General features: G+C 45.3%; 42 protein-coding genes and 1 pseudogene (1 of these 43 running past the window's edge). 32 read left to right on the forward strand and 11 right to left on the reverse strand.

Annotated features, from left to right (window positions below; translation table 11 throughout):
• Positions 1 to 485: 485 nt before the first annotated feature.
• On the forward strand, positions 486 to 2693 hold the full coding sequence (locus FFM77_RS06100; protein WP_137634878.1) for a hypothetical protein: 2208 nt from the start codon (positions 486 to 488) through the stop codon (positions 2691 to 2693).
• 356 nt (positions 2694 to 3049) lie between these two features.
• Here the strand turns inward: FFM77_RS06100 and FFM77_RS14155 are convergent.
• A pseudogene (locus FFM77_RS14155) lies at positions 3050 to 4186 on the reverse strand (IS1380 family transposase).
• Between the two features lie 655 nt (positions 4187 to 4841).
• On the opposite strand from FFM77_RS14155, the gene FFM77_RS06120 reads away from it, so the two are divergent.
• The 5 genes from FFM77_RS06120 (at position 4842) to FFM77_RS06140 (ending at position 10199) form a co-directional block, all read left to right on the forward strand.
• The gene (locus FFM77_RS06120; RefSeq protein WP_137634881.1) at positions 4842 to 6119 is read left to right on the forward strand and encodes a Firmicu-CTERM sorting domain-containing protein; all 1278 of its coding nucleotides are present in this window, start codon (positions 4842 to 4844) and stop codon (positions 6117 to 6119) included.
• Positions 6120 to 6225: 106 nt separating this feature from the next.
• The gene (gene xrtG / locus FFM77_RS06125) at positions 6226 to 6825 is read left to right on the forward strand and encodes an exosortase family protein XrtG (RefSeq protein WP_137634882.1); all 600 of its coding nucleotides are present in this window, start codon (positions 6226 to 6228) and stop codon (positions 6823 to 6825) included.
• Positions 6825 to 8180, forward strand: a complete 1356-nt coding sequence (locus FFM77_RS06130; RefSeq protein ID WP_137634921.1) for a TIGR03111 family XrtG-associated glycosyltransferase — start codon at positions 6825 to 6827, stop codon at positions 8178 to 8180. Before xrtG ends, FFM77_RS06130 begins: the two co-directional genes overlap by 1 nt.
• Positions 8181 to 8182: 2 nt before the next feature.
• Complete coding sequence (locus FFM77_RS06135) at positions 8183 to 8611, forward strand: 6-carboxytetrahydropterin synthase (protein WP_137634883.1); 429 nt, start codon at positions 8183 to 8185, stop codon at positions 8609 to 8611.
• Complete coding sequence (locus tag FFM77_RS06140; protein ID WP_137634884.1) at positions 8604 to 10199, forward strand: TIGR03766 family XrtG-associated glycosyltransferase; 1596 nt, start codon at positions 8604 to 8606, stop codon at positions 10197 to 10199. Before FFM77_RS06135 ends, FFM77_RS06140 begins: the two co-directional genes overlap by 8 nt.
• Positions 10200 to 10495: 296 nt before the next feature.
• Here FFM77_RS06140 and FFM77_RS06145 read toward each other — a convergent pair whose 3' ends face one another.
• Positions 10496 to 11497 (reverse strand): FAD:protein FMN transferase, encoded by a 1002-nt coding sequence (locus FFM77_RS06145; protein WP_137634885.1) that lies wholly within the window; start codon positions 11495 to 11497, stop codon positions 10496 to 10498.
• Between the two features lie 296 nt (positions 11498 to 11793).
• On the reverse strand, positions 11794 to 12204 hold the full coding sequence (locus FFM77_RS06150) for a peptide deformylase (RefSeq protein ID WP_137634886.1): 411 nt from the start codon (positions 12202 to 12204) through the stop codon (positions 11794 to 11796).
• A 207-nt stretch (positions 12205 to 12411) separates the two neighbouring features.
• Here FFM77_RS06150 and FFM77_RS06155 point away from each other — a divergent pair, with 207 nt between their 5' ends.
• The 3 genes from FFM77_RS06155 to FFM77_RS06165 all read left to right on the forward strand — a co-directional run bounded on the left by FFM77_RS06155 (position 12412) and on the right by FFM77_RS06165 (position 18141).
• Positions 12412 to 15252, forward strand: coding sequence for a MucBP domain-containing protein (locus FFM77_RS06155; RefSeq protein WP_137634887.1), 2841 nt, complete (start codon positions 12412 to 12414; stop codon positions 15250 to 15252).
• A 60-nt stretch (positions 15253 to 15312) separates the two neighbouring features.
• On the forward strand, positions 15313 to 16461 hold the full coding sequence (locus FFM77_RS06160) for an ArgE/DapE family deacylase (RefSeq protein WP_137634888.1): 1149 nt from the start codon (positions 15313 to 15315) through the stop codon (positions 16459 to 16461).
• A gap of 282 nt (positions 16462 to 16743) precedes the next feature.
• On the forward strand, positions 16744 to 18141 hold the full coding sequence (locus FFM77_RS06165; RefSeq protein ID WP_137634889.1) for an aspartate ammonia-lyase: 1398 nt from the start codon (positions 16744 to 16746) through the stop codon (positions 18139 to 18141).
• 727 nt (positions 18142 to 18868) lie between these two features.
• On the opposite strand, the gene FFM77_RS06170 is transcribed toward FFM77_RS06165, so the two are convergent.
• Entirely contained in the window at positions 18869 to 19375 is a 507-nt protein-coding gene (locus FFM77_RS06170) for a hypothetical protein (RefSeq protein WP_137634890.1), read from the reverse strand.
• Between the two features lie 566 nt (positions 19376 to 19941).
• Here FFM77_RS06170 and nrdD point away from each other — a divergent pair.
• Together nrdD and nrdG are read left to right on the forward strand one after the other, a co-directional pair.
• Positions 19942 to 22164, forward strand: a complete 2223-nt coding sequence (gene nrdD / locus FFM77_RS06175; protein ID WP_137634891.1) for an anaerobic ribonucleoside-triphosphate reductase — start codon at positions 19942 to 19944, stop codon at positions 22162 to 22164.
• Complete coding sequence (nrdG, locus tag FFM77_RS06180) at positions 22130 to 22678, forward strand: anaerobic ribonucleoside-triphosphate reductase activating protein (RefSeq protein ID WP_379892468.1); 549 nt, start codon at positions 22130 to 22132, stop codon at positions 22676 to 22678. Before nrdD ends, nrdG begins: the two co-directional genes overlap by 35 nt.
• On the opposite strand, the gene FFM77_RS06185 is transcribed toward nrdG, so the two are convergent.
• A complete protein-coding gene (locus FFM77_RS06185) occupies positions 22667 to 22921 on the reverse strand; it encodes a hypothetical protein (protein ID WP_137634893.1) in 255 nt (84 codons plus the stop codon). The two genes, nrdG and FFM77_RS06185, sit on opposite strands and share 12 nt — an antisense overlap.
• A gap of 923 nt (positions 22922 to 23844) precedes the next feature.
• On the opposite strand from FFM77_RS06185, the gene FFM77_RS06190 reads away from it, so the two are divergent.
• Both FFM77_RS06190 and FFM77_RS06195 read left to right on the forward strand, forming a co-directional pair.
• On the forward strand, positions 23845 to 24537 hold the full coding sequence (locus FFM77_RS06190; protein WP_137634894.1) for an EAL domain-containing protein: 693 nt from the start codon (positions 23845 to 23847) through the stop codon (positions 24535 to 24537).
• Between the two features lie 15 nt (positions 24538 to 24552).
• Complete coding sequence (locus tag FFM77_RS06195) at positions 24553 to 25683, forward strand: GGDEF domain-containing protein (RefSeq protein ID WP_137634895.1); 1131 nt, start codon at positions 24553 to 24555, stop codon at positions 25681 to 25683.
• Between the two features lie 59 nt (positions 25684 to 25742).
• Here the strand turns inward: FFM77_RS06195 and FFM77_RS06200 are convergent, their stop codons facing one another.
• A complete protein-coding gene (locus FFM77_RS06200; RefSeq protein WP_137634896.1) occupies positions 25743 to 26174 on the reverse strand; it encodes a universal stress protein in 432 nt (143 codons plus the stop codon).
• Positions 26171 to 27754 carry an Nramp family divalent metal transporter gene (locus FFM77_RS06205; protein WP_137634897.1) on the reverse strand — a complete coding sequence of 528 codons (1584 nt, stop codon included), beginning with the start codon at positions 27752 to 27754 and terminating at the stop codon, positions 26171 to 26173. Before FFM77_RS06205 ends, FFM77_RS06200 begins: the two co-directional genes overlap by 4 nt.
• 894 nt (positions 27755 to 28648) lie before the next feature.
• Here FFM77_RS06205 and FFM77_RS06210 point away from each other — a divergent pair.
• From FFM77_RS06210 to FFM77_RS06260, 11 genes are all read left to right on the forward strand, one after another.
• Complete coding sequence (locus tag FFM77_RS06210) at positions 28649 to 30589, forward strand: PTS sugar transporter subunit IIABC (protein WP_137634898.1); 1941 nt, start codon at positions 28649 to 28651, stop codon at positions 30587 to 30589.
• Positions 30590 to 30662: 73 nt separating this feature from the next.
• A complete protein-coding gene (locus tag FFM77_RS06215) occupies positions 30663 to 30902 on the forward strand; it encodes a cytochrome b5 domain-containing protein (protein WP_137634899.1) in 240 nt (79 codons plus the stop codon).
• A 526-nt stretch (positions 30903 to 31428) separates the two neighbouring features.
• Positions 31429 to 31932, forward strand: a complete 504-nt coding sequence (locus tag FFM77_RS06220) for a DUF2798 domain-containing protein (protein WP_137634900.1) — start codon at positions 31429 to 31431, stop codon at positions 31930 to 31932.
• 320 nt (positions 31933 to 32252) lie between these two features.
• Entirely contained in the window at positions 32253 to 33356 is a 1104-nt protein-coding gene (locus FFM77_RS06225) for an ABC transporter ATP-binding protein (RefSeq protein WP_137634901.1), read from the forward strand.
• 11 nt (positions 33357 to 33367) lie between these two features.
• Positions 33368 to 34249, forward strand: a complete 882-nt coding sequence (locus FFM77_RS06230) for an ROK family protein (protein ID WP_137634902.1) — start codon at positions 33368 to 33370, stop codon at positions 34247 to 34249.
• 512 nt (positions 34250 to 34761) lie between these two features.
• Entirely contained in the window at positions 34762 to 35769 is a 1008-nt protein-coding gene (locus tag FFM77_RS06235; RefSeq protein ID WP_223876792.1) for an ABC transporter permease, read from the forward strand.
• Between the two features lie 11 nt (positions 35770 to 35780).
• The gene (locus FFM77_RS06240; protein ID WP_137634903.1) at positions 35781 to 36701 is read left to right on the forward strand and encodes a carbohydrate ABC transporter permease; all 921 of its coding nucleotides are present in this window, start codon (positions 35781 to 35783) and stop codon (positions 36699 to 36701) included.
• A gap of 155 nt (positions 36702 to 36856) precedes the next feature.
• Positions 36857 to 38329, forward strand: coding sequence for an ABC transporter substrate-binding protein (locus FFM77_RS06245; RefSeq protein ID WP_137634904.1), 1473 nt, complete (start codon positions 36857 to 36859; stop codon positions 38327 to 38329).
• A 157-nt stretch (positions 38330 to 38486) separates the two neighbouring features.
• On the forward strand, positions 38487 to 39092 hold the full coding sequence (locus FFM77_RS06250; RefSeq protein WP_137634905.1) for a DUF624 domain-containing protein: 606 nt from the start codon (positions 38487 to 38489) through the stop codon (positions 39090 to 39092).
• Between the two features lie 18 nt (positions 39093 to 39110).
• Positions 39111 to 40859: a sensor histidine kinase gene (locus FFM77_RS06255; RefSeq protein ID WP_137634906.1), complete on the forward strand. Its 1749-nt coding sequence runs from the start codon at positions 39111 to 39113 to the stop codon at positions 40857 to 40859.
• Positions 40834 to 42306, forward strand: a complete 1473-nt coding sequence (locus FFM77_RS06260; RefSeq protein WP_137634907.1) for a response regulator transcription factor — start codon at positions 40834 to 40836, stop codon at positions 42304 to 42306. Before FFM77_RS06255 ends, FFM77_RS06260 begins: the two co-directional genes overlap by 26 nt.
• Positions 42307 to 42955: 649 nt before the next feature.
• On the opposite strand, the gene FFM77_RS06265 is transcribed toward FFM77_RS06260, so the two are convergent.
• Together FFM77_RS06265 and FFM77_RS06270 are read right to left on the reverse strand one after the other, a co-directional pair.
• Positions 42956 to 45094, reverse strand: a complete 2139-nt coding sequence (locus tag FFM77_RS06265; RefSeq protein ID WP_137634908.1) for a GH92 family glycosyl hydrolase — start codon at positions 45092 to 45094, stop codon at positions 42956 to 42958.
• A 3-nt stretch (positions 45095 to 45097) separates the two neighbouring features.
• Positions 45098 to 46159: a GntR family transcriptional regulator gene (locus tag FFM77_RS06270; RefSeq protein ID WP_137634909.1), complete on the reverse strand. Its 1062-nt coding sequence runs from the start codon at positions 46157 to 46159 to the stop codon at positions 45098 to 45100.
• 147 nt (positions 46160 to 46306) lie between these two features.
• Between FFM77_RS06270 and FFM77_RS06275 the strand changes: the two genes are divergently transcribed.
• The 5 genes from FFM77_RS06275 to FFM77_RS06295 all read left to right on the forward strand — a co-directional run bounded on the left by FFM77_RS06275 (position 46307) and on the right by FFM77_RS06295 (position 53268).
• Positions 46307 to 47596, forward strand: a complete 1290-nt coding sequence (locus tag FFM77_RS06275) for a glycoside hydrolase family 125 protein (RefSeq protein WP_137634910.1) — start codon at positions 46307 to 46309, stop codon at positions 47594 to 47596.
• Between the two features lie 8 nt (positions 47597 to 47604).
• A complete protein-coding gene (locus FFM77_RS06280) occupies positions 47605 to 50307 on the forward strand; it encodes an alpha-mannosidase (protein ID WP_137634911.1) in 2703 nt (900 codons plus the stop codon).
• A gap of 10 nt (positions 50308 to 50317) precedes the next feature.
• Complete coding sequence (locus FFM77_RS06285) at positions 50318 to 51199, forward strand: ROK family protein (protein WP_137634912.1); 882 nt, start codon at positions 50318 to 50320, stop codon at positions 51197 to 51199.
• 315 nt (positions 51200 to 51514) lie between these two features.
• Positions 51515 to 52906 (forward strand): glycoside hydrolase family 1 protein, encoded by a 1392-nt coding sequence (locus FFM77_RS06290; RefSeq protein WP_137634913.1) that lies wholly within the window; start codon positions 51515 to 51517, stop codon positions 52904 to 52906.
• 11 nt (positions 52907 to 52917) lie between these two features.
• Positions 52918 to 53268, forward strand: coding sequence for a DUF2200 domain-containing protein (locus FFM77_RS06295; RefSeq protein ID WP_137634914.1), 351 nt, complete (start codon positions 52918 to 52920; stop codon positions 53266 to 53268).
• A 56-nt stretch (positions 53269 to 53324) separates the two neighbouring features.
• Here the strand turns inward: FFM77_RS06295 and FFM77_RS06300 are convergent, their stop codons facing one another.
• On the reverse strand, positions 53325 to 54008 hold the full coding sequence (locus tag FFM77_RS06300; RefSeq protein WP_137634915.1) for a fructose-6-phosphate aldolase: 684 nt from the start codon (positions 54006 to 54008) through the stop codon (positions 53325 to 53327).
• A 155-nt stretch (positions 54009 to 54163) separates the two neighbouring features.
• Positions 54164 to 55114 carry a sugar-binding transcriptional regulator gene (locus FFM77_RS06305; protein WP_137634916.1) on the reverse strand — a complete coding sequence of 317 codons (951 nt, stop codon included), beginning with the start codon at positions 55112 to 55114 and terminating at the stop codon, positions 54164 to 54166.
• 597 nt (positions 55115 to 55711) lie between these two features.
• Between FFM77_RS06305 and FFM77_RS06310 the strand changes: the two genes are divergently transcribed.
• The 3 genes from FFM77_RS06310 to FFM77_RS06320 all read left to right on the forward strand — a co-directional run.
• A complete protein-coding gene (locus FFM77_RS06310; protein ID WP_137634917.1) occupies positions 55712 to 56191 on the forward strand; it encodes a PTS sugar transporter subunit IIA in 480 nt (159 codons plus the stop codon).
• Positions 56192 to 56636: 445 nt separating this feature from the next.
• The gene (locus FFM77_RS06315; protein WP_137634918.1) at positions 56637 to 56930 is read left to right on the forward strand and encodes a cupin domain-containing protein; all 294 of its coding nucleotides are present in this window, start codon (positions 56637 to 56639) and stop codon (positions 56928 to 56930) included.
• Positions 56931 to 57235: 305 nt separating this feature from the next.
• Positions 57236 to 57671: the 5' end (the start) of a collagen-binding domain-containing protein gene (locus FFM77_RS06320; RefSeq protein WP_137634919.1), read on the forward strand. The gene runs 1904 nt beyond the window's last position; only the first 436 of its 2340 coding nucleotides appear in the window; it begins with the start codon at positions 57236 to 57238; its stop codon lies off the right edge, out of view.

Below are 57671 nucleotides of genomic sequence, written 5' to 3' on the forward strand. Positions count from 1 at the left end.
CTACCACTATAAAGTAATAGAGGCATAGGAGCACCCCGTCGGGTAACTTCTATGCCTCTAAGCTTAGTATTTTTGTTATGGCTCAATCTGTAGCCACTCGTGCTAGTGAATCTGCAAGTGCGACATCAACTAGGACGTTTAGTTAAAGCGCCAATGGAGTCATGTCTATTAGCTGCAAAAGTTAAGGGAAGGTGAATGATGTTATGGGCCTAAGTCGTGACCGTGGCGTAGGCCATGTGGTGCTTGCTGAGTTGATTCAGGATTGAGCGGGGAAGCCTGAGAATTAAAAGCGCGTTTTAGGTGTGGCTTATTTGTGAGTTGCCATACTCTTTGTTTAAAGGTTGATAGTTGTAAGTAAAACGTCTAGTTGAAGTGATGTATCGAAGGGGTGTGGGAGTGAGTAAAATAAAAATGTTAATGCATGTATAAATTACGTGACATACAATTAAAATATTAATAAAATATATTGAAGGTGGGGACGGAACATGTTGGATTTAATTGTTGTTGTTGGGCTTGGTGTTGCAATATATTACGCTTGGAAATATTTTAAAGCATATAAAGTATATATTATTGGTGCAATCATTATTTTTGGTGTTTATAAGTTAATTGGTATTAAGGGAATGTTGATTGCAGGTGTACTCTGGTTTATCTATGCTATGTATAGTAGTCATCAATATACTCAGAAGTTCCGACGTTGGTCTAAACAAATGTCGGCGACTCATAACTATACATCCATGATTGTACGGACGAATCTTGAGATTATGGCGCAATCTTTCCGACTTTCTCAGGAGGAACTTCCATACGGCCGTGCAACTGGTTTCTTACAAAGTTTTAAGGACGATGCCTTAACTAAAGCTGATGTCGATTTTTATGGTTATTCACCGGTTCGCAGTAAGATTTCTAATGAATTTTTGGAATATGGGTCATTACTTTCAACATATGGCATATTACATAAAAATCAGATTAAGCAAGGGACCAAAGAAAATGATTATCGAACGGAATTTATTAAGTTGCCATTTAAGGGACTTTGGGGTGTTAGCTATGATACTGAAGGACAAACATTTACGTTTGCTTATCCCGATGAAACTAAAGAAGTTATTTTAAATATTAGTGATCCAGAGAAGTTAGTTCGAGCATTAACAAATTTAATCTCGCTAGGCTACACGAATGATCTGTATACTGGGTGGGTTGAAAAGCAAAGTAATGATGAAATACAGCAAAATATGGTTATGACTCAGAATGCTACGGTAGGTCAAGTTACGCGTGATGAAAATCAGAAAGTTTTACCAAGTGAAAGTAATCCTAATTCAGTAGGTCCTCAATTAAGCCAAACAGAAGTTGAAAATGAATTAGATGAACGGTTCGATGATCAGAAAAAGAAGACGGACATAGATAAAACTCAAAGAGCTGGTGTATTGGGTGGTACGGCTGTCAATGTCGGTGCACATGTTAAAGATATACAACTAAATCAAATGGTTTCAGGTACAAAAGGACACGGAGTTGCTGCAGAGTATGCAAATAATCTGAATGATAAAATAAAAAATCCTTTAAAAAGAGTCCGGCAACTTGGGCAAAATAATGCTAAAAATGGCCCAGATAGAATGGTTGGGGCACAAAATATTCAGACTAAATACTATCAAAGTGCTAGTGGTTCGGTGAATGCTGGTTTTGGTTCAAATGGTATGTATAAATATGTAAATGCTAATGGAAGTCCCATGCAATTAGAAGTTCCTAAGGATCAATATGCAGAAGCTCTGACCAAGATGAAGCGAAAGATTGCTGATGGAAAGGTTAGTGGTATTTCTGATCCAGAACAGGCTAAAAATATTATTCGTAGAGGGAGCGTCAGCTATAAAGATAGTTTGGCAATTGCCAAAGGAGGAAATGTAAAGTCGATTTACGCTGATTTACGCGATGGTGCGGTTCAAAGTCTAGCTGCTGGCGGGGTCTCTTTCGTAATAATTTTTGCGCAGGCTAAATGGTCGGGAAAGGATACTAGTGAAGCTGCAAAATTAGCTGGAGCTGCGGGATTGAAGACGGTTGCAATGGGAGCCGTTGTTTCTGCGGGATCACAACAATTTGCGAAGATTGCGACTAGAAGATTAGCAGAAGATGCTGGAAAGAAAGTAGCTGCTGAACAATTAGCATCTCGAGCTAGTTTTGCTATTTCGTTAGCAATCACTTTAGGCCCAGGAGCTTTTGATGCATTAAGTGGTCGGATTTCTTTAAAACAGTTCACAAAAGATGCGTTAGTTGCTGGGGGTGGTGTTGCCGGTGGTGCTGCTGCGGGTGCTGCAATGGGTTCGGTTGTTCCTGGTGTTGGAAACTTAGTTGGTGCTGTAGTGGGTGGTGCTGTTGCTTCAATTGCAGCTAAGAAAGCATTGGATCACTTTATGGAAGATGATGCAATAGAGATGTTTGCAGAATTAAAAGAGGAATTTATGGATACAGCATTTGCGACATCAATCAATGGGGCTGAATTTGATAAATTGCAAGCAACAATTTTTGATGAAAAAGTGGGTTCTAAACTAAAAGATATGTTTGCATCTGATAATCCACGTCATTATGCTCGAGACACTATTGTGGGTGATACATTAAGTTCGATTATTGGTGAGCGCCCAGTTGTTAATAATGATGAAATTTTAGAAGCGTATGAGACTGCTCAAAATGAATTTACGGTGGCAAGTGTCTAAATTTATGAATTGAGATTTAATTGGTGCAATACCTATCCCAATCTATTCACGAAGCTCAAAAACAGGCAAAAAAACAATCACGGTCAAATTCCATCCACAATTAGAATTTGATTGTGATTTTTGATTTACAACCAGTATATTTGAATGTTGTTTGACTGTTTGAAACGCTGTGTTGCCTAAATTGACCTCTTGGTTGAACAGATTTTGAAAAAAAGATGAGACTATCGATGTTGTATTCGATGTAGGATTTGCCAGAATAGTCGATCAAAAATATTCGCACTACTCAGTTGAATCCACGTTTGACGCGCGTGTGATACAATCCTAGCCGGAAATATGCAATAGGTTGAATCGTAAAGTCATGACGCTATTGTGGTCTCAGTTGGTGGTAATGCTGCTGATTTCATGGCTTGAATAAGATTATAGGCAACACCGCTAATCAACATATGAAAAGTATTGATTAGATAACTATGACTATCGGTTTTATCCAAGAAAAAGCCATCTATGTAATTTTCGACAGCACCGTGTTGATGATATGTGTCAAACAAGCTACTGACGGTGGGTTCAACTAAGTTGGTAACTAGGAATTCATATTCCTTAAAAAGCAATTCATCTACCGATTTAGTTGCCTTCAACACGACTCGATAGGTTCGTGTTCAAGTATCTGGCCGATAATCTAGCTCATAATATTGCGTCTCTATTCCTAGAATCCCATATAGAATGTTTTTCTCAGCCAATTGTTGAAGGCGATGATTAGACTTTAGTTTGACGATAAAGTTGACTTGTTGTTCATCACAAAACGTATAGACCTCGGGAGTGGCAAAGCCACTATCGCCACGGATTAAGATATCTGGATCACAACTATACTCGTGGTAATGAACTAGCAGTGGTTCTAAAAATTTACGGACACCATGTGAAGTATATTGATTACCAGGACGCTGCTTCACATTTATCAAAACACCACTAACCGCGTCAAAAGCCAAAAGCGGGTGATAACCTTCCGTTTGATAATGGGCATTATAGGCGACATTTTCTTGTTTGCCGAATGTATCAGCGTGGGTTGAATCAACGTCAATGATGAGTTCCTGTTGATTACGGCCTAATAAGTTGAGGTCACCAAGTCGACGAATAACAGCTTCGAATTCTTAAATATTTGTTTTGGTTAAACGTACGAAAAAGCGTGAAATGGTAGGTTGCGATACTGCTTTACTTTGATCCAGTAATAGTTGATAAAGGTGGTCATCCTGTAGTCGGTTAGCGGCGGTATCGTGTTTATAGCTTGCAATGATCTGAAAAATAAGTTGTGTGAAAATTTTGGCTGAAGCGTGTTGTGGCGATCGACGACGGTCTTTGATATGCAATGGCTGTTGAATGATGCTGTCAAAATCAATCTGGTTCATAAATTCTTTAATGAGTACTAATCCAGCATCACCCGTGAGATTACCACCGTTATTAGTAATTTTAAGACCAGTGTTGTTAAAAAGTTGTTTTTTTATGTAAAGTTGTCATTGGAAACTCCTCTTTTTATCGTTGGTTGTGGTGACTTCACGATACCATAGTGGAGTTTCTTTTTGCGCCCTATAGGTGCAAACAAAAATCAACCAAGGGCCTTATCGTCTAACGACTCAAAGGTACTTGGTTGATTTTCGTGAATATATTGGGGTTAAGTAGATTTGAATTGTTTGTAAATTAGGCCAGTGCTTTTGAGTTGCTAAACGATAAAGTCATTGGGCTACTTTTATGAATAAAAAACTTAGTTCAATTTATGGAATTAATTCGATATAGACTAAAAATGCCCAGTAAGATAAATGTAAGTTTAAACCATCAAATGGGGTTAATTGAAAATTTATGTTGAATTGATTAGCTGCTTGTTGCTTAAAATAGTTAAACGCAAAAAGTAATAATAAGATTGTTTAAGATCCCTGATAAAATAATGTATTCCTAATGAAACATTATCTAAATCAATGATATTCAACCCTCAAAACATATGGTTAATCCACGCATTTACAAGTCAATTGTTACCTTGTTTAATCATTTTAGTCGTGGCATAGTATAACCATAATATAATTTATTCGTTAAAAATGGCGTTATAATGAAGTCAAATGAGGTTTGATATTTAGAAAGTTTCTTGATTTTGGAGGGGAAGCTAGCATGATGAGATTACGAAAAATAATGTTCCTGGGTGCCGTTGTCTTGGGCTTAACTGGTCTAGGTACTATAAATGGGTCAACCACGGCTACAGCTGCGTCGTCTAACGCGAATAGTACCAGTACGGCAATTACGATTGATGGCCAGTTTTCAGATTGGTCGGGTGCCAAGTTAACGGAAGGCTATAACGGTTATACAGCTTTGATGGATAATGGTCGTTATGTGGCGACCTATGTCAAGATGAAGAATGGCAATATTCCGATGACTGGTGACTATAACTTTGAGATTGATGGCAAAACTTACTATGTTTGGCTAAGCGATACGGCGGTTGAGTCTGGCAAGACGAAGGCGATTACGGTCAAAGCTGGTAAATATAATGAAGGCGATCAATATGGTGAAGTCGGTACTGGCTATGTGGCTAATGATGGTAAGCATAACTATGCGGAATTCACCATCAATCTGAAGGTACTCGGTCTTAACGGCACCACAGTTGGTAGTGACGTTTCGATGAAGAACCCGAATATCGGGAATGATGCCGCCACGACTAAAGTCACCTCAATGGGTAACAAGCATGGTCATGGTAGTAATACTAGTAGTGCGGCCAGTAGCAGTTCATCCAGTAGTGCCACTAGTTCTAGTAAAGCAGCTGGCGTGGTGAGTGACAAGGCTGATTCTAGTTCAAAAGCCAGCACGACCAAAGATCCCAATGCGAATAATACAAATGATAATTTAAACATTGTGATTGACGGGAAGTTTAATGACTGGAAGAACGTTACCTTAACAGAAGGCTATAACGGTTATACGGCGATGGTCAGTGATGGTGATTATGTCTACGTTTACGTCAAGATGAAGTATGGTCAGGTCCCAGGTTATGGGGATTACAACTTCGATATCGGTGGTAAGAAGCTTTATGTTTGGTCAGATAACATTCCAAGTAGTCAAAGCGATGGCGATGTCAAAGCCGTTTCATTTACCGGTGGTGACTATAACGAAGGTCATCAATACGGCACCGTTGGGACTGGTTATGTGGCCCAAGATGGCAGTCATAGTATTGCTGAATTTAAAGTTAACTTAGGCAAGCTCAAAGTATCCTCAATGACCGGGCAGACGATTACGATGTATAACCCGAATATCGGGGACAAAAAAGTGACCGTAGCCGGTGGGTCAACTGGCCCATGGTTGATTTCAGGGGTTGGCGTTGTGATTGTCGGTTTTGGTTACTGGCGTCTACGTAAGAAGGGCCTCTTAAAACGGCAGTCTGATCATATTAGCGGAAAATAATGGGCAACTCAGCCGGATTGTTAGTTAAGTAACGATAGTGGCAACTTAATCTAACTAGTACCAAGCAAGCATAGTGGTTAATTGAATTTAAATAGGACGGATGTTCATGGACGTAAATATCCTATTGGGAACGGTTGGGTGGCTCTATGCCCTCTCGGTTCTCAAACGAGCTCGGCTATCAGCGTTCACCTTTATTGTGGGCAGTGCAGGACTCTTCTTCATTTTAAGTGCGTTGAGCCGCCCTTATTGGGTTTGGTTTTTTACCCATGCGGTCATTCATGGTGTGGCATTATTTAGTGACATTACGAATTGGAGTACGATTATGTTTAAAACGGGATTGGTGTACATTACAAATGGGGCCAATCCCGTTATTATGTCAATTGATTATGAATGCTCAGGGATTATTGAAACTTGTGCGTTTGTGGCGTTAGTCTCGTTTTTTCCAACGTATGAACGTAAGGAAAAAGTCTTCTACGCGCTCTTTGGCTTAATCTATATTTATGCGATTAATGTGTTACGTCTCTGTATTGTGGTCGTGATTGTCCACTTTGGTGGCGGTCAGACGTTCTTTTTGGCGCATTCGGTCATTGGCCGCCTCGTGTTTTATGTGCTGATTATTGCGCTCTATTACAATGTCTTTACTTATTCTCAATTGGCGCGAGGCATTTATCGCGAGTTTGTTGACTGGAGGCATGAGAAACTGTGATGTACTGGCTTAATTTAGCCCTGACCAGAATGGGCTTTTGGATTACATGGGCTTTAATTCCGATTGTGGTTGAAATTATCCCAGCCATCATTTCGACGATTAAGTTGATGCGGCTCCATCTCCATCAACCGAAATTAACGCCGCCTGGTAAATGGCCGTGGGTGTCGATCATTGTGCCGGTTTATAATTCGGAAGATACCTTGTTTGCGTGTATTGAATCGATCAATAACCAAACGTATCCCAAAGATGCGATGCAAATTATCTTGGCGAATAACCAAAGTACTGATGATAGTTTTGGGGCGTATGCGCGTGCCCAAAACACGTTTCCGGAGTTGATCTTACGCTACGTTAATACCGATAAGGGTAAAGCTAAAGCTCTTAATACAGCGATCTATGAAAGTATTGGCACCTATGTAATCAATATTGATAGTGATGGGGTACTCGAGCCACATGCGGTCGAAAATATGGTCTTACGGTTTGAAAATGACCTTGATATTGCGGCCATGACTGGGGCAATTTTGCCCAAGCGGGAACTGGTTAGTGGGATTAAAGGCTGGTGGCACCGGATTCTGGCTAAAAATGAATATTATGAATATGCCCAAGCCTTTCTCTCAGGACGGACGATGGAATCGTTTCGTGACCAGTTGTTTACGATGTCCGGGGCATTTTCCGCGTTTCGGCGGGAAGTCTTAATGGACACGTTCTTGTATGATATTGATACGATTGGCGAGGATACGGATATGACGTTTCAGATTCGGACGCGTCTGGGGAAGAAAGTCATGATCTGTGCCGATGCCATCTTTTATGTGGAGCCCATCTCGGGTTTTTCGGAACTCTATACCCAACGGCAGCGTTGGCAGCGTGGTGAACTGGAAGTTACAGCTAATTATATGGCGCAAACGGCGAATCTAAAGGGATTCTTTAAGAACTTCTTAGTACGACGGATGATGATTGATCATACGTTTACATTTCCGCGGATGATTTGGACGTTTGCGAGTATCGTGTTGATTGCCTTTGGGTATTCGTCGGTGATCCTATTACTATCGTATTTGTTAATTTATGTTTTATATGTTTTTGTGGCGGTAATCAATTTTATCAGTGTCGGCATTTTATTGCGACAGTATCCGGATGAACAGCACTTTTACTTGAAGCTTTGGTGGGTGACGTTGACCTTACCCACTTATATGTTTATGTGTTCATGGATTCGGTTGGTTGGGATTATCAACGCGATGACGACTCAAGCCTCGTGGAAAATGCGGGGGTTATCCGAAGAACTGCATCGGATTACAGCCGTGGTGCAGGATGATATTAATACGGTGAAGGAACAGCGACGTCAAGATAGGAAAGGAAAATGAGCATGCAAAAACAACGATCATATAAGATTAAATCATATGTTAATGCTAGTCACGCGATTCGATGGGAGTCGGGGACTGGGAAGAAGCATAACCATACTTGGGAGATTGTGTGTGAATTGCATGTGTTCGAAGGAATGGTTTCTTTCTTTGATATTGGCAAATCCTTAAATAAAGCAATTGGGGCACTGTCTGGTCAGTATTTAAATGATCTGCCAGAATTTAAAACAGTTAACCCCACTGTCGAAAACGTGACGGAATATCTTTTTGATCAGATTGACGGCATCTTACGACAAAATAACGCGGTGTTATTGCGGATTGAAGTCAGTGATTCGCCAACACGGTCATTTTGTATCGACGTCACTGAACGGAAATTTCCAACGGCGGCGGAAGCCCACGTTAAACCGGCGGCACAGGACTCTGAAGATGCGTAGCTTTTATAATTTCAGTCAAACAATCATTAACTTCTTTTGGCGGGTACTCTTTTTTCTGATGTTCTTTTTTGCGTTGACGTCACCCAATATTATCCTGGGTGATAACCCCACTTTTGGAACGAGTACGACGATGTTGACGACGAGTCTGGTGATCGGCATCGTGGCCGTGGCCGTGATGAATTATGCCTATCCGTGGTTTCGGACGTGGCTGGTCAAAGTCTTTGTGACCCATCAATTAGCAACTGGGAGTTTGTTGTTGCTGATTGTCATGATTGGCCAAGTGATTTTTGTGACTTATGTGCACCCAGTGAGTGGGTTTGATGCTGGGATGCTGCATTATGCAGCCACGAGTGCCAAGCACGTGCAAGAAGTTGGGGTCACGTCGTATTACAGCTTAAATCAAAATAACATGCCGATTATGCTGTTCATGCACTGGTTGTCGCAACTTACCGGGCAGACGTCATGGCAGTTTTTTGATTATGTCACGTTGTTTTTCGTGGACTTATCCGCTTTCTTTAACTTGCTAAGTGTCTTTGTGGCCCAACCCTTGGCCCTGGGCACGGCGTTGTATATCCATGCTGGCTGGTTGGCAGTGTTTCCAAGCATTATTATGCCGTATACCGATGCGTGGGGCTTACCGTTAGTGTCATTTTTTATTCTCTGTTACTTGATTATGCGGCAAACAACTTGGCCAATCTTATTGCGGGCGACGGCGGCACTGGGGTTTGGCATCAGTGTGACCTTGACGTACTTTATGAAGCCGTCGTCCATTATTCCGGTGATTGCGATCGTGATGATGGAAATCTTAAGCGTCTTTCGGCATCCAGAAGGCGTAACGAAGCGGGCATTAGTGATTGTGTTCGCACTTTTAATGTTGATTGTGGATGGCGCTGGGGTGACGTATAAAGTCACGAATGATAAGATTCAAAATCAAACGTATATTAAGTTGGATAAGTCGCGTTCGATCCCAGCCATTCATTTTATGGCGATGGGCGTTTATGGTGAAGGCGGCTATAGTGATAAGCAAGCGATTCAAATGGCCGTCCTACCCACGAAAAAACAGAAGACCGACTATTCGATCAAGAAGTTAAAACGTCGCTTAAAGCAGTTAGGAGCGGGCGGCTATCTGATGTTCTTAATCAAAAAGCAGCGGAATAATACGGCGGATGGCACGTTTGGTTGGTTAAAGGAAGGGCACTTCTTCCGTGAAAATCAGAAGCCCAGCAATCAAGGCCTCAGTAATAAATTAAAAAACTTTATCTACTTATATGGTCGCCATATCGCCGACTTTCGGTTTGCGGCCCAGTTATGGTGGATTGTCTTACTGGGGATTATCGCGCTTGGTTTCGGCCCCCAACGACTGGTGATTCAAATTTTACGGTTATCAATGGTCGGTGGGTTTATGTTCTTGTTGCTATTTGAAGGTGGCCGGAGTCGGTATCTGATTCAGTATCTGCCATGTCTATTGTTATTAGCAACGTTCTCGTTTGAACGCGTGATAATTAATGTCGGCCGCTTATTTGGCTGGTATGAGGAACGTGTTGATGAGGCTGCAGCCGCGGATAAGCAACATGAGTCGGCGTCTTAGGCTGGTTACTAGTTGGCCGTCTTCGTTGACCAACACAACAGTTAGCTGAACTAAATCTTGGTAATAATAATCAAAATAATTAGCGCAGGGCGGACTGGATGATGCTCAGTGGTGAAATTTCACTTGGCCGATGATTTTCCGGCCTAGTGAAAGCCCGGCTTGCGAGCCCGCTTTTTGGCTCGCAAACGCGGCCACCACGTTCCAGCATCAATCCAGGCCAACCGGAGCGGAAAAATGATACTAACTAAAAATCCGTTGATTTCTAAAATTTAGAAGTCAACGGATTTTTAGTGGGGTTAGATGATTTCGAAGTCTGGATCTAACAGCGTGACATTTGCTCGATCTAAGCCGACAAGCTGAATCTTTTTTTCTTTGGTGACGAAGATGGCACCATATAAGTCATCACGGTCAACGCCCCAGTTGACTTCTGGTTGGCCGGCGAAGAATAGCCGGGTGGTTTCGATTTCACCATCAATAGATTGTTTGGATAAAATCGTCACGCTTAATAAGTCATTTTGCCGCGGGTAGCCGGTTTTGGAATCTAAGATATGGTGGTAAGATTTACCATTGATATCCAAGTGGCGTTCATAGATACCACTAGTTACAGCGGAACACGGTCCAATCTTGACGCTGGCGATCGCATTGCCACGTGGTGATAACGGATTTTGAATGCCGACGCGCCATTGTTGATCATCATGGAGTGGGGAATCACCGACCATCAATAAGTTACCACCTAAGTTAATCATACCGGCCCGTTGTCCAAAGGCTTCCCAGTAATCTTGAATCCGATCAGCGATGTAGCCCTTCGCGATGCCACCTAAGTCCAGTTCCATGCCGGGATGTTGCAGGTAGACACTGAATTGTTGGTCATCTAAGTCAACGTTGAATGGGTCAACCAGCTTTAAACGGGCATCAATCTCAGCTTGGGTAGGAACTTGCGCATCGTCAAAGCCGATGCGCCAAAGTTTCACTAAGGGGCCGATTAACGCATTGAAGCCAAAATGCTGCTGGCTCAGCAGAATCGCTTGCTTCACTAGCGAGTAGGTCGCGGCTGAAACTTGCACCGGATACCGGCCAGCAGCGTGATTAATCGCCATGACTTCGGACTGGCTGCGGTTAACAGTCAACCGATCTTCGTATTGATCGATTAAGTGCGTCGCTTGCGTCAAATAGTCGCCAGTATCACTACCGAAAAGCGTTAAATCAATATCAGTTCCTAAACCATAATGAGCAATGTGCCGGCGTTGTTGTGCCAGTTGTGGGATTGCGGGTTGGTCGTGGTCATCTAAAGTTGTCATGTTATCAAGTCCTATCTCTATTGTGCCGTGCTTAGCAGTAAATGAATGATGCTTGGTGCTAGCTTAAATTGTCGTCTGCCGGTTGAATTGTTGGGTTAGATGATAATTATCAGGTAATTAACGGCGGGCGGTCCAGAATTGGCTCAGTGGTGTCGTTTATCTTAGTCGGTGATTTTCCGACTTAGATAAAGCCCGGCTTTCGAGACCGCACTGTGGCTCGGAAACGTGGCCACCACGTTCCAGCCGATTCTGGACCAACCAGAGTGACAATTTAATCCAACTTCAAGCAGAATGACTTAAATCAAAATACCGTGGCAGTGGTCGATTTCGTGTTGAATAATTTGAGCAGTAAAGTCAGTAAATGTCTGTTGCTGAGTCTTGAATTGACGGTCTTGAAACGTGACCGTGATCTTTTGGTAGCGCGTCGTTGGCCGTTCACCTGGTAATGACAGGCAGCCTTCATTAGTTTGATAAGGGCTGCTTTTTTTGATGATTTTAGGGTTGAACATGGCCATGGCGAATGGCCCCATTTGGACCACGATAATGGCTTTATTGCGGCCAATCATATTGGCGCCCATACCGACACAACTATCAGCGTTAGCTTTGAGGGTGTCTAGTAAGTCAGTGGCAATGTCAGCGTCGGCTGTAGTGGCAGCGACGGCTGGTTGACTCAGCGCAGCGGGATCATGAACGACAGATCTAATCATTAATTTGGCCTCGTTTAATTGGAATTTAAGTCTATTATAGCGGTGATGGAACTGGGACTGCAAGTGGACTAGTTGGGAATAATCGTTAGTATAAGCAAATATATTTTATTTTTAGGCGTGTGTCTTTACTATGACCGGCAAATAAACCATGATAGACTTCAATTGATAGGTTCAGACAGATAATCGATTTAATTAAAGGAGTAAATTATGAGTAAGAAAACGCACCATAATCGGCAATTGATGCGTATGTATAAGCCGGGTAAATTGTTGATGATGGTACTATTGTTTCTGACTAGTTGGGGATTAATGACGGTTAAAGCACAAGCACAGCCGACTTTGGAGAGTCGATTAGCGCAACCAACATTGTCAGCTAAGGCGCCAACGACCGCTGATGCGGCGGCAATCAAACAACTCTATACAGAGCTGATGACGCGTTTAAAAACCAATCGTCATTTGAAACCACTTAAATTGAAACCACAAAAGACTCCACAAGTACGGACGGCCTTTGCTGGGTTGGAATTTATGGTCACGGAGGTTCAAAAGAATGGCATTATCTATCCACATAACTTTTATTGGCCGCAATATACGTGGTTGCCATTGAACCAAGCGATTGACCATGATTTTTGGGAGTCGATAAGTATTAATGATGAACCATTATTCGACGAAGAACTAGTCGATCATTTTGCAACCTATTTACAAGATGTCGATCTAGTTAAGACCACTTATGGGAACAAAACATACGGGGAGTTCATTTATCAATCTTATTTGGATAATGTTTCTGATCCAGATGATCTTGATCCAGATGTCATTGCTACGGGCATACCGACGAGTTCTGGATTTCAAGCTTGGATATTGGGCCGTTTTGCACGCTTAGAATTAGGCCAGACAACGGCGGCAGATATTCAAGCAGAATATGCGGCAAAGTATCGTGAGTATGTGGTGATATTAGACGAGTTTGTTAATATGATCTCTGGCGAATCAGGAACGTTATCCCAATTTGACACAATGATCAGTATTTTGGATTCAGATATTGCCCATGATTACTTTATCAAACCAATGTTAGATAATGCGTATGCCATCATTGGTGCTGATTATCCGCTAACTGAACTGGCCACATTGGACCCTGAAGCAACAATTGCGATTAACACAACGCAATACCACGCACCAGCTTTGGATCGGATGATAACGCAACATCAAGGACAAACTTGGCTGACGTTGGCGGCATTTAATCTGGTCCAGACCTATATTATGGATAATCCGGCTGACATTGCGGCCCCAGTCACGGTTAGTTATGAGGATCAAGCTGGCCAGTCAATTGCCGATAGTCGAACGATTACTGGTAATTTGGATGATGCTTATGATACCACGACCGATGACTACCAATTGGCAATCGCTGGGTATACCTTAGATAAAACGAAGTTACCAGTTAATGCGAAAGGTACGTTGACGGCCGATCAACAGACCGTGACGTATGTTTATACTAAAGACGTTGTCGCGGCCAAGCCGGTGACGGTCCATTATCAAGATGAGACCGGCACGGCACTGGCTGAACCAGACGTGCTGACTGGAAATGTAGGCGATCCGTATGCGACGACGGCTAAGTCATTTAAAGGCTATACGTTAGCGAACGTGACCGGACCCGTGAGCGGAACGTTAAGTGAGACGGCTCAAACCGTCGTCTATACGTACGCCAAAGATCCGATTGCCGGTGCGCCGGTAACGGTACGCCATCAGGATGAAGCGGGTCAAAAGCTGGCCGCCGACGAAACCTTAAAAGGAAATATTGGCGATCAACTGCAAACGAAGGCGCAATCTATTGATGGTTATGTCTTCAAGTCCGTTGACGGTGAGCCAATTGTGACCATCACAGACCAGCCACAAACGGTGATTTATACCTATACGCCAATCGCGGTGGCGACCGGTTCAGTTACAATTAATTATCTGGATGCTGATGGTCAGGCGATTGCCCCAGCAACCACCTTAACGGGGGCAGTCGGTGATTCCTTTGAATCGGCACCGTTAACGATTACGGGTTATACGCTGAAGCCAGATACGACCACGATTAGCGGCAGGTATACGCAGGCGGTGCAACAGTTTAGTTACCACTACACCAAAACAACGGCACCGGTAACAGATGGCGCCGTGTTGGTGCGGTATGTTGATCAGGACAATCATCAGCTGGCAGACGCGACAACGTTAACAGGTAGGCTTGGTGAAGCGTTCACGACAACGGCGAAGACGATCCCTAATTATGAGTTGGTCAAGACGGAAGGGCCAATTAAAGGCACCTATACCGAAACGTTACAAACGGTGACCTATCGTTACAAACCAGTGACGGCCCCGGTTACAACTGGGCAAGTTAACGTTCATTATGTGGATACAGGTGGTAACACGATTGCAGAGTCAGCGACGTTGACTGGTAACGTAGGCACAACTTATCAAACGACCTTAAAGGAAATTGCTGGCTACACGTATCAAAAAGTGACCGGCGCGCCGAGTGGCCAATATACGAGTGCAACGCAGACGGTGACTTACGTTTATACCAAATCAATGGTTGCTGTTGACCAAGGAAAAGTGACGGTGAATTACACCGACTTAAATGGGAAACCATTACAAGCTGTTACCATACTGGCTGGTGAGGTCGGAACGGCCTATACGACCACGGCGGCTAAAATCACCGGCTATACCTTCCATGATGTGGTAGGGACGGCCGAAGGAACCTTTACCACTACCGCTCAAACCGTGACTTATCGGTATCAGGCGGTGAAAACGACGGCGCCAATTGATCCTGATGACGGCGGTAGTAGTGATTCAGACGGTGATACGATCAATCCAGGACCGTCAACTAAGCCTACGACGAGTACTGGTACTGTGGCTACAAGTACCACACCGATGAAATCGACTGCCACACAAATTCTAAAGGTCCCTGCCAGCAGTGGCCGCTTACCAAAATCTAATGAACAGCGGTCTAGTTGGCTGACTGTGATTGGCCTTGGTTTATTGGCTGGAATCGGTCTTGTGGTCTGGCGGATGCGGCGTCACTCGTAGTCCATTTTCTCCCAGTTCAACGGTTAGTTGGGTTAAACTGAAAAGATAGGAGGGATTTTAATGGCAGTATTTAGTGATCAAGAAAAAATTAAAATTTTAGCAGATTTAATAAAAATCAAATCGGTCAACGATGATGAAACCGAAGTGGCTCAGTATTTGCAACGGTTGTTTGCGGATCATGGGATTCAAGCGACGTTGATGCCGCTGAGCGCCACACGGAGTAATCTAGTGGCTGAAGTCGGGACAACCGGCCCAGTTCTGGGAATTTCCGGGCATATGGATGTCGTGACCCCCGGGGATGTGGCTAAGTGGGATAGTGATCCATTCACACTGACAGCACGTGACGGTAAACTTTATGGCCGGGGCGCGACAGATATGAAGTCCGGTCTGGCTGCGATGGTGATTGCGATGATTGAAATCCAAGCCGCGGGAACGTTGACAACTGGCCGTATTCGCTTGATGGCGACGGTAGCCGAAGAAGTTGGCGAAACTGGTTCGCAGGAATTCTATCAACAAGGCACGATGGACGATGTGGATGCCTTATTAATCGGGGAACCCTCTGGCTATAATATCGCTTATGCGCACAAGGGGTCCGTTGATATTCGGATTACGTCACAAGGGCAAGCCGCGCACAGCTCGATGCCTGAACAAGGTTATAATGCCCTGGATCCGCTGATTGAAGTCCTATATCAGGCTAAACATGCCTTTCAGGATAGTGATCGGCATAGTGACTTGTTGGGCAAGCTTGGCTTTAATAACACCATTGTGCAAGGTGGTAATCAAGTCAACTCAATCCCCGCGCAGGCCGAGACGGAGATTAATATTCGAACGATTCCAGAATTTGATAATGCCACGGCGATTGCCTTGTTACAAACCTTGGTTGATCAGCAAAACGCGCAGGGCGCTCAACTTGAGATGACTGTCTTTATGTCGCAATCGCCAGTTGAATCACCCAAGGACTCGCCATTAAGTGACTTGGCGGCTAAGCTCGGTGAACCCTATGCTGGGGCACCGATTCCTAAGGTCGCCATTCCAGCGGTGACCGATGCCTCGAACTTATTGAAGGGCAAAGACCATGATTTTCCATTTATTATGTTTGGTCCTGGTAATATGACACCACATCAAGTCAACGAAAATGTTGATCGGCAGATGTATTTGGACTTTATTAAGCTCTACGAACAACTCTTTGTCAGTTATTTGACTGTCTAAGACTTGTCAGCATAAAATAATTGAACGGTTACTAACGATGGGCTTAACTAAATCGTTAGTAACCGTTTTTTAATAGATTGGTCTAAGTTAACTCATTATCTTTTTACAAGTGAATCTTAAGCTTGAGTACCTTTCAACCAACTAAAATGTGGTTTTAACTGGCAAATACTAATGATTCTTCGGAAACTAGTGAGAATGCTTGTGATTTACAGAAAATGGTCTAAACTTTAGTCGTTCATGTAAGAAGTTCTAACATGAAACTAAAAATAAGAAGGTATTGGCATGCGGATTGAAGAGGATTGTATTGGCAAATTACCAATTGATGAGCAGGCATTATACGGCATTCATACGGTGCGGGCGGTCCGCAATTTCCCGATTAGTCACGAACCGCTAGATCCACTGATTATTCAAAGCTTGATCCAGATTAAAAAGGCGGCGGCCGAGACGAACTACGCCGCTGGAACGCTGACAGCAGCTAAGCAACAAGCGATTGTTGCGGCTTGCAATCAGCTGTTGATCGGTCGACATGCGGATAGCTTTATTGTGCCAGCCATTCAAGGTGGCGCCGGGACGTCAGCGAATATGAATGTCAATGAAGTGGTAGCTAATTTGGCGCACCGCTTGAATCCGGCGGTCACGCTACAACCCAATGATGATGTGAACCAATCGCAATCAACAAACGATACATTCCCAACAGCTGGCAAGATGGCCTTGTTACAACAATTACCCGGGTTATTAGGCGCAGTTGGTCAACTGGTACAGACGTTACTTGTTCAAGCCAAGACGTATCAAGATGCTATTAAAGTGGGGCGGACACAATTACAAGATGCGGTTCCAACCACTTATGGCCGTACCTTCCAGGCTTATTATCATTTGTTCAAACGTGATTTAGCCCGACTACAAACGGCGGGCAATCATTTAAACACCGTCAACCTAGGTGGCACCGCCATCGGGACCGGGGTCAACGCGACGCGCTATTATCAGCAACATATTTTAACTAATTTAAACCGCAATACTAAGTTAACCCTGCAGGCGGCCCCAGATCTGATCGATGCGACGCAAAACTGTGATTTGTTCGTGGAATTTTCGGGTGCAATGAAGACCCTGGCCGTTAACTTATCGAAATTCAGCAATGATTTACGGCTGTTATCCAGTGGTCCGCAAGCTGGCTTAGCCGAATTGAACTTACCAGCCAAGCAAGCCGGCTCATCAATTATGCCCGGCAAGGTCAATCCGGTCATTCCTGAAGTGGTCAACCAAGTCTGCTTTGAAGTAATCGGCAATGATGTAACGGTTACGATGGCGGCGGAAGCGGGGCAGCTTGAATTAAATGCGTTTGAACCGATTATGTTACGGGATTTATTGGCTAATGAACGTTATTTACAGCAAGCCATGCACACGTTGGTGAAGAACTGCTTACGTGATTTGACGGTTAACACGGCGGCCTGCGCAACGGCCGTTGAACAATCCGCAATCACCGCAACCGTATTGACACCTTACTTAGGGTATATGGCCACGATGAAGCTCATCAAACGGGCCGTTGCCCAGCATCAGTCGGTTAAGAAAATCTTGCTGCAAGAACAATTGTTACCGGCAACGCTAGTGGAAACCCTCTTTTCACCAGCCAACTTAACGCAACCACGGGCAACCAAAACAGCCTTGATTCAAAACCAGGCGTAATTAATCTATTTGTCAGATTGTGCTTAGTTTGTCACTCCGGTTGGTCTGGATTGATGCTGGAACGTGGTGGCCACGTTTGTGAGCCATAAAGCGGTCTCACAAGCCGGGCTTTCACTAAATTGAGAAAATCACTCGATTAAGTGAAACGACACCACTGAGCATCATCCAGCCCGTCCTTCGTTAAATAGTGGATCGATTATTGAGTTGGTTATATCAAAATCATTTTGCCAGTCAGCTACGTGGTTAAGACTATAACTAGTGGCAGTTCCAGTAACTTGCGGCTAGGTTAGCTGGCTAAGAGTAAATAGGCAGTCATATTTGGTACTAGTTGGACTTTAAAATACTGGAACGTCATAGGCCATTTTGAAGCCAAGATGGGCTTCAAAATGGCCTTAGCCTTAAAGTCCAAGTAAGCCTACTCGCAGTTAGGCCCAACGAAACGGCTGAGCATTTTAGCATCCAAACTCTCGGCTAAATAGCTGAACTTAAAATAATCAATCGTTACCTTTTTAATTTATATTATTTAACGACGGGCGGCTCAGAATTGGCTCAGTGGTGTCGTTTATCTTAGTCGTGGTTTTCGACTTAGATAAAGCCCGGCTTGTGAGACCGAACTTTGGCTCACAAACGTGGCCACCACGTTCCAGCCGATTCTGGGCCAACCAGAGTGGAAATCTAAGCATACAAAAAGCAGCTTATCCAATTCGGATAGCTGCTTTTTGTATGCTCAATAAGCTGGTTTTAAAGGGGTCGGTGTTGCCAAAGTAGATGCCTTCAGCGCCACTTTAGCACTAGTTGGGATCATCCCATGTTGGGGATTCCAGCCAGTGTCCTTCATTAATTTAATCGTGGTTTTGCCATGCTTCAGCGTCATGGTCGTCGCGTTACTTAACGTTAATTGGGCGGTCCCCAACTGCCCTTGGGATAATGTGGCCTGGTCATTGTCACTTAATTTTAATTTGAACTGACCATGGATGGTTTGGTGATCCGTTTGAAACAGTGCCATGGTTTGTTGCTTATTCAAATAGAGGGCGACCTCTTTTGAATGGTTGACCCAACGACCTAGGTAATCGCTTGTCTGAACTTTGTTGACCGCCGTGACGCTTGGTGCGGCTGATTGGACGCTTTTAACGGATTGCTCCGGTTTAAAAGCGCCTTTAGCGACTGACTGGCAGCCGGCTAACCCCAACACTAACAGCAGCGTGACTGCCAGTGTTCCCCGTAATTTTTTCATAGATAATCTCCTCCGAAGTCTTAGCCCCGCTGACTAACACTCACTCAATGCACATTCTCTCTCGCCTTATTATAGAGGAACCAACTTGGAAGCGAAACTATTCTGGCTGACTTTATCAGGAAAATTAGACTTTTTTAAACGTTGGGGTCGGTGCTGGTCATTCAGTGAACGAGTAATTGTCCATCAATTTAATCACACTAGAATTGACCGCTTTATAGTCAATTTTGTGCCATTAATTATGACTGGCGTAGTCCGGATAAAAGTCGGGTTATACCTTGATATAACAACAATTATGGCAGTCATCAAATGGGTTAATTAATTATTCCAAATATATCATTTCGGTAATATAAAACAAAATTTAAAAGTATTTTTTTGTCGTATTTAAGCTTGATAGGGCGCGGGTCTGGTGCGAATTTATGTTCGCAAATCGAGTCAACCTAGATAGGCAATTACAACAAAATGAGCTACTATATATAGTATTGAAACCGACAAAAGCCACCATTGATTGTGGCACTATATCATTTGACGATCGGGGAAAACGAACGATTTTGAAAAGTGGGGATAGCATGATAACGACAAAAACAACCGATGAACTAGACCAATTGCGGGCTTTACCGGTCATTAAACGTGATGGAACCCAGACCAAATTTCATCCATATAAACTAGATTTTGTGTTACAGCAATTAATTGAGGATGCCGGTCAGCGCCAAGCGGTTCGCCAAGCGATTGTGGCCCATTATCAGACAGCTACCACGATTGAAACGCGCGAGTTACGGCCAGCCTTGATGCATATTTTTGATCAGCTTGGGTTGCCATTGGCGGCTAAAGCCTATCAAGATTACTTTGTGGCGGAACAACATCGTTTTTCTTCAGCGACTAATGTCCGTGAACGGATTGAAAAGTTATTCAATCGAGATGCCAGTGTGGTTCACGAAAATGCCAACAAAGATAGTAACGTTTTTAATACCCAACGTGATCTCGAGGCTGGCGCGGCCAGTCGGGCTTTGGGACTAAAAATGTTGCCAGATTTAGTGGCAAAAGCCCATTTACGTGGTGATATTCATTGGCATGACTTGGACTATTCACCAGTGACGCCAGAAACGAACTGTTGCCTGATTGATTTTGACGGCATGTTTAAGCATGGTTATAAGATTGGAAATGCCGAAGTGGCCTCACCGCGTTCGATTCAAACAGCGACGGCGCAAATGGCGCAAATTATTGCTAACGTGGCGTCTTTACAATATGGGGGCTGCTCAGCGAACCGGGTTGACCAGTTATTAGCGCCATATGCGGCCATTAATTATCAAAAGCATCTAGCTGATGCTGAAAAATGGGTTGCTGCGGATAAACGTGACGACTACGCGAAGAGTAAGACGAAAAAAGATATTTATGATGCCATGCAAGCTTTGGAATATGAAATCAATACCTTGTATTCATCACAAGGTCAGACGCCGTTTACGACGGTTAACTTTGGTTTAGGCACGAGCTGGATTGAACGTGAAATTCAAAAGTCCATTTTGCAGATCCGAATTAAAGGACTCGGTAAAGAACACCGGACGGCCATTTTCCCTAAGTTAATCTTTACAATGAAGCGCGGCTTGAACTTGGCGCCAACTGATCCAAACTATGATATTAAAGAACTCGCGATTACGTGTTCGACCAAGCGGATGTACCCCGATCTTTTAATGTACGATAAAATCAAGGAATTAACCGGGAGCTTCAAAACACCCATGGGTTGTCGTTCCTTCCTACAAGGTTGGCGCGATGAAAATGGTGTTGAAGTTAACTCTGGTCGGATGAACCTCGGCGTGGTCACGGTCAATTTACCCCGGATCGCGTTATCTGCACATGGTGATCCGAAGTTGTTCTGGGAAATTTTTGAAGAACGGATGACGCTTTGCCATCAAGCTTTGGCTTACCGGATCGAACGGACCAAGGAAGCTAAACCCGAAAATGCCCCGTTACTGTATATGTATGGTGCTTTTGGCAAGCGGCTCAAAGCGGGCGATTCTGTTGATGAATTGTTCAAGAACCAGCGGGCCACGATTTCATTAGGCTATATTGGTATTTATGAAGTCTGCACCACGTTCTTTGGTCCTAATTGGGAACATAATGACCAAGCACGCGCTTTTGCGGAAAAGGTGGTTAAAGCGTTACGGGATAAATGTGCCGACTGGGCAGCCGAAAGTGGCTATCATTACAGTCTTTATTCCACCCCAGCCGAATCGTTGACAGATACCTTCTGTCGTGATGATATCGAAAAGTTCGGTCGAATTCCAGATGTGACGGATAAGGAATATTACACAAATAGCTTCCATTATGATGTGCGTAAGCATCCGTCACCATTTGAAAAGCTGTCCTTAGAAGAAGTCTTTCCAAAGTATGCTTCAGGTGGCTTTATTCACTATTGCGAATATCCTAATTTACGTCAAAATCCCAAGGCCTTAGAAGCAGTCTGGGATTGGGCGTATGATCATGTGGGTTATTTAGGCACGAACACGTCGATCGATCAATGCTTCAAGTGTGGGTTCAAGGGTGAATTTACAGCTACGGCCCGCGGGTTCGTGTGTCCACAATGTGGCAATCACGACCCGAAATATTGTGATGTTGTCAAGCGGACTTGCGGTTATCTTGGCAATCCGCAACAACGGCCAATGGTGCACGGACGCCACATTGAAATCGCGTCCCGTGCCAAAAATATGTCTCCGGAGATGATTAAGCATGCCGCGCGCTACGAAAGGTCCAAACAATCCGATGCCGAAAGAATGGCTGGCGGAGAACCTAAGTGAACAATATGTCGCTGATTATAAGGCGTTCAACTTTGTCGATGGTGAAGGGGTGCGTTGTAGTCTCTATCTAAGCGGCTGCCCGTTTCATTGTCCAGGTTGTTACAATGTAGCAGCACAAAATTTCCATTATGGGCAACCCTATACGCAGGAATTGGAAGATCAGATTATCGCTGATTTGAGTCAAGATTATGTTCAAGGTCTAACGTTATTGGGCGGCGAACCATTCCTGAATACGCAAGTCGGGATTCGAATCTGTGAACGGGTTCGACAAGAATTCGGCCATACTAAGGACATCTGGTCTTGGTCAGGCTATACTTGGGACGAGTTACAACAAGATTCCGATGATAAGTTGAAGATGTTGTCACTGATTGATATTCTAGTTGATGGGCGGTTCTTGCAGGACAAGATGGACTTAACTTTGCAATTCCGCGGTAGTTCGAACCAACGGATTATTGATGTGCCTAAGTCATTGGCTAGCGGGAATGTTGTCATTTGGGATAAGTTAAAGAAATAATTGGTTAGTGAGAATAAATTTGTCACTCTGGTTGGGCCAGAATCGGCTGGAACGTGGCGGCTGCGTTTGCGAGCCAAAAAGCGGTCTCGCAAGCCGGGCTTTGACTAAGCCGAGAAGCACACTCGACTTAGTCAAACGACACCACTGAGCCAATTCTGGCCCGCCCGGCGTTAGATAATCATTAAAATAAGCAAACAGCATTGCTGCAGGAATTTTTTCCTGAAGGCAATGCTGTTTTTGCAAAGAATGCAGTGTCCTACCGACTGGATTAGGGATGATTGTAATTATGTTCAAACGCTTGGTGCTAGTTGGTTTAAATTATCACTCTGGTTGAGCCATAATCGGCTGGAACGTGGTGGCCGCATTTGAAAGCCAAATGCGGTCCTCCACAAGCCGGGGTTATCTAAGTCGGAAAATCACCGACCAAGATAAACGATATCACTGAGCCAATTCTGGTCCACCCGTCGTTAATTAACGGGAATTAATGACTATTTATTGTCAATCACAAATTTAGCTGAGAGGTTGGTTCCTAAAATGCTCAGCCTTGTCGTTGACCTTAGTGCGAGTGGTCTGCTCAGACTTAGGCCAAGGTCAGTTTTGAAGACCGTTCTTGAGGCTTCAAAATGACCCATGGCGTTCCAGCGTTTTAGGAACCAACCGGCAGGCGGCAATTTCAACTAGCACCAAGCGTAAGCACGATTTTAATCGTTGACGGAGACGGTCACACTCAGAACACCATTTCGCGATGATTGGTGCGTTCAATGTGATGGCAGTGAGATTGTCTAGCAGTCGAAAGAAGTGACGCTAAAGCAATCAATATCACCAACCAACAGCTAGAGTGACTAGGACTAATGTTACGTCGGATCAGTTAAAGTCGTGTTTTTTCCAATTAAGCTGTTTTTTGACTGATGATTTTTGGCTATGAATCGCTGTGTGTAGCGATTCATAGCCAAAAATTAGGGTTATAATACTAAGGTCAGCTTGCAACGGTCAGCCGGTTAAAGCGAAAACTCTGAATGTAACTAACAGTTAGGTTGCAAACAAATTAATCGTATTTTAATAAAAAAACGGGATAAACAGTCGAATTTTTTTATATTAAAGTCTATACTTAAACTGTGTCAATCCACTTTGACACGAGGAAGATATGAAATGAGGTTTTGTATAAGATGTATCGCTTTTTTGTTCAGCCACAAGTTGATCAACGTCAACAATCAGTATTTGGCTACGAACTTTTATTACGTAAAGAGCAGCATGGTCACTGGGCAGTTCCGGCAAAGTTTACGGAATTGTCGCTCGACAAACAAGTGCATTTATTAGAGGAGTTAGCGGGTCAATTGGCGACCAAAGCGACTAACCAGGTCTTGGCATTAAATCTGAATCGCGAACAAGCAGAAGATGAGTTAATGCTAGGAACCATCATTTACTTGAAGAAACGGCTCAATCCGGCAGCGTTGACGATTGAATTGACTGAAAGTGCGACTTTAACAGAGATTCAAAAGTATAGTATGCTTTTTCATCAATATGGCATTCAGTTGAGTATTGATGATGTTGGGACGGGTTCGAATACATTTGACAATATTAAAGATGCCTTGCCGTTTGTCGATCAGATTAAGTTCGCTATGCAAAATTTGCGGATGAGCGGAAAAGCAGATCAAATTCCGACGGCGTTAGCTTTTTGGAATACCATTGCGCATGATTATCATCTTGATTTGATTCTAGAAGGGGTCGAAGATGAGCATGATCAACAGATGGCGCAACAGTTAGGTATTGAATTGCATCAAGGTTATTATTATGGCAAACCGCAACTGGCCGTAAAGCCAGTGGCAACTGAGGTGCAACCAACAAGCAACGAACGTTAATAAGGAAGGTTAACTATGACATGGTCTTACTGGCGGGTACCGCCGTTTATCACCAGTATCTTCTTTATTCTAGGAGTGCTGACGTTATATTGGGTTCTTTTTAATTGGATAACTTCGTGGGTCCATGCCCGACACATTAACATCGATGACGATGTAATCAATTCTTGGCATGGGGTCATCTACATGCTGGTGTTTATTTTCAGCATGCAGACTTCGGTCGTGGGGCAGTCCAATTCTTGGGAATTTATGAACTTTCAAATTATCGCGATGATATTCTGTGCGTACTTTTTGAATATTCATGTGCCGTACTACTACTTCTTCCCAATCGTCTTAGTCTACATGGTGTTTAACCAATCGATTGGGTACTGGCAGTCATGGGCACATGCAATCACGTTAATTACCTTTTTCTGGGTCTTAAATTTGATTCGGATTCGTTTTCAAAATCACAAGCGCGCACCGTTGATTTATATGTCGGTCAGCGTCCCATTTGGGGGCTTATTGTGGGTTTGGATGAAGTTTAAATTCAACTTTTCTTGGTCAACTTTTGGTCAAGAATGGCTGTACTTGATTATTTTTGAAATGTTACTATACGTTTACGTCACGATGTTGACACGTGATAGTGAGTTCAAGTTGCGGTTGGCACAATTTGCCAGCCACGATGCGTTAACGCAAACGGAGAACTTCGCTGCCTATACGGGTGAAATCAAGTTCTTGTTTGATGATAGTGTCAAAAACAATTTGAAATTGTCGATGATGATGTTTGATATCGATCATTTCAAACATGTTAACGACACTTATGGCCATCTGGCGGGTGACCGGGTCTTGCAACACGTTGCTGATGTGGTGCAGACTGTGATTGATGCTAATGATACCAAGGTCAAGCTTTATCGGACCGGTGGTGAAGAATTTAACGTGTTGTTCCCAGGCTATGATTTAGAGTCAACGCAAACGATTGTCCGTCAGATTTTCGTGGCGTTGAATCATTTGGATGTGAATTTCGGGGATCAACAAATTCCAATCTCAATTTCCGTTGGGGTGTCCACTTTGGCAGCAGATGATGCGTCGCCAACTGATTTCTATAATCGGGTCGATCATAATTTGTACCATTCAAAGCGGAATGGACGGATGCAGATTACCGTTGAATAACGTTAAAAGTAAAGGATTGAAGCCAAAGATGACTTCAATCCTTTTTAGTTTGCAATGAGTTAACGAATGACTAAGACTGAGATTGGCGCGTACTTGGCCATGTAGGCGGCTTGACTGCCGAAATGCTTAGTGATGCCGTGCTTGGCGAGTGAGCCAATGATCAAGATATCTGGTTGAACGTCTGGAATGACAGTTTTGACAATGGTCTCACCAGGTTCACCAGTGGCAATCATGATTTGAACGTCGGTGACCCCGGCAGCTTGGGCTTGATGTTGGTAAGTCTTCAAGTGCTGAATCAGGGCGTCGCGTTCACCGTGAACATAGTCTTTGTTCAAGGCCTGGTAGACATTCATTTGATCATCTTCTAAGACGGAAACAATCACGAGTTCGGCCGTATCCTTTTTAGCTTGTTGGACAGCATATTGAAAGGCGAGCAGGGCGTCGGGTGAGTCATCGACCCCGACTAAGATTCGTTGATATTTTGTACTCATGCAGTTTCACCTGCCTTAGCAGCTAGCTTGGCAGCGTAACGTTGATTACCACGATAGAGTTCGATGGTGGTCCACGTTAGTAACGCTAAGATAGCGATGATTAAGCTGATGGCAATGCCGTTAGCTAGATCGGTCTGACCGGCAGTTGGGTTATCGCCAAAGAAGCCGACAACTTGGGCAGGCAAGCCGATTAAGTTCAGAACAGTCAAGCCAACGACCGATAACCAGCCGAGTCCTTTAATAATCCAACTGTTCTTAAATCGATTGCCCATTTCAGCGGCACTATCAGTCATCATAAGTAACGGTAACATTGAGAATGGCAAGGCAAAGGCGAGAAAGACTTGCGAATTATTCATCAGGTCGTTCAATGCTTCGTGTTCCGCAATCGCACTCTTACCACTGGTTAGCATGACGCAAATCAGTACGGGAATCACGGATAACAGCCGAGTGACGAGGCGCCGTAACCACAGCGGCATCCGCATGTGGACGAAGCCTTCCATGATGACTTGACCGGTCAGTGTCCCAGTAATCGTTGAGTTTTGACCAGAAGCGAGTAGGGCAATGGCGAAAAGGGCGGATAGGACGCCGGATTTGGCCACGCCAATCAGTAAGCCGTTACTCAGCGTTGAGGTATTGGATAAGGCATTGTAAAGGCCGAAGAATGAAGGGTCTTTAACGGCCCCAGTCTTGAAGACCGCCACACCCATAATGAGCAGTAAGGCATTGACGAAGAAGGCCGCAGTCAGTTGAATATTGGAATCCAAGCTAGCAAACTTCACGGTGCGGGCGACATCGTCTTCATCGTGATGATTGATTTTACGGGTCTGCGAAATCGCCGAATGTAAATACAGATTATGTGGCATGACGGTGGCGCCAATAATCCCTAATGAACCGCTTAATGGTGTCATCCCAGCGACGGTTTTCGAACTGGAAATCGTGGCGGTAGTTGGGATTAAGCCAGCGAAGACCTGGCCCCAATTTGGCCCAGATAAGGCGACTTGGTAGACGAAGACGAAGAGAATGACCATGATTAAGCAGACCACGATGGCTTCAATCTTGCGGAAACCAATTTTGGTTAATAATAACAAAATCAAAACATCAAAGACGGTAATGAAGACGGCAATGATTAAAGGAATCCCAAAGAGTAAATATAACGCAATGGCCGCGCCAATCACTTCGGCAATGTCAGTGGCCATAATGGCAAATTCCGTTAAAATCCATAAAACAATGCCGAGCTGTTTGCTGGTCCGAGCGCGAATCGCTTGGGCCAAATCCATCTGACTCACGATGCCAAGTTTGGCCGCCATGTATTGTAGCAACATCGCAATCAAACTTGAGATCAAGATGACAGACATTAACATGTATTGAAAATTTTGCCCGCCAGTAATTGACGTGGACCAATTTCCGGGATCCATATACCCGACGGCGACTAGTGCACCAGGCCCCGAATAAGCGAATAATGTTTTCCAGAAGCCGATGTTTTTGGGCACTTCGATCTTACCATTGATTTCCTCCAGTGAGGGACCGTTCGCATATTCGATCAGTTTATGTGGCCGGTTGGAACTAGTTAGTTTCTTCAAGGTAAACCCACCTTTCTTATTTCTGAATCGGCTTCATTGTACTCGGGTTTAAAATTGAAACCGTCAAAAACCAGTGATTTAACGGTGAGTTGCCGTTAAAAATGTGTAGTTGGGGTAAAGGGCGTTAACTTACTATTAGTTGTTGGGGGTGGTTGCCACTCTGGTTGGTCCAGAATTGGCTGGAACGTGGTGGCCACGTTTATGAGCCGAAGGGCGGTCTCATAAATCGGGCTTTCACTAGAACGGGAAAAGCACCCGTCCAAGTGAAACGACACCACTGAGCATCATCCAGCCCGCCCGCGCTAAATTGGTGATTCTTTTTTAGTTTGCATTAATCATCGATGGATTAATTGATTTAAGATAGCCTGTCCAATGGTAAGAGCCAGGTAGATGAATTTTAATTTTACAAAGTAATCGGCGTTAGCTAGTAGGGATGAAGCCATGTTTGGCTGTTGTCCTGGGTAGCTTGGTTAATATTAGGTTGAGCGTAAAAAATATCATTATGTTAGTTAACGCCGGGCGGGCCGAAATTGGCTCAGTGGTGTCGTTGATCTTAGTCGATGGGGTGTTCATCGGCTTAGATCAAGCCCGGCTTGTGAGACCGATTTTTGGCTCACAAACGCGGCCACCACGTTCCAGTCGATTTCGGACCAACCAGAGTGACAAGTTTAATCAATCGTCAACAGTAGTTAACAGGCTTTGTATGTATATTGTGTTAACAAACTAAGGCAAATAAGTGTAAATATTCACAAATCAGTTTAGTAAGGTGCCCTTGACGGTAAAAATATGGTAAAGTCATCCTAGAAAGTTTACTATCAAGCTAACTAATGAGTCAGAGCGTTAATTTGCGAAATTTGCGAACGAACCAGTGTCAAGCTATAAGGAGTGGGCAGCATGTCAGTAACAACGAGTACAATTATTCCAGTCGTCGCCCCCGTTACCGGCCAAATGATTAATTTGGCAACGGTTTCGGACTCAGTCTTTTCACGGGGATTGTTAGGGGCTGGCTGTGGCTTTATTCCACAGACGGATCAGATTGTGGCGCCCGTTGCTGGTGAAGTGACCATGATTGCCAAAACCAAGCATGCCCTGGGGTTTAAGACGAAAAATGGACTGGAATTTTTATTGCATCTCGGGTTGGATACTGTTGAATTAGCGGGGACGCCATTTCGGTTGACCGTCAAAGTGGGTGATTACGTGACAGCTGGTCAGTTGATTGCCCAGATGGACGTGGCGGCGGTGGCCGCCGCTGGTAAAAAAACGACGGTTTTACTAACGATTACCAATGCTGCTGAACGGGTGCATGCCTTACTATTAGCTGCCAGTAATCAGGTTCATCCAGCTGGGACGGTAATTGCTGGGATTACGCTGAATATGGCGGCTAATCATGAGGTTGGAACAATCGGACCGCCAGCACCGTCGACCGCGACATTGGCCAACGCCATTATTCAAGCGGTAGGTGGTCCTAGTAATATTGTCAACGTCATTCATTGTATGACGCGATTGCGATTTTATTTAAAGGATGCTAGCTTAGCGAATGATGTGGCAGTTGCGCGACTCGATGGTGTGTTAGAAGTTGCGCGAGCGAGTGGTCAATATCAGGTGGTCATTGGATCAACAGTGGCTGAGGTGTATGCGGCGATGTTGCCGCAACTTGGGGTGTCGGCAGATGACAAGGCTGTCGACAGTTCCGACTTACCGCCGACTCGAACTTTCTTCGGCAAAGTTCGGCGCCGGTTAAGTCAATTTATTGGTGTGATGACGGCGGCAATGTTTCCCATTATTAGTCTCTTGGCGGGGGCCGGGTTACTAAAAGGGGTACTGGCAGCGATTGTCGGGTTTAAACTATTGGCGCCGAGCAGTGGCACTTATTTGGTCTTGAATGCCGTTAGCGATGCGGTATTCTACTTTTTACCAGTCATGTTAGGCTTTACAGCGGCCAAACGGTTAGGGTCGAATCCGGTCACGTTAGCGGTGGTTGGGGCGGTGCTTACTTATCCAGCTTTAGTTACCGCCGCTCAAAAGGCAAGTACCGCGCATATCAGTTTCATGGGGTTGCCGTTGACGCTAATGAATTATACGGCGGCGGTTTTTCCAATGATTGTGGCGGCTTGGTTAGGCAAGTATGTTGAGCGTGGCCTCAAACGGGGATTACCCGCGTATTTACAAGGGGTCTTACTGCCGATTTTAGAAGTGATTTTTTTGAGTGGCGTGATCTTGATTGGAATTGGGCCACTGACGACTTATCTTAGCCAGGGCTTGGCTAACGGTATCGTGGCATTGTATCGGTTAAGCCCCGCGGTTTCAGGACTTATTATCGGTGGTGTCTATCAGGTCTTAGTGATCTTTGGGTTACACTGGGGCTTGGTGCCTGTCGTGATCAATGATTTAGCGACGAATGGGCATAGCTATTTGAATGCGATTATCTCCTTAACGATGGTGGCGCAAGGTGGGGCCGCTTTGGCGGTCGGCTTGCGGGCCAAACAGTCGCGCGTCCGACATTTATCAGTTGCCGCCGCGGTGGCCGCTTTTTGTGGTATTACTGAACCGGCATTGTACGGGTTTAATCTGAAGTATAAACGGTTATTTGTGGCAGCAAGTTTGGCGAGTGCCATCGGTGGGCTAGTCGCTGGCATTTTGCGAGTTAATAACTATGCCTTATCTGGGTCATTGATTGGTTTTCCAGCGTTTATTACACCCGGTGTGGGAATTGGACCGAACTTTTATGGGTACCTAATCTCACACTATGGGACATTAGTCGTGGCTTTAGGGTTGGCATTGGTCTTGAGTTTCGGTCAACATTTTCAAGCTAAATCAGCATTACCGGCTGCTTAATTGAAAGCGGATTACTTGCTTTTATTTGGTAGGTCAGTTTACTATTAAGCTAAACTGATAAGGAGTGATTCGAATGAGTGAAGCAACTTTTAATCAAGCAGAATTAGCAAAATATAACGGTCAGGATGGTCAACCGGCTTACGTTGCGGTCGATGGTGTTGTCTACGATGTCACTGGTGTCGCGGCGTGGGCCGGCGGCAAGCATCATGGTAACCTGGCTGGTCAAGAATTAACTAAAGTGATCGATGAAGACTCACCGCATGGTCGGCGAGTCCTTGAAAAGCTGACAGTAGTTGGTAAGTACGTGGTATAAAAATATTTTTTGAGCCTGAAGCTTAATTCAGGCTCTTTTTTTATGTGATGTTAGTTGGATTAAATTGCCACTCTGGTTGGGCCAGAATCGGCTGGAACGTGGTGGCCACGTTTTCGAGCCATAGTGCGGTCTCGAAAGCCGGGCTTTATCTAAGTCGGAAAATCACCGACCAAGATAAACGACACCACTGAGCCAATCCTGGCCCGCCCGACGTTAATTAACGATTGATTACTTTTAGTTCAGTCGGTTAGCTGAGCCGTTGGTTTCTAAAATACTTAGCCGTGTCGTTGGTCTTAGTGTGAGTGTTTAGACCAAGGCCAGTTTTAAAAATCGCCCTTTGGCTACCAAATGGCCCATCGCGTTCTAGTATTTTAGAAGCTAGTCGACAGACGGCGATGTTAAGGTCAACCTTTTTTAAACCGAAAATGTAACCGTTCCATAATTTGTAATCAAATTGTTACTTATGAAGCCCCACAATGGCATGCTATAGTAATCACTCGTAACTAAGGAATAGGAGTGTGCATATATGCCACGTAATTGGAAAGAAGAAGTTGTGTTTACGGCGATTATGGCGGGGTTAATGGTGTTTGTGATGACGGCGTATAACGTCACGATGGCCCAGGGATTCAGCAACGGCTTAGTTCTGGCAATCTTGAGCGGGTATCCGCTGGGGTTGTTAGTGGCAATTATCTTAGACATGTTGGTCGTTGGACCAATTGCCAAAGGCTTGGCTTTCAAATATATCATTAATGATTACATGCGGAAAAAGACGGTTTTAATTGGAATAACGATCTCAGTTTTAATGGTCCTTGGCATGGTAACTTGCATGTCCCTGTTTGGGATTGCGGTGGAAGGCGAATTAAGTGGCGCCCATGTATTGGCAACGTATGGCCATACTTGGCTCTTTAATTTAATTGTCGCATTACCCTTACAACTGATCATTGTCGGGCCAATCGCCCGGGCTGTCTTAGGAAAGATGCAGGTCGCAACCGCTAAACGTGAAGCTGACGCGGTGACCGAAAAAGATTAGGTTAACGAAAAGGTGTTGGAAAAATTCCAGCGCCTTTTTTGTTGCGCTAAAGAAGCGTTTTAACCCAATTTGGATCCCAAAAAGGCACAAATTAAAGCAAATAACTAAAGGTGCCGATTATTAAGCGGCTTGATTAAACGATTCGAAAGTGGTGTCCAACCCTGGTAAATCAGGATTGAACGCCACCTTTTTGCTTAAGAATCGCGCCGTGACGAATAACCGTAAAAGTTTGTGATTGGAAACGGTTACCAGCTATAATCAGCTTTGTTAAATGAACGACCAAAACAAAAATTAGGGTTATTTAGAAAGGGGCAAGTGAAATGGCTGAAATTGCACTTGAACATATTTATAAGAAATATGACGGCAACCCGGAATATTCGGTAACGGATTTCAATCTGCATATGCAGGATGATGAATTTATCGTCTTTGTCGGGCCGTCTGGTTGTGGGAAATCGACCGTCTTACGCATGATTGCGGGGCTGGAATCAATTACCAAGGGAAATGTCCGAGTTGGTGATCAAGTCGTGAATCGGATGGCACCCAAGGATCGCGACATCGCGATGGTTTTCCAAAATTATGCGTTGTATCCCAATATGAATGTCTATAACAACATGGCGTTTGGATTGAAGATCAAGCATGAGGATAAAGCTGAGATTGACAAGCGGGTTAAAAATGCCGCTGAAATTCTAGGGCTGGAAGATTATCTGGATCGTAAACCAGCCGCGTTATCAGGTGGGCAACGGCAACGGGTTGCGCTAGGTCGGGCGATTGTCCGCGATGCCAAGTTGTTCTTGTTAGATGAACCATTATCTAACTTGGATGCTAAGTTGCGGGTTCAGATGCGGACACAAATTGCACAGTTACATCAGCGTTTAAAAACGAACATGATCTACGTGACCCATGACCAAGTTGAAGCGATGACCATGGCTGACCGGATTGTGATTATGAAGGCCGGCGTTGTGCAACAGATTGGGACGCCGAGTGAATTATATAACGAACCGGTCAATCAATTCGTGGCGGGCTTTATCGGTTCACCAGGGATGAACTTCTTTAATGCCAAGCTGGTTGACGGTCAAGTTATCAATGACGCTGGCTTAACGGTGACCGTGCCAGAAGGAAAGCTCAAAGGTTTAGTTGAAAAGGGTTATAACGGTAAACCGATTATTGTCGGAATTCGACCAGAAGATATTCATACGGAACAGATTGCGATTCAAGCCATGGCTGATGCAGTGGTCAATGCTGAAGTTGAAGTTTCAGAACTCTTAGGCGCCGAATCGATGTTGTATTCCAAGATTGGTGACAGTAAGTTTGTTGCCCAAGTGGATGCCCGTGATTACCACGAACCGGGGACCACGGTGAAGATGGCCTTTGAAATGAGTAAGGCGCATTTCTTTGATCCTGAGTCACAGTTAACAATCGAATAGGAGGGCTGACGATGCGATTAGGTGCAATTGAAGCCGGTGGCACGAAGTTTGTTTGTGGTATCGGCGATGAGACGGGACAGGTTAGTGAACAATTACGAATCCCAACCACGACGCCAGCCGTGACGTTAGCGGCGGTTGTTGACTTCTTTCAGGAACATCCAGTTGACGCGATCGGGATTGGGTCATTTGGGCCGATTGGCGTGAACCCCCAACACCGAGATTTCGGGTATATTACGCAAACGCCTAAAGCTGGTTGGGAAAATGTTAACTTCCTAGGTTATATGCGTACTCATTTGAATATTCCGATTTATTGGACGACTGATGTTAATGTCGCAGCGTATGGTGAATACCGGCTGGGTGCCGCTAAGAATGTTGAGAACTTAGTCTACTTTACAGTGGGAACGGGGATCGGAGCTGGGGTCATTTATCAAGGTCACTTTTTACAAGGTTTTAATCATCTGGAAGCGGGGCACATCTTTGTGAACCATCGTCCAGATGATGATTTCGCCGGTGTTTGTCCGTATCACGGGGATTGTTTAGAGGGACTTGCGTCGGGTCCGGCGCTAGAACAACGATTTGGTCAACCAGCCCAAGCATTAGCGGCCAATCCCGTTGTCTGGGAGTTGGAAGCTGATTATATCGCCCAAGCTTGCGTAAATTACACATTGAGTTATTCCCCCGATCGGATTGTGATTGGCGGTGGGGTCATGCATCAGGAGCAATTATTTCCATTGATTCGCCAAGCATTTAAGTCCCAACTGGCCGGGTATACGACTACGCCAGAGCTGAACAGCTATATTCAACGGATTGCGTTAAATGATGATGCTGGCTTAACAGGTTGCTTATTATTGGCTAAAGATCTGATTGATTCAGGACAGACGGTTGGGGCTTAAGGCTGCGACTAATTAGCCGTCTCCGTTGACCAGCATGTTCGCGGTGGAGCAGACCTGCAGCCAAAGTGCGGTCTGCAGGGCACTTGTTAGCCGAAAGTCACGTCTAACAAGCTGGCCCAGACACTAAGACCGGAAAACCACCGTTCTAAGTGTCTCGACACGGCGAACATACTGGTCACTGCGACTATGATTGATGGTATCACCTAGAATATTAGGTTAATCAACTTAGATTGTTTTAAATGATGATAGTTAGCGCAGGTTGGGCCGGATGATGCTCAGTGGTGTCGTTTGACTTAGCCGAGTGTACTTTGCTCGGGTTAGTCAAAGTCCGGCTTGCGAGACCGTTCTGTGGCTCGCAAACGTGGCCACCACGTTCCAGCATCAATCCAGCCCAACCGGAGCGGCAAAAATGAACCTTAATTATATAGATAAAGGCCTTAACTTTATGCCTAGTTTTAGTTTAGTTGTAAGCGCTACAATACACTTGTCAAATTAAGAAAGGAGTGGGGAAGATGCCGAATCCAGAACCTGAGATGCCTACTGTTCAACCGGAAACGCCGGAAGAAAAGGCGGCTCGAAAAAAAGAGAACCGTCAAAACTTCTGGTACAGTGTCCGCGATAACACCCCCTTGTTACTGTTCGTGATTCCTGGTGCCATTTGGATGATTTTCTTTTTCTACATTCCAGTGTTCGCCAACGTGGTTGCGTTCAAAGATTTTCAGTTTGATCCGAACGGGTTTGTGGCGAGTTTGGCCCGCAGTCCGTGGGTTGGGTTTAAGAACTTCGAATTCTTATTTTCATCGAATGCCGCTTGGGTTATTACGAGAAACACTGTGCTCTATAATTTAGGCTTCATTTCGCTGAACTTAATCATCTCGGTCTTCTTCGCCGTTGTGATGAGCCAGTTGCGTAATCGACGATTGACCAAAGTTTATCAAACGTCAATGTTATTACCATATTTCTTATCATGGGTCATTATCAGTTACTTCGTTTATGCATTCTTAAGCCCGAACCAAGGCTTGCTGAACTCGATGATTACCGGGAACGGTGGTAAAGCGATTAGTTGGTACAACGCGCCACAGTTCTGGCCGTTTATCTTGCTTTTTGTTGGGACTTGGAAAGGGATCGGGTATAACAGTATCCTTTACTTTGCCAGTGCGATGAGTATTGATCCGACCTTGTTTGAAGCCGCCGAAATTGATGGCGCGAACAAGTGGCAACAGATTAAGAATGTCACGTTGCCAGCATTGGTTCCATTGATGACGTTGATGACAATCTTGGCGATTGGGAATATTTTCCGGGCGGACTTCGGACTGTTCTACCAAGTCCCACAAAATTCAGGTAGTTTGTATAATGTCACGTCAGTGTTGGATACGTATATTTACAACGGGTTAACGGCGACCGGAGATATTGGAATGTCGAGTGCGGCAGCCTTATACCAATCATTAGTCGGCTTCATCCTGTTGATGACCAGTAACTTTATCGTACGGCGGGTTGATCCAGAATCCGCACTATTCTAGGAGGGACGCAAATGTGGCGTAAAAAAGAAATTTCAACCGTTGAGATTCGCTCATTTGGTCCCGGCGCAAACCTTTGTTTTAACATCTTGGTGGCGTTGTTTGCCATCTCCTGTTTACTACCTTTGATCTTCATTATCGTGATTTCTTTTTCAAGTGAACACGCCTTGGTTACGAACGGTTATCAATTCTGGCCGTCACAATGGAGTACGGCGGGGTATGAGTACTTAAGTCATATGAGTGGTAAATTACTGAACGCTTTAGGTGTGACCTTGTTAGTGACCGTTTTGGGAACGGCCATTAATGCGACCTTTACCGCGACTTACGCCTATTCAATCTCACGTTCAAGCTTCCGTTATCGCCGGTTTTTCACGTTGTTTTGCTTGATTACGATGTTGTTCACCCCTGGGATGGTGGCGAACTATATCGTTATGACGAACTTACTACAACTAAAAGATACGTTATGGGCGTTAATTTTACCGATGGCGGTCAGTCCATTCAATATTATCGTGATGCGAACGTTTTTCAAGCGCCAAGTGAACGAATCGATTATCGAAGCAGCCCGTATTGATGGGGCTAGCGAAATGCGGATCTTCTGCCAAATCGTCTTACCATTGGCGGTACCTGGGATTGCGACGATTAGTCTGTTTGCCGCTTTAGGGTATTGGAACGATTGGTTCAACGCGTTGCTATATATTCAAAACACGCGATTAGTGCCGTTACAATATTTGTTAATGCAGATTCAATCCAACATTCAAATGTTGTCACAAAATGCAACGCAAGGGGCCCAGTACGCAACCGGTCTGTCTAATATTCCAAAGGAAGCCACTCAAATGGCGATGGTCGTCATTTCGGTAGCGCCGATTGCCTTGAGCTATCCATTCTTCCAGAAGTATTTTGTTCGCGGTTTGACGATCGGTGGGGTCAAAGAATAAGCAGAGTGCGAGACAAAGCGAGTTGGGGTCGAGCATTGCTTAGCAAGCGGAGTCCCCAGCTTTGTCGAACACGTTTCAGCAATTTTAGCAATAAAAGCACAACCAAAAAGTTAGGTCAGTCACAGTTACACACACAAGAAAGGTGCGAAAATAACATGGCAAAATGGCAAAAAGTCGTTGCAATTACGGGGTTAGCAGCTGGGTTAGCGGTCACACTATCAGCTTGCGGCAACAATAAATCATCATCTAGCAGTTCAAGTTCTAAGGGACCCACTACGTTAACCATGTATCAAATCGGGGACAAGCCGAAACAATACGATGCGATGATCAAGCGGGCCAACAAGATTTTAGTGAAAAAAGCGAATGCCAAATTAAAGATTACGTACATTGGCTGGGGCGATTATTCACAAAAAATGTCAGTTATTGTTTCTTCGGGAGAACATTACGACATTGCTAAGGCGGATAACTACGCTGTCAATGCGCAAAAAGGGGCTTATGCTGATCTGACAAAGCTGTTACCGAAGTATGCGCCGGAAGCCTACAAGCAAATCGATTCTGCTTACATTAAGGGCAATAAGATCGACGGTAAATTGTATGCGGTACCAGTCAACGCCAACGTTTATTCAACGCAAGTGATTTCGTTCAATAAGAAGTTTGTTGACAAATACAATATTGATATTAGCAAAGTGAACTCATACGAAACGTTGAACAGTGCCTTAAAAGCGTTCCATGCCAAGGATAAGAACACCGTTGCTTTAGCTGCGGGTAAGGGGTTCAAAGTCGAATCCAACTTTGACTATCCACTCGGCAATACCTTGCCATTTGCCGTTGACATTAGCAAGGGTGCTAACGGGAAGAAGATTGTGAACCAGTATGATACGGCGCAAATGCAAGCTAGTTTGGCTGCGATGCATAAGTATTACCAAGCGGGCTACATCTCTCAAGATGCCGCAACTAGCAATACTGACTATCCAATCGCCAGCAATACGTGGTTCGCACGTCAAGAAACCCAAGGACCATTCGATTATGGTGATTTCCAGTTGAACAACACCGCGGGTAAGAAAGACGCCATCGAATCCAAAGCAATTACAGTACCATTGAAGAGTTTGTCGCAATCACAAGTCTTTGACTGGGTGGTTGGTAATGGTTCTGAACATAAAGAACTAGCTGTTAAAGTCTTAGGCCTGATCAACACGGATAAGACTTTGTTAAATGGATTAGTTTGGGGTGCGGAAGGCACTGACTTCAATAAGACCGGTACGGATAAGATTAAGTTAACGTCTAAGTATGACCCATCGAACCAAATGGGCGCCTGGATGACTGGGAACAACAAGAATCTCTATACGACCGATGCGATTACAGACAAGATGATCAAGGAACGGGATACCAGTATTAAGGCGGCTAAGTCCTCACCATTACTTGGATTTACCCCAGATACCAGTAGCGTGAAGACTGAAATTACCAATATTCAAAACGTCATGAACCAATATATCGACGGCTTGAACACGGGGACTTCTGATCCTAAGCCAACCATTAAGAAGATGGATAAAGCGCTGAAGGGTGCTGGCTACGACAAAGTTCAAAAATTATTACAGAAACAATATACAGAATTTTTGGCTAAACAATAGCGCTGCGACTAGTAGCCCACACATGATTTAACTTAAAGACGCGCGCATCTAAAAAATGCGAGCGTCTTTACTGGTATAAATAATTAGTGTGTTTGATGATAATGCTATTAGAGGTTACCGAAAACCAGCGACAAGACACGTTAAAGGGGATATCATAATGATAAGTACAGGCTTGCAAAAGGCGTTCATTCGGATTTATGCGATTATTAAACTCAGCTTGCTATTTTGGTTATTCAGTTTCGTCGGCGGGCTATTATTTGGCATCGGACCGGCATTATTAATGATTAGTGATTTGTATCATCATAACGGCTGGCGTTATCAGTTGGACACGCTTAAAGCGGCCACTAGCTTGTTCAAACGTTATTTCAAAGTGGGCAATGGCTATTTTTATAGCGGCGCGGTGATTCTAGGTCTGTTACTGATGAATCTTTGGCTGGCAGTTCAGTTGCGAGGGATTGGTTTCTTGATTTTAGACTTTGTCCTGATCTTTGCGATTTTATTGTTCAGTTGTGTGTTCAATAACTTAATTATCTTAGCTGGTGCGTATCAGGCTCAGCCACGTGATTTGGTGAAGTTAGCATTAATGCAATTCTTTAGCAATTTCTTTAATGTGTTAAAAACGATTGGCGGCTATGGGATCATCGTGGTGGTGACGTATAAGTTTCCTGGTTTGATTTTATTTGGGACGGTACCGCTAGTCTTGATTTGGACGACGTTTATTAGTCGGCAATGGTATCAACAATTACAGACGCAGTTAGCTTAAATAGGGAGTTGGGGGTCAATGTTCAAATGGCGGCGTAATTATAATTTCTCACAATTAATGGCGACTTACGCCGTCCTTTTGAGTACCGTGATTGGGCTGTTTGCACTCTATATGGGTACGACCACGACGGCCAATGACAACCGTGCAATCAGTGCGAGTTTAACGAATGGTTTGGACAAAGTTGCGGATCAAGTGACGGCTAACGCGCGGGAAGTCCATGAATTAGGGCAGCATTTGACTAGTACGAACAGTCAGGTCAAGAATCTGAACAAGTACTTTGAACTGAGCCCGGCAGCTTACTTGACGTATAGTCAGACGGCGTCCAATCATGAGGCATTTTATTATTTGCCGGATGAGACCCTACAGCTCTTAATGAGTAATCCGATGATTGAACAAGTCCGGATTACGATGAGTGACTTTAAGCCGAATTTTGTCGCGGATCGGCGTACTCCCGGTGGCTATAAGACTACTCAGCGCGTGAGCTCACGGCCACAGTTTCGATTCAGTTATCCGTTTGTGGATAATGCGAACTTACGCGGCTATGGCACCTTAACACTGACGTATCAGACGCAACCATTAACGGCGGCCTTGGATAAGCTCAACCGTGGTGCTAACTTGCAAGTGATGGTCTTAACGCCAACTGGTCAAGCTAGCTACCACTTTCATGGCCGTGAGGTGACGGCAAGTGCCGCCCGACAGACGGCTAAACGGGTGCAACGTACCTTTGGCCGGCAAACGTCAGGATTGGCTGCTTTTACCCAAAAATATCGGTATCGGACTAGTAAATTAGCAGATGGCAGTCTCTTGGTGGCGATGACTGATCGCGCAGTTGTCCGACAGCAGCAACGCCTTAAAAATTGGACCTTGGGAGCGGAAGCAGTTGCCATTGATGTCATTTTATTCGGTGGGTTATGGCTGACATTTCGGCGGTATCGGCTACAACTTCAACAAATGATTCAATCGATGTCGCTGGTCGGTCAAGGTGATCTGGATGTGCGGTTAAAAGTGCCAACGCAATCTGGTGATTTGAAGATTATGGCGACCGGGATTAATCAGATGCTAGATGAAATCAACACCTATGTGTACCAGATCTATCAATTAGAGATCGAACAACGTGATGCCAATATGAAGGCGCTCCAATCGCAAATTCAGCCGCACTTCTTATACAATACGTTGGAATATATTCGGATGTATGCGGTCGCTGAAGACCAAAATGAATTGGCCGAGGTGGTCTATGCATTTGCGGCACTACTGCGAAATAATACCGATCAGTCACCCACAACGACGCTAGCTAAGGAAACCGAATTTATCGAGAAATATATTTATTTATATCAAATGCGTTTTCCCGACCAGATTGCGTACGGTTTGCAGTTAGCGCCAATATTAGCTGATTTGACGATTCCGAAGTTTATCTTACAGCCGTTAGTTGAGAACTATTTTGCCCATGGGATTGATTATCTACGGACTGATAATGTGGTTAGTGTCAAAGCTTGGCAAGATGGTCAGCAGCGGGTTTATTTGCAAGTTCAAGATAATGGTCGCGGCATGTCAGCTGCACAGTTGGCAACGGTGCAAACACAAATTGAAAGTCAGCAGGTAACTGGCGAACGGACGTCGATTGGGTTGCGTAATGTGTATGAACGGCTGCAAGGCTATTTTGGGGATAGTGCAACGATGAGGCTGAATCGTAATCAGCAGGGTGGGATTACGGTGATGCTAACTTTTGTGAGGGGGACAACCGATGCAACGCGTCATGATCGTGGATGATGAATATATGATTTTAAAGGGCATGACCAAGGTGGTGGATTGGACCGCACTGGGGTTTACGATTGTTCAGACGGCACGTAATGGGTGGCAAGCATTAGAAACGGCGCGAGAACAGTCGATTGACTTGGTGATAACCGATGTACGGATGCCTGAGATGACCGGCATTGAACTGATGCAGCACTTACAGCAGTTGCCACATCCGCCGGTGGTACTGGTGCTTTCGGGCTATCAAGAATTTGACTATGTGAAAGCTGCTTTGCGTTTAGGGGCGATGGATTATTTATTGAAACCCGTAAGCGCCACTGAATTAACGACGATTCTGACTAAAGTCAAGCAGCGATTAGATGAACGGCAACAGCAACAAGCGACACAGCATTATTATGTTGAAATGCAGACTGAACGGCTGGTTGCCGGTGATTTAACAGCTGGTCAAACGGCGCAATTGCTAACGAGTGCCGGTATTCCCACCGATCAGCATGAATTTACCATGGTTTGCTGTAATGTTGTTCCGGCAATGCCCCCGCTTATGGCGGCCTGTGATGCACAGGGGCAACGTTTGTATTATCCGTCAGCTGACCAACTGGTGATTTGTTTTGCAGGAACTCATATTTTACTGAATCAATTTATTCGGCAACTAGAAGCCGACCAACTCATTACTGGGACCGCCTTTATTACGGTCGGTCAACGAGTGAATCAACTGAGTCGCTTGAGTGAAAGTTTGGAACAAGCTCAGACATTGGCGGAACTTTATCAGTTTTATGAAGAAAAAGCACCGTTTCTATCCGGTTCAGCTCGGACCGAGTGGCTACGGCAAGCCGAGATTCCAAAGGTGTCACTCGATGAATTTAAACAAGCGCTGGCACTAGGAAATCAAGCGTTAATGACGAAATTAGTTCAGGCGATTTTTGCTGAACTCATTACTGAACACGTGGTACCTTCATATGCGCGGCAAGTCGCGTTTCTCATTCTGAATGCGATTAGTAATTACCAGTCGTTCAGCAATCAAGCCTATGAAGCGCAATTGAATGCCATTGATGAAGCGCCCACGATGGCCGTTTTAGAGACTTGTTTGACGACACTAATTGCGGACTATGAGCCGAAACAGCAATATGTTTTTTCGCAAAATATTAATCGCGTCGTTGACATTGTCGCGAAAGAATATGCACATGATCTATCGTTAACGCAAGTGGCGGAACGGTTGCATCTCAATCCGGTTTATTTAGGTCAGTTATTCAAAAAAGAAGTGCACACGAGTTTTTCAAAGTATTTGAATCAATATCGCATTGACCAAGCCAAGTCGATGTTGGCGCGAACGGATGAGAGCATTAATAACATTGCGTTGGCAATCGGCTATACCAATAGTGGTTATTTTTATAAAAACTTCCGGGTGATCTGCGATATTTCGCCGAAAGAGTACCGACAACAACATCAGCGACGCCCGGTGTAGTTTGGTGGTACTTGCCACTCTGGTTGGCTCAGCATCGGCTGGAACGTGGTGGCCGCGTTTTTATCTAAGTCGGAAACTCACCGACTAAGATAAACGACACCGCTGAGCCAATTCTGGCCCGCCCGCCGTTAAGTAACGGTGATTAATGATTATCTATTATTGACCATAAATTTAGCCAAGAAGTCGGTTTTTAAAATGCTCAGCCGTGTCGTTGGCCTTAGTGTGAGCGGTTTGCTCAGACTTAGACCAAGGTCAGTTTTGAAGATTGGCTTTTGACTTCAAAATGACACATGGCGTTCCAGCGTTTTAGGAACCAACCGGCAGGCGGCAATTTCAATTAGCACCAAGCGTATGATGTTTTATTTGGTAGTGATCTTATTTTTTGAATTTTGATCGTAGTCTATAAAATCGACCAGCTTAACGAAATGACATCGTTGAGCTGGTCGATTTTGGGTTTAATCGGATTATCAATTTAATAACACTAGTTAGCGTAGGGTGAACTGGATGATGCTCAGTGGTGCCGTTTGACTTAGTTGAGCGGTTTTCTCGGCTTAGTCAAAGCCCGGCTTTCGAGACCGTACTGTGGCTCGAAAACGTGGCCACCACGTTCCAGCGTCAATCCAGTTCACCCGGAGCGGTAATACACAATTTAATGGACATTTGGCACTAATCCCAGCCGGGTTGCTAAATGCTGAGTAGCCATTAAATCGGCATGACTGATCGTCGTGGCCTGAAAAGCTTGACTATCACGGGTAACTTGTTGGACGAAGTTGTTGTGGCCGTGGTTGTTGGCAGTTGTTAAGGTCAAATCGTGATCAGCGAGATGCAACGTCACTTCATCGAAAGCGGGTAGGCCTAAGACATATTCAGCGTCGGCAGGACAGACTGGGTAAAAGCCCAGGCAGGCAAAGATGAACCAAGCTGACATTGAGCCGTTATCTTCATCACCGGGAAAACCAGTTGTCGAAGCGTCAAATAGCTGACGTAATTGTTTAACCACGACTTGTGTCTTTTCTGGATGACCAGCTAAGGCGAAGAGATATGGGAGATGGAAGCTCGGCTGATTGGAGATGGCTAACTGGCCGTAATCAACGGCGGCCATCTCAGTCATTTCATGAATGACCATGTCGTATCCGCCGATTTGATAAGTCGGTTGGGTGTTACATAGGGCGGTTAGCTGGGCATCGAGTTTGTCTGGACCGCCCATCGCCGTCATTAAGCCATCGATATCATGAAAGGCACTGAAGCTGTTTTGCCAGGCGCTGCCTTCGGTGTAATCGCCACCCCAACGATCCGGTGCAAAGTTGGGTTTAAAGCGACCATCCGTATTTTTAGGGCGTAAGAAGCCCGTTTGTTTATCAAGCAAGTTCAAATAACGTTTAGATTGTTGCCAATAAGTCTGTGCTAGCTGTGGTTGCTTTAATACCGCCGCAACTTGGCCGATACAGTAATCGCTATAAGCATAGTCTTGTGTGCGATTGACACTTTCGGAATATTGATCGGCGGGCAAGTAACCGTACTGGTCATAATCAGCGCCACCCGTCCGACCATAACGATTGTTTTCGGCGGGCTTGGTATCGCTGTCAATCATGGCTGTCAACAGTTCGGGTAGCAAGTCGGTCGCAATGCCCTTTTTAGCACATTCTGCAATAATCGAGTCCACTAAATTCCCCGGCATCATCCCGCGTTCATCCGGTGCTAGCCAGCGGGGTAAAAAGCCGGTCTCTTGATACGACGTCAAAAAGCCGCGTAAGAATTTTGGTAGGAGTTCCGGCGCCAAGATTGAAAAGAGCGCATAAACGGATTTGGCGGTATCCCAAAAGCCGTTGTTCGTATATAAAATCCCTGGTTTAGCCACTTTATCCGTCGTATCGTAATGGATGGGTTGCCGATTCGCGTCAATTTCGTAAAACCGTTGCGGGAAGAGGAACAACCGGTATAAACAAGTGTAGAACGTTTGCACCACCGCGGCGTGATGATCGCGGACGCTGACTCGGTCTAAGTAATCGTTCCAACGGTTGGCGCTTTCATTTTCAAGCTGGCCGAATGACCGCTGGCTAATCCGACTGAGATTTAAGCTCGCTTGTTCAGCGCTAATAAACGACGTGGCTAACCGCGCGTCAAAGTTGATGGCTGGCGTGGCCACTAATAGGGTTAATTGATGGCCAGTCGCTTCAGTCGCTGTCTGCCAGTTACCTTGGTCGTCGTAGTAGCCAGAGTGGGCAATGTCGATGGCTGGCAAGCTGAGTTCGGCGTACATCGTCAAGTTTGGGTCTTCGCCGCCATGATAGTCCGCGGTATAGAGTTGAATATGATTGTCGATCAACCGAAAGCCGCCGTCATCGGGTAGTTGAAGCTGTAGACCATGATGTTCGGCTAAAAGCCGGTCGAATTGGTAGCGTAACGCCGCGCCATAAGTCGTGGGCGTTAGTTCATTGTGGACATTAAAATGGTCATCGTAGATTGCTAAATAATTCGCTTGAAAAGTTGCCCGGTCTGGCTGGTAATTGCCAGTAAAATCGGGATTGGTTTGGGGATCATGCCACTGCACTGCGGTGATTAAAAAGTGGCTATAGTCGCCAATCCAGGGGCTAGGCTGATGGGTTACGCGAATTCCTTCGAATTGGGAATCAGTTGGTTGGAAAAACCAGCTATTGGCCGCACCATTAGTCTGGGCGACATAGTAGTTCATTCCCATTGGCACGCCAACGTATGGTAGGCAGTTACCGTTTGACCGGTGAGGTGAATTGGCGGTTCCTTGGCGAATATCAAGTTGGTCGATGTGCATAAGTTAATCCTCCTTTGAATAGGGCACCATTGGTTTGGTGGAGTCACGTGGAATTAACGTGACCGGTAATTTAATGAGCATGTTAGTCGTGGTTGGTTGTAATAGTCGGTCAACGGCTTTGGCGCCCATCCCTTGAAAGTCTTGGGCGACAGTCGTTAAGGCCGGGTACGTTAAGCTGGCCGCTTGAATATTATCGAAGCCGACGATCGATAGGCGTTGAAATAACGCGGGATCGGTATCACGTAGCGCGTTCATCAGTTTGATCGCGGTTAGGTCATTTTCGACGACGATACTGGTAATGGCATGATCTTTAAGGTAGCGCACCCATTGTTCCGGGGTGAACTGATTCAAGTCAGCCAGTTGCGCAAGTGGTGCCGGGGGGGTCAGCTTAGCGGCATGCAAGGCCGTTAAATACCCGAAGTAACGGTCGTATACGGAACTCGGTAAAACGGATTCAGCTTGCGCATAAAACAAAATTTGCGTGTGCTGTAGCTGAATTAAGTGTTCGGTAGCTAATTGTCCACCAGTAAAGTTGTCGGCGGCCACTACTGGCAATCCGAGTTCTGGAAATTGTTTATCCAATAAAACGATTGGTAAATGGGCTAGCTTTAATTGGTAGAGTCGCTCAGCGTCGGCGTACAAGTTCTGAGTTAAATAGATAATTCCAGCGTATTGGGTCTGTAAGTCCCGGAGGCTCAGCTGGTTAAAGTTCTCCGTATCCATCGTCACGGTCTGATAACCGCGCGCGGTGGCTGCTTGGCTAACGCCGGACGCATAGTCGCCGAGCCCGGCATCCGTTGGAAATGGCAGGACTAATAATAGTTGTTGTGCAGTTTGGGTCTGTGGTAAACGTTGCACGAAACTACCGCTACCTTGTTGACGATAGATTAGACCGTGACTTTCTAGTTCGGTTAAGGCCCGCTTAGACGTAATTCGGCTGACGGCGTACGTTTTGGCTAGTTGTAGTTCGGTTGGTAATTGTTCATCTGGTTGGAGCTGACCGTTGGCAATTTGTTGCTGTAAATCATGATAAATTTTTAAATAACGCGGTTCATTTTTTGGCATGGTTCCTCACTTCCATTGTCCTTGATTGCCATTAATATATCATTTAAGCCGGTAAAAGGAAAGCAAAACGAGTGTATTTGATATAGACAATTATTAAACACATGCTATAATAACGGAAAATGATATATCAAATAATGAGGTGAGCAGATGACAACCAATTATGTTGACGACCAAGTGACCGCTTTTGTAGCTAAGATTAGCCAGTTGAGTCAAGACTTGGACCCCCGTTACGGGCAGGTTTTCCAGCAAACATTTTTAAATACGTTAGCAACCACGATCTCAGATGATGATGCCGGTCGCGCTTTTATTTTGACCGGGGACATTCCAGCAATGTGGCAACGCGATTCGACAGCCCAAGTGCGGCCTTATCTTGTATTAGCCCGGGAACACCCTGGTATTGCGGATCTGATTACGCGGGTCGTCCAACGGCAATTCTTTAATATGACTTTGGATCCATATGCCAATGCCTTTAATGAAACCGCTAACGGTCAAGGCCACCAAAGTGATCAGACCGAGATGGGTCCTTGGATCTGGGAGCGCAAGTTTGAGATTGATTCCTTATGTTATCCAGTTCAGCTAGCCTACCTGCTTTATCGTAATACTGGGGCGACTGACCAATTTGATACGAACTTTGTCAGTGGCGTGCGGGCACTACTGCGGACCTTTGCCGTCGAACAACATCATGACAGTTCACCATATCGCTTTGTGCGGACCAAAGACCGTCCTGAAGATTCATTGGTGCGAGACGGTCGGGGGACTCCGGTGGCCGAGACAGGGATGATCTGGTCCGGTTTTCGGCCGAGTGATGATGCTTGTGAATACGGGTATCTCGTTCCCGCCAATATGTTTGCCGTGGTGATTCTAGGATATTTGCAAGAGATCTTTAGCAGTGTCCTGGATGACCCAACGATTGTGGCGACGGCTAAAAAGTTACAACAAGAAATTCGCACTGGCATTGAAACGTATGGCTATACGCAGAATGCCAATGGCGAACAAGTCTATGCCTATGAAGTTGACGGCTTAGGCCACGCCAAGTTAATGGATGACGGCAACGTGCCGAGCCTGTTGAGTGCGCCATATTTGGGTTATTGTGACTTGTTCGACGATAACTACATGCGGACGCGGCAGACCTTATTGAGTCCAGAAAATCCCTATTACTATAGTGGCAAGCTAGCCGCGGGCCAAGGCAGTCCGCATACGCCGGTTAATTATATTTGGCCGATTGCGATTGCGATGGAAGGCTTAACGACGCGCGCGGCCGGACCACAATTACAGGCCTTACAGACGTTGGTTCAAACGACTGGCGGGACGGATTTGATGCATGAATCCTTTGATGTCAATGACGACCGCCGTTTTACCCGCGAATGGTTCTCCTGGGCCAATATGATGTATTGCGAATTATTGTTAACGACGCTAGGGTTTAAAATCGAAAGGTGATTAAAACGATGACTAAGAAAAAGGTTTTTATTATTTCTCACAGCCACTGGGATCGCGAATGGTACATGCCATTTGAGCAACATCACATGCGCTTGGTAACGTTGATTGATAACTTGTTGGACTTGTTTAAGCATGATCCTGATTTTGACAGCTTTCATCTGGATGGTCAGATGATTGCGTTAGATGATTATCTGGCAGTACGCCCAGAACGCAAGCCAGAACTGGCGGCGGCCATTACGGCGGGCAAGTTACGGATTGGGCCGTTTTACATCTTGCAAGATGATTTTTTGATCAGTCCGGAAGCTAATGTCCGCAATATGGTGATTGGTCGCGATGAAGCTTTGGCGTATGGCGACGAAGTGAAGTTAGGCTACTTCCCAGATACATTCGGTAATATGGGCCAGACACCACAGATGATGGCGTTAGCGGACTTAGATACGGCGGCGTTTGGTCGTGGGGTGACCCCAACTGGGTTTAATAATCAGACCGGGGGGGCCGACTATGCGTCACAATATTCTGAGATGTGGTGGCAAGGACCAGACGGAACACGGATTTTAGGCCTGTTATTTGCTAATTGGTATAGCAATGGGAATGAGATTCCAACTGATCCAGCTCAAGCGAAAATCTATTGGGACCAAAAGCTGGCCGATGCCGAAGCTTATGCCTCAACTGATAACTTATTGATGATGAACGGCGTCGATCACGAACCGGTGCAGGCTGATGTGACCACGGCGATTAAAGTGGCGAATGAACTATATCCGGACTATGAATTCGTCCATTCAAACTTTCCCGATTATTTGGCCGCTTTAAAAAATAGCTTGCCAACCCAATTGAGTACGATTAAAGGCGAACTGACTAGTCAAGAAACGGATGGTTGGTATACTTTGGCGAATACGGCGTCGAGTCGGGTCTACTTGAAGCAGGCCAATACGCGTAATGAACGCTTACTTGATAGTATTGCGGAACCGTTGGCGACAATGGCTTATCCGGCCGAGCAATACCCACATGACCGCTTCCGTTATGCCTGGAAATTACTTTTACAGAACCACCCACATGATAGTATTTGTGGCTGTTCAGTAGATGAGGTTCACCGCGAGATGTTAACCCGGTTTGCCAAATCAACGGAAGTGGGGCGCTACTTGGCGCAAGATGCCTTGAACACCTTAGCTCAACGCATTGATACCACGGACTTTGATACTGATGCCAAGCCATTTGTGGTGGTCAATACTACGGGGTTTGTGAAGTCCGGACAGACTGAGGTAACGATCGAATGGGATCGTCGGAACTTTAGTCCGGAGATGACGATTCAAGCTCAACGCGCTGAATTAGAAGCGGAATTGGCAGCCTTACCAACGCTACAATTAGTCGATGCAAGTGGGCAAGCCGTACCGTTTCGATTAGTGAAGCAAGCCGTTGAGTTTCATTATGATTTGCCAAAAGACCGTTTCCGAGTGGCGTATCAAGCCATTGAAATCACGATTGCCATCAACGTGACCGGTCTTCCAGCATATGGGTGGCAGACGTTGGCCTTGCAAGCGGCTAAGGAAAGCGTCACACCGATTGAAGGGCCGACACGGCGGGCGTTTAGTGAGCATGAATTCAGTAATGAATGGTTGAAAGTGACGGTTGCGAGTGATGGCAGCTTGACGATCACTAACCGAGAGACTGGGCATATCTACCACCAGATGTTGGTATTTGAAGATACGGGTGATATGGGGAATGAGTACATCTACCGGCAAACTGCCGATAACCAGGCGATTCTCTCGACGGACTTTCCAACTGAAGTTCGGCTCGTCCACGATGATGCGCTGGGCGTTGAAGTTGAACTGATTAATCAGCTAGCGATTCCAGTATCCGCCGATGAGCAGTTATTAGCTGAACAACAAGCGGTCGTGGATATTACTCATCGAACGGCGAAACGGTCCACGGTGACGCGGCCATTAACGATTACCACCCGCATGCGCTTAGGTCGGCATAGTCGGCAATTACAGTTTAAGACCAGCTTTGATAATCAAATGCGTGATCATCGGGTGCGGGTCTTGTTCCAAACGAACTTAGCGGCGACGACGAACACGAGCGATGTGATTTTTGAAACGGTCACCCGTGCGAATGAACCCGCCGCAAATTGGCAAAATCCAACGAATCCCCAACATCAACAGGCTTTTGTTAACTTACACGATGCGCAAAACGGGGTCACGATTGGGAACATCGGGTTGAATGAATATGAAATCTTACCGAAACACGGGACGATTGCCGTCACGTTATTGCGTTCAGTTGGTGAAATGGGCGATTGGGGTTATTTTCCAACGCCAGAAGCGCAGTGTTTAGGGGCGTTCAGTTGCGAGTATAGTTTGGCATTACATGATGGGACGACTGAACAACGGTTGGTCAGTTATCAACAGGCACGTAATTTCCAAGTGCCGTTTAGTGTTCAGCCGACTGATTGGCATGCGGGCGAACTGGCGGCCGACGATGCTTATTTGCAATTACGGACCTTAGAATTTGCGGTAACTAGTTTCAAACGGGCAAATAATTCTGCCGGGGCGACTTTAAGAGGTTATAATTTAACTAAGCAACCGGTTACATTAGACGTGAGCTGCTGTCAGACACCAGCAACGGCGGTGAATTTTCTCGAACAGCCGTTACCAGATGTAGCGAGTGATCAATTAGGACCGGCTGAAATCAAAACGCTATTATTTGCGAAAAAATGAGGGATTTTAAATGCAACCGTTAGGATTAATTGATATTGGTGGGACGTCGATCAAGTTTGCTGTATGGGATGGTCAGGGACTACAGGCACATCATGCGCTACCAACGCCGACCACTAAGGCCGCGTTCTTTGAATTAGTGACCCATGAAGTGGCCGAAATGAAGCAGCAATGGCCGTTAGTGGGGGTCGCTATCAGTTCACCAGGGGCAGTTAATAAGCTGACTGGGGTCGTGGAAGGTGCCAGTGCGATTCCGTATATTCATAACTTTCCGATTCAGTCAGAGCTGGCTGAAAAGTTCGGCTTGCCCGTCAGCATGGAAAATGACGCTAACTGTGCCGCGTTAGCGGAATTAGCGAGTGGTGCCGGTAAAGATGTGGACAGCCTCGTCTTCCTAGTGATTGGGACTGGTGTTGGCGGTTCCGTTATCTTCAACCACCATATCTGGCATGGTGCCCATCTCTTCGGTGGGGAGTTCGGCTTTATGCTGATGAATGACCAAGGCACGTTAAGTGAACTTGGGACCGCTCCAGCGGCAGTCAAACGGTATCTAAAAGCCAACCCAACTGCTAAAAAGCTGAGTGGCAAAGACTTATTCGACTTAGCTGCGCAGGGCGATGCAGCCGCGACTAAAGAAGTGGATACCTTGTATCATGCGCTAGCCTTAGGAATCTATAATTTGCAATACAGTTTTGATCCTGAAAAAGTTGTGATTGGCGGGGCAATTTCAAATAATCCACAGCTGATTCCTGGTATCGAACGCGAGATTGAAAAGATTCGGGCACAGGTCAAAATTGCTTCGATCAAACCGAACGTCGTGACTTGTCAGTATCATGATGAGGCCAATCTGCGTGGGGCGGTCGTTGATTTTGAGCAGACTTATGACCGCGTGTAGTGGTAATTTGCCGCCCACTGGTATTTATTTTAAGCGTACTTGGTGCTGGTTAGATTAACTTACCACTCTGGTTGGCCCAGAATCGGCTGGAACGTGGTGGCCACGTTTGGAAGCCAAGGGGCGGTCTTCCAAGCCGGGCTTTATCTAAGTCGGAAAATCACCGACCAAGATAAACGACACCACTGAGCCAATTCTGGGCCGCCCGCCGTTAACTAACGTGGATTAGGAAATTAACGATTGATTGTTTTTAGAATCCAACTGACAGGCAGTACTTGCGCGTACCTAGACGCAATCAAACAATGAGGTGACACAAAAATGACCAGTTTTCCCAAAGATTTTGTCTGGGGAGCGGCCACATCCGGCCCGCAGACAGAAGGTAATTTCCACAAACCGCACCAAAATGTTTTTGATTATTGGTTTGCCACCGCACCGGAGCAATTCGATGCTGGGGTGGGGCCAGACTTAGCATCCAACTTTTACAATGACTATGAACATGATTTGGACTTGATGCAGCAAGCGGGGATTCAAGGACTACGGACCTCGATTCAATGGACGCGCCTAATCGATGATTTTGAGACGGCGAGTTTGAATCCGGATGGTGTGGCCTATTACAATCGGGTGATTGACGCGATGTTGGCCCGTGGGATTGAGCCGTATCTGAATTTGCATCACTTTGACTTACCGGTGGCGCTTTATGATCAATATGGTGGCTGGGAGTCGAAACACGTGGTAGATTTATTTGTTAAGTTTGCTGAACAATGCTTTAAGCTCTACGGTGACCGGGTGAAAAAGTGGTTCACGTTTAATGAGCCGAAAGTGGTGGTCGATGGGCAATACTTGTATGGCTGGCATTATCCACAAGTTGTCGATGGACCCAAGGCCGTGCAGGTGGCGTATAACTTGAATTTAGCCTCAGCTAAAACGGTGGCCGCTTTTCGGCAGCTCTGTCCACAGACTGATCATCAAATCGGGATTATTTTAAACTTGACCCCGGCGTATGCAGCTAGTGATGATCCCGCCGATCAAGCAGCGGCTGAATTTGCTGAGTTGTGGTCGAATAACTTATTCTTGGATCCGGCGGTACTCGGTCATTTTCCAACGAAATTGGTAGACCGGTTAACGACCGATGGGGTCATCTGGGAGTCTACTCCCGCGGAACTGGCCTTGATTGCAGCTAACCCAGTGGATGTGCTTGGGGTGAATTATTACCATCCTTTCCGTGTTCAACGACCAGACATTTCACCAACTAGCCTACAACCGTGGTTACCGGATATTTACTTTAAAGACTATGCGATGCCAGGACGGGTGATGAATGTCGATCGCGGGTGGGAAATCTATCCCACAGCGCTGACGGATATTGCGAAAAACATTCAGGAAAATTACCATAACATTCCGTGGTTCATTTCGGAAAATGGGATGGGGGTTGCGCATGAAGAACGCTTCTTAGATCGTCAAGGAGTGGTTCAAGATGACTATCGGATTGACTTTATGCGAGCCCATCTAAACGCATTGGCGGCTGGTATTGCGGCCGGGTCAAATTGCCAAGGATATTTCGTATGGACGGCAATTGACTGCTGGTCATGGAATCACGCCTATCACAACCGCTACGGCTTGATTCGTGATGAGATTCATACCCAAACGAAGACCTTGAAGAAGTCGGCTGCTTGGTTTAAGCAACTCAGTGACACCAATCAATTTGAAGACTAGGGGGTTTTAGGATGGCTCAAGCTAAGATTTTTTCGATGCCAGTTGCGACAGTCTACCCATTATACGTGCAAAAAGTTGAGAAAAAAGGTCGGACTGCCGCCGAAGTGGATGAGGTCATTCGCTGGTTGACTGGTTATAGTGACCAGCAGTTACAGCAATTGCTAGCGGATCAGACTAGCTTTGAAAGTTTCTTTGCGGCGGCCCCCGCATTTAACCCCCAGTCGACTTTGATTACCGGGGTGATTTGTGGCTATCGGGTTGAAGCGATTAGCGACCCATTAATGCAAAAGATACGATACTTGGACAAGCTGGTCGATGAACTGGCTAAGGGTAAACCGATGTCTAAAATTTTAAGACAGTAATGAAAAGCCCCACCAACTGTAATTGATGCAGTTGGTGGGGCTTTTGTTTGCTTGATTTATTTCAATGAGGTAACGGTCGTGCCAACACCATAGATTGATTCCCAATCGTTGGTGAAGTCTTTAACAGCTGCCCCGATGGCGGGTGCCGTCAAAGCGGTGTTCAAGATATCAGCGCTCATAGTGGCGGCTTGGGCGCCCATCTCAAAGGCGGAGTTAACTTGCTGAACCGTGTGGAAGCTAGCGGCTAAAATCTTGGTGTTGCTATTTTCACGGCAAATCTGTGCAGCGAGTTCACCGATAACTTCATCGGCATTGATGTTCATGTTGACCATCCGGTTGTAATAAGGTGCTAAGTAATCGGCACCGGCACTCATGGCTAAGTAGCCTTGGAACTTCGTATAAATGGCGGTCGCGGTGACGTTAACGCCTTCACTCTTAAGCTGCTTGATAGCGGCTAGACCGGCTTCGTTAGTTGGAATCTTGATGAAGACGTGGTCATCGACATTCTTCAAAATGGTGTGAGCATCTTCAACCATGGCTTCAGTAGTTTGACCGACGACTTGAATATGGAAACTAGCATCTAGGCCAATAATTTGTCGAATCGCTTTCATGTGATTGAAGAAGTCAATTTTACCTTCTTTTTTAACAATCGATGGGTTTGAGGTTACGCCGCTTAACGGGATAATACCTGCGTATTTTTTGATGTCTGCAATATGAACTGTGTCTAATAAGAATTCCATGATGTTCACCCCTGTTTGTTTTTTACAAGTTCACTATACCGAGAAATGAAAGCGCTGACTATGGATTGGAAATTCATTTCAAATGAAAAAGTCGGTCTGGACCATTCAGACGGGGTTTCGTACGAAAGTAACTAGCTAAAAATTGCACATATGTGCTAGTCGTCTAAATCAAGCACTCTTTGGGCAGTTTCAGCATCGGTAATCAAAGTGGTGAGAATCCCCATCTTGAGTAACGCTAGGATGGCCGGGGCTTTTGTCAATGAGCGGGCGATCGCAACCGAGTTAGGGACTTGTTTGATCTGATCCAAAGGAATCGCGATGGTCCGGTTCAATAAATCCCCGCGTAAAATCTTACCGTGTTTGTCGAAAAAGGTGCAGCAACAATCCCCGATGGCTTGGCGTTCCTTCAATAATTCACGATCGTCGGGAGTTAACAGATCTCGCCAACGACTGCTCGTATTGGTCAATGGGCCGCCGATGCCTAGCAGGGCGATATCCAAGTTATCCCAGCAATGGCGGATTTCATGGAAGTATTGTGAAGAGGTAATCCCGTCACGAATGTATTGGGATTCCTGCACGGCCGCGGCATCCACGAACAAGCTCTGACCCCCAAAGGCCCGCGCCGCATCGTAGACAATCCCGTTAACATGGTATTGAGCATTTGACGGACTCGGTCCACCCACCAACGGCACAAAAGTCGCAGCGGTTTGCATTGGATGATGGAGCTGGCCAATCATGCCAGCCAGAATGGAGCCCCAGGCAAAGCCAACAATGTTGTGTGGTTTGATGATTTGTTTGAGATAAAGGGCGGCCTCGTTGGATAGTCGGCGCTCCTTTGCTTGGTGGTCGGCGTGTGGTTTGCTGGCAATGACCACGGCATTTTTAAGGTGGTAGCGTTGCCGTAACTGTTCTTCTAAATTAAATAAATCGGTGTTAAAGTCGTTGATTTTTATATCAACGATTTCGTTTTCCCGGGCTTGTTTTAACATCCGGCTGATAGTGGTGCGATAAATATTGAGTTCTTGCGCAATCTGAGCTTGCGTGTAGTCACGAATATAGTAGAGGTACGCGACTTTTGCGAGCAAGCGGCGACGATTATCATTCATAGTAAATCCTCCAATAGTTGGTGCCAGGATGGTCCGAATTCAATTGCTAGTATACCCATTAATGTATCAAGTTGCACGGACATTTAATTACGAACGAAAATAAATTTAGTTTCACTTGACCTGAAACGCGTCTCATAAGTTATGCTTGGGTTGTTGAAAGGTAAGTAGCACGCTTGGTGCCAGTTGAAATTGCCGCCTGCCGGTTGGTTCCTAAAACGCTGGAACGCCATGGGCCATTTTGAAGCCAAAGTGCGGTCTTCAAAGCTGACCTTGGCCTAAGTCCGAGCAGACCACTCGCACTAAGGCCAACGACACGGCTGAGCATTTTAGGAACCAACCTATCGGCTAAATTTGTGGTCGACAATAGAGAATCATTAATCCCTGTTAGTTAACGTCGGGCGGGCCAGAATTGGCTCAGTGGTGTCATTTATCTTAGTCGGTGATTTTCCGACTTAGATAAAGCCCGGCTTTTGAGACCGTTCTATGGCTCAAAAACGTGGCCACCACGTTCCAGCCGATTCTGGCCCAACCAGAGTGGCAATTTAAACCAACCAGCACCAGGTCTAAGTAGCGAAATCAAGCAAGGGGGTCGTTCTCATGGGACTATTCAATCGTCATCGTAAGTTCACACTCGGCGCACCGGTACAAGGCCGGTTGGTGCCGTTAAAGTCAGTTAAGCACGCCGTATATGCTAGTAACCAGTATGGCGTTGGGTTTGCGGTGGAACCGGATTGTGATCAGGTCGTTAGTCCCATTGCGGGAACGATCGTTAGTTATTTTCCGACGAAACATGCGGTTGGCATTCAAGCGGATAAGTTGGAAGTCCTAGTTCACATGGGGATTGATACGGTTGAATTGAATGGCAACCCATTTGAAACCTTAGTTAAAGTTGGGGATCATGTTAACGTCAACACACCGTTATCCCGAATGGATTTAGCGCAGATTCATCAAGCTGGTAAGGCCGCGACAACGATGGTGGTCGTCGTTAATGCTGGTGAGCATGTGAAATCCTTGGACGTCCCAGATTCAGGGACAGTGACAGCTGGTGAAACGGTTGGCCAGGTTGTAGAAGTTTGAGGGTGACGTGGTCGCTTTTTCGATGAGAACTTGCTATAATATGAGTGGTTAAAGGACTGTAACAAAGTACACCAAAGCCCTCAGCTATGGCGAGCTGAGGGCTTTTTTTACGCTTGAAATCAAGCGGGTGGGTTAGTGTTACCGTTGACTACTTACGATGATGGTCATGTGCTTCTAACCAGTGCGCAAACCAAATGCTGATCAGTGCTACCGCAAGCGGTGCCCAAAAGGACTGTAACAAAATAGTAACCCCCTTCCACTCACACGAAATGATCCGGTGACTTACTAGGTATCACTGATTAATTGAGATGAAACGAGCATATTTGTGTAAAGATTCAAACGAACGTTCGCTAAGATTGTGCAAAAGGTAAAGTTAACCGCGCCCCCTGACTAGTAGGTATACTGGAGTCAGTAATTCAATCTGACTAAAAGTGAGGGTTTAACTATGGAAGTCTATACAGGTAAAACGGATATTAAGTTATTTGAAAATCTAGTCGAGACGCCCCACCAAATCGTGACGCATTTGGTGTTAGCGGCTGGTCAAGCAACTCCGGTACATTTTGTGGATTATGACGTGATTGTGGTGCCGATTAAAGGGCGAATCGCATTTTCAGATGAGACACGGACGGAGACGATTTATCCCGGACGAATCGTACAGATGCAACGCAATGAGCATCATGGCCTAAAAGCCATTGTTGACAGTGAACTGATGGTGATTAAGTCTGACTTAGCTAAATAAATGATCGACGGTAATCCAAGCTGATTGCCGTCTTTTTTGTGTCATGAAAATTAGATATTTGTTGATTGAATCTTAGTATAACTAAATGAGTTATTTAACCATCGATTATTTAAGTCGTCCACGATATTTAGTTGTGCAAAACTGGATATTAACGCGGTTAATGGCTGTTATTATACTGATATTTTTATACAAATAAAATTATCGATTGTGGTTGATTGTTGCCTGAAAAAGCGTGAAAATAGAAAGTGAATTAACGGATTTTTAAGGGCATAATCAAGCTATAATTTTAGGTGGGGTGTACGTGTATGGAAAGTAAACGAACACATTTTAAGATGTACAAGATTGGTCGTCGGTGGGCCTTTGCTTGTGCCGTGTTGTTGACGTTAGGTGGGGCAACCGTTACAGCGAACGCTGATGAAAATGCTGGCACCACTAGTAGCAGTTCCAGTATTGAAAGTACGGCTAAAAGTGAGTCGTCATCGAGTTCTTCAAGTTCACAAGTTTTGCAGTCTAGTAGCAGTAATAGTCAAGCAAGCAGCCAAAGTTCAAGTAGCCAATCTTCGAACAGCAGTAGTTCGAGTAGTAGCCATTCAAGCAGTAGTCAAGAGGCTGATAATAACCAGAATGGTATTAAACAGGCTGGGACTCAAGTAAGCTCTGCTAAAGAAACTAAGTCAGTAGAGACTACTAAGCAACAAACACCGCAGCCAAAAGAGACATCGACTAAGACTGAAAGTCAGT

It is taken from the genome of Lactiplantibacillus songbeiensis (genome assembly GCF_005405125.1).
Taxonomy (GTDB): domain Bacteria; phylum Bacillota; class Bacilli; order Lactobacillales; family Lactobacillaceae; genus Lactiplantibacillus; species Lactiplantibacillus songbeiensis.

Coding starts and splice junctions, on each gene's coding strand:
- FFM77_RS06255 (WP_137634906.1), top strand. CDS start 39,111: ATGTTCAAATGGCGGCGTAATTATAATTTCTCACAATTAATGGCGACT.
- FFM77_RS06120 (WP_137634881.1), top strand. CDS start 4,842: ATGATGAGATTACGAAAAATAATGTTCCTGGGTGCCGTTGTCTTGGGC.
- FFM77_RS06195 (WP_137634895.1), top strand. CDS start 24,553: ATGACATGGTCTTACTGGCGGGTACCGCCGTTTATCACCAGTATCTTC.
- FFM77_RS06265 (WP_137634908.1), bottom strand. CDS start 45,094: ATGCACATCGACCAACTTGATATTCGCCAAGGAACCGCCAATTCACCT.
- FFM77_RS06170 (WP_137634890.1), bottom strand. CDS start 19,375: ATGAAAAAATTACGGGGAACACTGGCAGTCACGCTGCTGTTAGTGTTG.
- FFM77_RS06245 (WP_137634904.1), top strand. CDS start 36,857: ATGGCAAAATGGCAAAAAGTCGTTGCAATTACGGGGTTAGCAGCTGGG.
- FFM77_RS06295 (WP_137634914.1), top strand. CDS start 52,918: ATGGCTCAAGCTAAGATTTTTTCGATGCCAGTTGCGACAGTCTACCCA.
- FFM77_RS06215 (WP_137634899.1), top strand. CDS start 30,663: ATGAGTGAAGCAACTTTTAATCAAGCAGAATTAGCAAAATATAACGGT.
- nrdD (WP_137634891.1), top strand. CDS start 19,942: ATGATAACGACAAAAACAACCGATGAACTAGACCAATTGCGGGCTTTA.
- FFM77_RS06280 (WP_137634911.1), top strand. CDS start 47,605: ATGACTAAGAAAAAGGTTTTTATTATTTCTCACAGCCACTGGGATCGC.
- FFM77_RS06250 (WP_137634905.1), top strand. CDS start 38,487: ATGATAAGTACAGGCTTGCAAAAGGCGTTCATTCGGATTTATGCGATT.
- nrdG (WP_379892468.1), top strand. CDS start 22,130: ATGCCGAAAGAATGGCTGGCGGAGAACCTAAGTGAACAATATGTCGCT.
- FFM77_RS06300 (WP_137634915.1), bottom strand. CDS start 54,008: ATGGAATTCTTATTAGACACAGTTCATATTGCAGACATCAAAAAATAC.
- FFM77_RS06210 (WP_137634898.1), top strand. CDS start 28,649: ATGTCAGTAACAACGAGTACAATTATTCCAGTCGTCGCCCCCGTTACC.
- FFM77_RS06145 (WP_137634885.1), bottom strand. CDS start 11,497: ATGACAACTTTAGATGACCACGACCAACCCGCAATCCCACAACTGGCA.
- FFM77_RS06200 (WP_137634896.1), bottom strand. CDS start 26,174: ATGAGTACAAAATATCAACGAATCTTAGTCGGGGTCGATGACTCACCC.
- FFM77_RS06140 (WP_137634884.1), top strand. CDS start 8,604: ATGCGTAGCTTTTATAATTTCAGTCAAACAATCATTAACTTCTTTTGG.
- FFM77_RS06160 (WP_137634888.1), top strand. CDS start 15,313: ATGGCAGTATTTAGTGATCAAGAAAAAATTAAAATTTTAGCAGATTTA.
- FFM77_RS06230 (WP_137634902.1), top strand. CDS start 33,368: ATGCGATTAGGTGCAATTGAAGCCGGTGGCACGAAGTTTGTTTGTGGT.
- FFM77_RS06190 (WP_137634894.1), top strand. CDS start 23,845: ATGTATCGCTTTTTTGTTCAGCCACAAGTTGATCAACGTCAACAATCA.
- FFM77_RS06270 (WP_137634909.1), bottom strand. CDS start 46,159: ATGCCAAAAAATGAACCGCGTTATTTAAAAATTTATCATGATTTACAG.
- FFM77_RS06135 (WP_137634883.1), top strand. CDS start 8,183: ATGCAAAAACAACGATCATATAAGATTAAATCATATGTTAATGCTAGT.
- FFM77_RS06290 (WP_137634913.1), top strand. CDS start 51,515: ATGACCAGTTTTCCCAAAGATTTTGTCTGGGGAGCGGCCACATCCGGC.
- FFM77_RS06150 (WP_137634886.1), bottom strand. CDS start 12,204: ATGATTAGATCTGTCGTTCATGATCCCGCTGCGCTGAGTCAACCAGCC.
- FFM77_RS06315 (WP_137634918.1), top strand. CDS start 56,637: ATGGAAGTCTATACAGGTAAAACGGATATTAAGTTATTTGAAAATCTA.
- FFM77_RS06130 (WP_137634921.1), top strand. CDS start 6,825: ATGTACTGGCTTAATTTAGCCCTGACCAGAATGGGCTTTTGGATTACA.
- FFM77_RS06235 (WP_223876792.1), top strand. CDS start 34,762: ATGCCGAATCCAGAACCTGAGATGCCTACTGTTCAACCGGAAACGCCG.
- FFM77_RS06165 (WP_137634889.1), top strand. CDS start 16,744: ATGCGGATTGAAGAGGATTGTATTGGCAAATTACCAATTGATGAGCAG.
- FFM77_RS06260 (WP_137634907.1), top strand. CDS start 40,834: ATGCAACGCGTCATGATCGTGGATGATGAATATATGATTTTAAAGGGC.
- FFM77_RS06275 (WP_137634910.1), top strand. CDS start 46,307: ATGACAACCAATTATGTTGACGACCAAGTGACCGCTTTTGTAGCTAAG.
- FFM77_RS06225 (WP_137634901.1), top strand. CDS start 32,253: ATGGCTGAAATTGCACTTGAACATATTTATAAGAAATATGACGGCAAC.
- FFM77_RS06220 (WP_137634900.1), top strand. CDS start 31,429: ATGCCACGTAATTGGAAAGAAGAAGTTGTGTTTACGGCGATTATGGCG.
- FFM77_RS06240 (WP_137634903.1), top strand. CDS start 35,781: ATGTGGCGTAAAAAAGAAATTTCAACCGTTGAGATTCGCTCATTTGGT.
- xrtG (WP_137634882.1), top strand. CDS start 6,226: ATGGACGTAAATATCCTATTGGGAACGGTTGGGTGGCTCTATGCCCTC.
- FFM77_RS06310 (WP_137634917.1), top strand. CDS start 55,712: ATGGGACTATTCAATCGTCATCGTAAGTTCACACTCGGCGCACCGGTA.
- FFM77_RS06285 (WP_137634912.1), top strand. CDS start 50,318: ATGCAACCGTTAGGATTAATTGATATTGGTGGGACGTCGATCAAGTTT.
- FFM77_RS06155 (WP_137634887.1), top strand. CDS start 12,412: ATGAGTAAGAAAACGCACCATAATCGGCAATTGATGCGTATGTATAAG.
- FFM77_RS06305 (WP_137634916.1), bottom strand. CDS start 55,114: ATGAATGATAATCGTCGCCGCTTGCTCGCAAAAGTCGCGTACCTCTAC.
- FFM77_RS06100 (WP_137634878.1), top strand. CDS start 486: ATGTTGGATTTAATTGTTGTTGTTGGGCTTGGTGTTGCAATATATTAC.